48 protein-coding genes and 4 pseudogenes (2 of these 52 running past the window's edge) are annotated in these 57,671 nt (G+C 64.2%); 32 read left to right on the forward strand and 20 right to left on the reverse strand.

Annotated elements, in window-relative coordinates:
* The 4 genes from HU825_RS15655 to HU825_RS15670 all read right to left on the reverse strand — a co-directional run.
* Nucleotides 1-162: the 5' portion of a TonB-dependent receptor gene (locus HU825_RS15655; protein WP_234302416.1), read on the reverse strand. It extends 2,139 nt beyond the left edge of the window; 162 of the gene's 2,301 nt are visible here — the first part of the coding sequence; it begins with the start codon at nucleotides 160-162; its stop codon lies off the left edge, out of view.
* A gap of 268 nt (nucleotides 163-430) precedes the next feature.
* Complete coding sequence (locus HU825_RS15660) at nucleotides 431-1,090, reverse strand: response regulator (protein WP_008567927.1); 660 nt, start codon at nucleotides 1,088-1,090, stop codon at nucleotides 431-433.
* Nucleotides 1,087-2,343 (reverse strand): HAMP domain-containing sensor histidine kinase, encoded by a 1,257-nt coding sequence (locus HU825_RS15665; RefSeq protein ID WP_054093097.1) that lies wholly within the window; start codon nucleotides 2,341-2,343, stop codon nucleotides 1,087-1,089. The genes HU825_RS15660 and HU825_RS15665 overlap by 4 nt, the downstream gene beginning before the upstream one ends.
* A gap of 10 nt (nucleotides 2,344-2,353) precedes the next feature.
* Nucleotides 2,354-2,791: a cupredoxin domain-containing protein gene (locus HU825_RS15670; RefSeq protein WP_102828321.1), complete on the reverse strand. Its 438-nt coding sequence runs from the start codon at nucleotides 2,789-2,791 to the stop codon at nucleotides 2,354-2,356.
* Nucleotides 2,792-3,454: 663 nt separating this feature from the next.
* Between HU825_RS15670 and HU825_RS18930 the strand changes: the two are divergent.
* From HU825_RS18930 to HU825_RS15710, 9 genes and pseudogenes are all read left to right on the forward strand, one after another.
* Nucleotides 3,455-4,411: pseudogene (locus tag HU825_RS18930) on the forward strand (PDC sensor domain-containing protein); the annotation flags it as partial.
* Nucleotides 4,412-4,837: 426 nt separating this feature from the next.
* Nucleotides 4,838-5,359, forward strand: a pseudogene (locus tag HU825_RS18935) (methyl-accepting chemotaxis protein); the annotation flags it as partial.
* A 139-nt stretch (nucleotides 5,360-5,498) separates the two neighbouring features.
* The gene (locus HU825_RS15680) at nucleotides 5,499-6,689 is read left to right on the forward strand and encodes an ABC transporter substrate-binding protein (RefSeq protein ID WP_234302417.1); all 1,191 of its coding nucleotides are present in this window, start codon (nucleotides 5,499-5,501) and stop codon (nucleotides 6,687-6,689) included.
* Nucleotides 6,686-7,174, forward strand: a complete 489-nt coding sequence (locus HU825_RS15685; RefSeq protein ID WP_234302418.1) for a tetratricopeptide repeat protein — start codon at nucleotides 6,686-6,688, stop codon at nucleotides 7,172-7,174. Before HU825_RS15680 ends, HU825_RS15685 begins: the two co-directional genes overlap by 4 nt.
* A 34-nt stretch (nucleotides 7,175-7,208) precedes the next feature.
* Nucleotides 7,209-8,180, forward strand: coding sequence for a YVTN family beta-propeller repeat protein (locus HU825_RS15690; RefSeq protein WP_234302419.1), 972 nt, complete (start codon nucleotides 7,209-7,211; stop codon nucleotides 8,178-8,180).
* The gene (locus HU825_RS15695; RefSeq protein ID WP_234302420.1) at nucleotides 8,177-8,914 is read left to right on the forward strand and encodes an ABC transporter ATP-binding protein; all 738 of its coding nucleotides are present in this window, start codon (nucleotides 8,177-8,179) and stop codon (nucleotides 8,912-8,914) included. Before HU825_RS15690 ends, HU825_RS15695 begins: the two co-directional genes overlap by 4 nt.
* Nucleotides 8,911-9,702 carry an ABC transporter permease gene (locus HU825_RS15700; RefSeq protein ID WP_234302421.1) on the forward strand — a complete coding sequence of 264 codons (792 nt, stop codon included), beginning with the start codon at nucleotides 8,911-8,913 and terminating at the stop codon, nucleotides 9,700-9,702. Before HU825_RS15695 ends, HU825_RS15700 begins: the two co-directional genes overlap by 4 nt.
* 104 nt (nucleotides 9,703-9,806) lie before the next feature.
* The gene (locus tag HU825_RS15705; RefSeq protein ID WP_138299985.1) at nucleotides 9,807-10,379 is read left to right on the forward strand and encodes a PQQ-dependent catabolism-associated CXXCW motif protein; all 573 of its coding nucleotides are present in this window, start codon (nucleotides 9,807-9,809) and stop codon (nucleotides 10,377-10,379) included.
* 34 nt (nucleotides 10,380-10,413) lie between these two features.
* On the forward strand, nucleotides 10,414-11,079 hold the full coding sequence (locus HU825_RS15710) for a response regulator transcription factor (RefSeq protein WP_234302422.1): 666 nt from the start codon (nucleotides 10,414-10,416) through the stop codon (nucleotides 11,077-11,079).
* A 177-nt stretch (nucleotides 11,080-11,256) separates the two neighbouring features.
* Here the strand turns inward: HU825_RS15710 and HU825_RS15715 are convergent, their stop codons facing one another.
* Nucleotides 11,257-13,185 (reverse strand): sigma-54-dependent Fis family transcriptional regulator, encoded by a 1,929-nt coding sequence (locus tag HU825_RS15715; protein ID WP_156714682.1) that lies wholly within the window; start codon nucleotides 13,183-13,185, stop codon nucleotides 11,257-11,259.
* 392 nt (nucleotides 13,186-13,577) lie between these two features.
* On the opposite strand from HU825_RS15715, the gene HU825_RS15720 reads away from it, so the two are divergent.
* The 14 genes and pseudogenes from HU825_RS15720 to HU825_RS18945 all read left to right on the forward strand — a co-directional run.
* Nucleotides 13,578-14,081, forward strand: coding sequence for a gluconate 2-dehydrogenase subunit 3 family protein (locus HU825_RS15720; protein WP_234302423.1), 504 nt, complete (start codon nucleotides 13,578-13,580; stop codon nucleotides 14,079-14,081).
* A gap of 48 nt (nucleotides 14,082-14,129) precedes the next feature.
* Nucleotides 14,130-15,707 carry a GMC family oxidoreductase gene (locus tag HU825_RS15725; RefSeq protein ID WP_234302424.1) on the forward strand — a complete coding sequence of 526 codons (1,578 nt, stop codon included), beginning with the start codon at nucleotides 14,130-14,132 and terminating at the stop codon, nucleotides 15,705-15,707.
* Nucleotides 15,708-15,730: 23 nt separating this feature from the next.
* On the forward strand, nucleotides 15,731-16,720 hold the full coding sequence (locus tag HU825_RS15730; protein WP_234302425.1) for a thiamine pyrophosphate-dependent dehydrogenase E1 component subunit alpha: 990 nt from the start codon (nucleotides 15,731-15,733) through the stop codon (nucleotides 16,718-16,720).
* A 49-nt stretch (nucleotides 16,721-16,769) separates the two neighbouring features.
* Nucleotides 16,770-17,840 (forward strand): 2,3-butanediol dehydrogenase, encoded by a 1,071-nt coding sequence (locus HU825_RS15735; protein ID WP_125868202.1) that lies wholly within the window; start codon nucleotides 16,770-16,772, stop codon nucleotides 17,838-17,840.
* A 13-nt stretch (nucleotides 17,841-17,853) separates the two neighbouring features.
* Nucleotides 17,854-18,876: an alpha-ketoacid dehydrogenase subunit beta gene (locus HU825_RS15740; protein ID WP_102828313.1), complete on the forward strand. Its 1,023-nt coding sequence runs from the start codon at nucleotides 17,854-17,856 to the stop codon at nucleotides 18,874-18,876.
* A gap of 5 nt (nucleotides 18,877-18,881) precedes the next feature.
* Nucleotides 18,882-19,115, forward strand: coding sequence for a lipoyl domain-containing protein (locus tag HU825_RS15745; RefSeq protein ID WP_234302426.1), 234 nt, complete (start codon nucleotides 18,882-18,884; stop codon nucleotides 19,113-19,115).
* Nucleotides 19,116-19,117: 2 nt separating this feature from the next.
* Nucleotides 19,118-19,819 (forward strand): 2-oxo acid dehydrogenase subunit E2, encoded by a 702-nt coding sequence (locus tag HU825_RS15750; protein ID WP_234302427.1) that lies wholly within the window; start codon nucleotides 19,118-19,120, stop codon nucleotides 19,817-19,819.
* On the forward strand, nucleotides 19,816-20,583 hold the full coding sequence (locus HU825_RS15755; protein WP_234302428.1) for a lipoate--protein ligase family protein: 768 nt from the start codon (nucleotides 19,816-19,818) through the stop codon (nucleotides 20,581-20,583). The genes HU825_RS15750 and HU825_RS15755 overlap by 4 nt, the downstream gene beginning before the upstream one ends.
* 370 nt (nucleotides 20,584-20,953) lie before the next feature.
* The gene (locus HU825_RS15760; RefSeq protein ID WP_234302429.1) at nucleotides 20,954-23,086 is read left to right on the forward strand and encodes a PQQ-dependent dehydrogenase, methanol/ethanol family; all 2,133 of its coding nucleotides are present in this window, start codon (nucleotides 20,954-20,956) and stop codon (nucleotides 23,084-23,086) included.
* 163 nt (nucleotides 23,087-23,249) lie between these two features.
* Nucleotides 23,250-24,518, forward strand: a complete 1,269-nt coding sequence (locus HU825_RS15765) for a carbohydrate porin (protein WP_138299991.1) — start codon at nucleotides 23,250-23,252, stop codon at nucleotides 24,516-24,518.
* A 191-nt stretch (nucleotides 24,519-24,709) separates the two neighbouring features.
* Nucleotides 24,710-25,546, forward strand: a complete 837-nt coding sequence (locus tag HU825_RS15770; RefSeq protein ID WP_234302430.1) for an isocitrate lyase/PEP mutase family protein — start codon at nucleotides 24,710-24,712, stop codon at nucleotides 25,544-25,546.
* Between the two features lie 90 nt (nucleotides 25,547-25,636).
* A complete protein-coding gene (locus HU825_RS15775) occupies nucleotides 25,637-26,614 on the forward strand; it encodes an SDR family oxidoreductase (protein WP_234302431.1) in 978 nt (325 codons plus the stop codon).
* Nucleotides 26,615-27,346: 732 nt separating this feature from the next.
* Nucleotides 27,347-28,114 (forward strand): annotated as a pseudogene (locus tag HU825_RS18940) (cache domain-containing protein); the annotation flags it as partial.
* A gap of 318 nt (nucleotides 28,115-28,432) precedes the next feature.
* Nucleotides 28,433-29,023 (forward strand): annotated as a pseudogene (locus HU825_RS18945) (methyl-accepting chemotaxis protein); the annotation flags it as partial.
* Between the two features lie 114 nt (nucleotides 29,024-29,137).
* On the opposite strand, the gene HU825_RS15785 reads toward HU825_RS18945, so the two are convergent.
* On the reverse strand, nucleotides 29,138-29,692 hold the full coding sequence (locus tag HU825_RS15785; RefSeq protein WP_043298322.1) for a TetR/AcrR family transcriptional regulator: 555 nt from the start codon (nucleotides 29,690-29,692) through the stop codon (nucleotides 29,138-29,140).
* 172 nt (nucleotides 29,693-29,864) lie between these two features.
* On the opposite strand from HU825_RS15785, the gene HU825_RS15790 reads away from it, so the two are divergent.
* The 6 genes from HU825_RS15790 (at nucleotide 29,865) to HU825_RS15815 (ending at nucleotide 39,594) form a co-directional block, all read left to right on the forward strand.
* On the forward strand, nucleotides 29,865-31,010 hold the full coding sequence (locus HU825_RS15790) for a MexC family multidrug efflux RND transporter periplasmic adaptor subunit (RefSeq protein WP_043298320.1): 1,146 nt from the start codon (nucleotides 29,865-29,867) through the stop codon (nucleotides 31,008-31,010).
* 111 nt (nucleotides 31,011-31,121) lie between these two features.
* The gene (locus tag HU825_RS15795; RefSeq protein ID WP_054093113.1) at nucleotides 31,122-34,253 is read left to right on the forward strand and encodes an efflux RND transporter permease subunit; all 3,132 of its coding nucleotides are present in this window, start codon (nucleotides 31,122-31,124) and stop codon (nucleotides 34,251-34,253) included.
* A gap of 5 nt (nucleotides 34,254-34,258) precedes the next feature.
* Nucleotides 34,259-35,665 (forward strand): efflux transporter outer membrane subunit, encoded by a 1,407-nt coding sequence (locus tag HU825_RS15800; protein ID WP_234303414.1) that lies wholly within the window; start codon nucleotides 34,259-34,261, stop codon nucleotides 35,663-35,665.
* A 169-nt stretch (nucleotides 35,666-35,834) separates the two neighbouring features.
* On the forward strand, nucleotides 35,835-37,262 hold the full coding sequence (arcD, locus tag HU825_RS15805; RefSeq protein WP_234302432.1) for an arginine-ornithine antiporter: 1,428 nt from the start codon (nucleotides 35,835-35,837) through the stop codon (nucleotides 37,260-37,262).
* A 52-nt stretch (nucleotides 37,263-37,314) separates the two neighbouring features.
* On the forward strand, nucleotides 37,315-38,571 hold the full coding sequence (gene arcA, locus HU825_RS15810; RefSeq protein ID WP_234302433.1) for an arginine deiminase: 1,257 nt from the start codon (nucleotides 37,315-37,317) through the stop codon (nucleotides 38,569-38,571).
* A gap of 12 nt (nucleotides 38,572-38,583) precedes the next feature.
* On the forward strand, nucleotides 38,584-39,594 hold the full coding sequence (locus tag HU825_RS15815; protein ID WP_234302434.1) for an ornithine carbamoyltransferase: 1,011 nt from the start codon (nucleotides 38,584-38,586) through the stop codon (nucleotides 39,592-39,594).
* A 63-nt stretch (nucleotides 39,595-39,657) separates the two neighbouring features.
* Here the strand turns inward: HU825_RS15815 and HU825_RS15820 are convergent, their stop codons facing one another.
* Nucleotides 39,658-40,704 carry a threonine aldolase family protein gene (locus HU825_RS15820; protein WP_234302435.1) on the reverse strand — a complete coding sequence of 349 codons (1,047 nt, stop codon included), beginning with the start codon at nucleotides 40,702-40,704 and terminating at the stop codon, nucleotides 39,658-39,660.
* A gap of 160 nt (nucleotides 40,705-40,864) precedes the next feature.
* A complete protein-coding gene (locus tag HU825_RS15825) occupies nucleotides 40,865-41,872 on the reverse strand; it encodes a TerC family protein (protein WP_102828302.1) in 1,008 nt (335 codons plus the stop codon).
* A 436-nt stretch (nucleotides 41,873-42,308) separates the two neighbouring features.
* On the opposite strand from HU825_RS15825, the gene HU825_RS15830 reads away from it, so the two are divergent.
* Both HU825_RS15830 and HU825_RS15835 read left to right on the forward strand, forming a co-directional pair.
* A complete protein-coding gene (locus HU825_RS15830; RefSeq protein WP_234302436.1) occupies nucleotides 42,309-42,449 on the forward strand; it encodes a hypothetical protein in 141 nt (46 codons plus the stop codon).
* A gap of 110 nt (nucleotides 42,450-42,559) precedes the next feature.
* Nucleotides 42,560-42,745, forward strand: coding sequence for a RidA family protein (locus HU825_RS15835; protein ID WP_052079046.1), 186 nt, complete (start codon nucleotides 42,560-42,562; stop codon nucleotides 42,743-42,745).
* Between the two features lie 131 nt (nucleotides 42,746-42,876).
* Here the strand turns inward: HU825_RS15835 and HU825_RS15840 are convergent, their stop codons facing one another.
* Complete coding sequence (locus HU825_RS15840; RefSeq protein ID WP_234302437.1) at nucleotides 42,877-43,821, reverse strand: LysR family transcriptional regulator; 945 nt, start codon at nucleotides 43,819-43,821, stop codon at nucleotides 42,877-42,879.
* 100 nt (nucleotides 43,822-43,921) lie between these two features.
* Between HU825_RS15840 and HU825_RS15845 the strand changes: the two genes are divergently transcribed.
* Nucleotides 43,922-44,920: a YeiH family protein gene (locus HU825_RS15845; RefSeq protein ID WP_234302438.1), complete on the forward strand. Its 999-nt coding sequence runs from the start codon at nucleotides 43,922-43,924 to the stop codon at nucleotides 44,918-44,920.
* 177 nt (nucleotides 44,921-45,097) lie between these two features.
* On the opposite strand, the gene HU825_RS15850 is transcribed toward HU825_RS15845, so the two are convergent.
* The 11 genes from HU825_RS15850 to HU825_RS15900 all read right to left on the reverse strand — a co-directional run.
* Nucleotides 45,098-48,052: a response regulator gene (locus tag HU825_RS15850; RefSeq protein WP_234302439.1), complete on the reverse strand. Its 2,955-nt coding sequence runs from the start codon at nucleotides 48,050-48,052 to the stop codon at nucleotides 45,098-45,100.
* Between the two features lie 10 nt (nucleotides 48,053-48,062).
* Nucleotides 48,063-49,259, reverse strand: a complete 1,197-nt coding sequence (locus HU825_RS15855) for an EAL domain-containing response regulator (protein WP_234302440.1) — start codon at nucleotides 49,257-49,259, stop codon at nucleotides 48,063-48,065.
* A 65-nt stretch (nucleotides 49,260-49,324) separates the two neighbouring features.
* Entirely contained in the window at nucleotides 49,325-50,326 is a 1,002-nt protein-coding gene (locus HU825_RS15860) for a protein-glutamate methylesterase/protein-glutamine glutaminase (RefSeq protein WP_234302441.1), read from the reverse strand.
* A gap of 41 nt (nucleotides 50,327-50,367) precedes the next feature.
* Nucleotides 50,368-51,195 carry a CheR family methyltransferase gene (locus HU825_RS15865; protein WP_234302442.1) on the reverse strand — a complete coding sequence of 276 codons (828 nt, stop codon included), beginning with the start codon at nucleotides 51,193-51,195 and terminating at the stop codon, nucleotides 50,368-50,370.
* A gap of 5 nt (nucleotides 51,196-51,200) precedes the next feature.
* Entirely contained in the window at nucleotides 51,201-51,722 is a 522-nt protein-coding gene (locus tag HU825_RS15870; RefSeq protein WP_054093126.1) for a chemotaxis protein CheW, read from the reverse strand.
* An 8-nt stretch (nucleotides 51,723-51,730) separates the two neighbouring features.
* Nucleotides 51,731-53,347 carry a methyl-accepting chemotaxis protein gene (locus tag HU825_RS15875; protein ID WP_234302443.1) on the reverse strand — a complete coding sequence of 539 codons (1,617 nt, stop codon included), beginning with the start codon at nucleotides 53,345-53,347 and terminating at the stop codon, nucleotides 51,731-51,733.
* A 63-nt stretch (nucleotides 53,348-53,410) separates the two neighbouring features.
* On the reverse strand, nucleotides 53,411-55,351 hold the full coding sequence (locus HU825_RS15880) for a chemotaxis protein CheA (protein WP_054093128.1): 1,941 nt from the start codon (nucleotides 55,349-55,351) through the stop codon (nucleotides 53,411-53,413).
* A 9-nt stretch (nucleotides 55,352-55,360) separates the two neighbouring features.
* Nucleotides 55,361-55,636, reverse strand: a complete 276-nt coding sequence (locus HU825_RS15885) for an STAS domain-containing protein (RefSeq protein ID WP_054093129.1) — start codon at nucleotides 55,634-55,636, stop codon at nucleotides 55,361-55,363.
* A 3-nt stretch (nucleotides 55,637-55,639) separates the two neighbouring features.
* On the reverse strand, nucleotides 55,640-56,005 hold the full coding sequence (locus tag HU825_RS15890) for a response regulator (protein WP_054093130.1): 366 nt from the start codon (nucleotides 56,003-56,005) through the stop codon (nucleotides 55,640-55,642).
* A 12-nt stretch (nucleotides 56,006-56,017) separates the two neighbouring features.
* The gene (locus tag HU825_RS15895) at nucleotides 56,018-57,133 is read right to left on the reverse strand and encodes a methyl-accepting chemotaxis protein (protein WP_054093131.1); all 1,116 of its coding nucleotides are present in this window, start codon (nucleotides 57,131-57,133) and stop codon (nucleotides 56,018-56,020) included.
* Between the two features lie 113 nt (nucleotides 57,134-57,246).
* Nucleotides 57,247-57,671, reverse strand: partial view of a response regulator transcription factor gene (locus HU825_RS15900; RefSeq protein ID WP_054093132.1) — the 3' portion only. The gene runs 181 nt beyond the window's last position; 425 of the gene's 606 nt are visible here — the last part of the coding sequence; its start codon lies beyond the right edge, outside the window; the stop codon is at nucleotides 57,247-57,249.

Here is a 57,671-nt window from a genome sequence, read left to right on the forward strand (position 1 = left end):
CTTGGACAGACCGATACCCGGCAACGGTGTGGTGGCGACGATTTCTTCGCTGGCCAGTTCGAGCGGTTCGGCGGCATGCGCCATACCTGGCAGCAGGCTGGCGATGGCGAGCGAAAGCAGCGTGCGCCGGGGCAGCGCGCGGCGGCAGACCTGATACGACATGGATATTCCTTGTTGTTGTGCGGCGAATCGAACGGATCACGGCTGCATGCTGGCAACCTGCCAGACCGATTATCGAAAGCCGCCGAGTCGCGCCGACAGGGAAGAATTCCCGGTTCGCCCGGGAAAATTTCCCGAACCGCCGGCACTTGGTCGTACGACCGATGGCGCGGTACGGATGAAGACCTGCGTGGCGACCAGGCACGCCGAAGCCGCCCGCCAGCGACGGCAGGCGGCTTCGCGAACAGGAACAGGCAGAGTCGTGGCGGGCTCAGGCCTCGCAGAGCATGCGTTCGCCGACGCGCAGCAGGCCCTGGTCGATGGCCAGGTGCACCAGCTCCGCCTGGGAGCTGACGTCCAGCTTGCTCTTGAGCAGAGCCATGTGATTGGAGACGGTCTTGCTGCTGATGCACAGCCGCTCGGCGATCTCACGGTTGCCGATGCCGCGGGCGAGCATGATGAAGATTTCCATCTCGCGCGGGGTCATCTCGGCCAGACGCCCCTGCATCGGTGAGGTGCTGGGACGCTGGCGCGCCAGTGCGGTGGCCAGCGGCTGCTCGATGAAGGGCTGACCGGCAAGCACCTTGCGCACCGCCTCGACCAGCACGTCCGGCGCGCAGCGTTTGGTCAGGTAGCCGGACGCCCCGGCATCCAGTGCCTGGCGCACCAGTGCCAGTTCGTCATGCATGCTGAAGATCAGCACCGGCAGCAGCGGCAGGCGCTGGCGCAGGCGCCGGCAGGTCTCCAGCCCGCTGATGCCAGGCAGCCCGAGGTCCAGCACGACGAGGCTGGGAATTTCCTCCTGCACCCGTTGCAGCGCCAGCTCGCCGCTCTCGGCCTCGGTCACCACCACCTCGGGCAGCAGCGCGGTAAGCAGGCTGGCGTAGCCCTGGCGCACCACCGCGTGATCGTCCACCAGCAGGATTTTCATGCTGTCGCTCCTTTGCACGGCAGGTTGAGATAAAGCGTCCAGCCCCGTCCCGGGCAGTGCCGCAAACGAAGGTTGGCGCCGAGGCAGCGAGCCCGCTCGCGCATCGAACGCAGACCGACCCCGGCACGCTGCGGCGGCTCGCCGTGGCCGTCGTCACGCAACAGCACACGCAGCCCATGCGCGCCGCCGCGCAGGCGCAGACGCACGCAACGGGCCTGCGCGTGGCGCGCGACATTGGTCAGCGCCTCCTGCAGCAGCCGGTACAGGTGCAGCTTGTCCTCGGTGGTGAACGCGGGAATCGCTCCGCACAGCTGGAGCTGGCATTCGATGCCCTGCGCGCCCTGCCATTGCTCGACCAGCTGGCCGACGGCCTCTTCCAGCGGCAGGTGTTCGAGCATCACCGGATAGAGATCGCGCACCAGTGTGCGAAACCCATTCTGCAGATCGAGGCTGTGCCGCTCCAGATGCGCCGCGGTTTCACGCACCGCATCCGGTTGCTCGGCCTGGATGCGCAGCAGGCAGGCGCGGGCGCGAATGCCGGCGACGTACTGGCCGAGATCGTCGTGCATCACCTGCGCCAGACGGGTGCGTTCGCGCTCCTGCAGTTCCAGCAGCGTGCCGGTGAGCCGCGCATTCGCCGCCTCGGCCTCCTCCAGCGCGCCGGCCATCTGGTTGAAATGTCCGGCCAGCCGGCGTGCTTCCGGCAGCCGCCGCGCCACCAGCCGCGTGGCCAGCTGCCCACGGGAAATCTGCCGCAGGCCGCCGAGCAGGTCTTCCAGCACACCGAGCGCGTGGCCGACCGCCCAGCGTATGGTCAGCAGGCTCAGCGCCAGTGCCAGGCCGAACAGCGCAAGCAGCTGCAACAGCGAATCCCAGACTTCTTCCACTTCGTCGTCGGGATTGACCGCCAGGCGAATCTGCTCCCCGTTCGCCCGCTCGATGACGCGCGCCGGCATCACCTGCGGGTACAACCAGCGGCTCAGCCAGGGCCGACCGGACGGCTCGGCAGGCTGCTCATCGCCGGCCGCCACTCGCTCGATGCGGATATGTCGCAGGCTTTGCTCCAGGCCGGCGGCCGGCGCCTGCGGCTCATCGCGCAGACTGAGTGCCAGGTAGTCCACAACCTGCTGCGCGGCATCGAGTTCGCGCTGCACGTCATGCGCAGCCTGGCGCAGCAGCACGGCCGTGCAGACCAGCGCCACCGCGACGAAGAACAGCGTCACCAGCAGGTAGGTACGCCTGAGCGCACTCATGGCCGCGCCCTCACTTGATCACGAAGCGCCCTTCCATGCCCTTGTTCTGCAAGCCCTTGCAGTAGAACGGGTAGGTGCCGGGCTTGACCGGCAGGAAGAAGATTTCCGCCTCGCCGGCGTCCTCGAACTCCAGCTCGACCAGCGTGACCGCCTTGATCTCCACGCCGCCGGCCTCGACCTTGCGCAGGAAGATCGACTGGGCAAACTCCGGCGCCTGGAAGGCGCATTCCTTCTGCCCGTCAGCAATCACCTTGAGCTGGTAGGCGACACCGGTTTCCAGCTGGTACTCCTTCTGTGAGACGGCGTAATCGCTTTCTTCGGAGCCGAACTTGAGGTCCGGCAGCGCCTGGGTGCGGCGAGTGAGATCGCCGGCGGCCTGACTCTGGTCGAAGCCGAGCAGGCTGCCGATGAACAGCAAATTGAGCAGCATGGCTTTGCATGTGGGCATGGTGATGGCCTCTTTATTGTTTTGGATGCCCCATCCTAGGCGCCCGCGTACCAACCACCCTCCTACCTTGGTACCGATCCGGCATCGCCGCCGGCCCCCGCCAGCGCCTGATGGAATGAAAAACGACGGCGTCCGACGGTCCCCCGATCCGTTTTCGCCCGCCGCGCCGCGCAGCGCCGCGCCTGCGCCGGTGCCCGCCAGAAACCACGCCAAAAGCCGCATCGCGCGTACCGCTACCTACGCAGCAGTACCAAGGTAGCGATCAATTTCTCGGCCGGCGCGCCGCAACATTCGGCATCCGGGATGCCGTTTTGCCATCGGCGATCTTCGGCCGCCCTTCGGCGTTCAGGCACGCCCCCGCAGGTTCTTTTGCATTGCTCAGGAGTAGGAACCGTCATGACACTCAGATCCATACAACAGCGAATCGCTCTCATCGGCGGGCTATGCCTGCTCACAACGGCGGGCATACTCATCGGCTACAGCGTCTATCTCGCAAGCTCCACGCAGCAACTGGTGTCGAACCGCGTCAGCCAGCAAGCGCAGGATGAGGCGCTGCAAACCCTGCAACATCTCGGCGGCAAGTACGCAGGGGAAATCCGCGCGGAGTTCACCAAGGCGCTGGAAGCCGCCCGCGGCATGGCCACGACCTTCGCCGTCGCGAAGATGAGCGCGGCCGACAATGGCGGTCTCGAGATCGGCCGCGACCAGGTCAATGCCGTCCTGCTGAACGTGCTCAAGAGCTACCCGGACTTCAACGGCACCTACTCGTGCTGGGAACCGGACGCCATCGACGGCCAGGACGCGCTGTTCGCCGGTACGCAGAACGGCAACAACGACCAGACCGGCCGCTTCACGCCCTACTGGACGCGCGGCGCGGACGGCAAGATCGCCGTCCAGCCGCTGGTCGAATACGACACTCTGGACAAGCACCCGAACGGCGTGTTGAAAGGCGGCTGGTACATCGGCCCGAAGGAAAACCGGCGCGAAAGCGTGCTCGGCCCGCTGCCGTACATCGTGCAGGGCAAGCAGGTGTGGCTGGCGACGCTGTCGGTACCCATCGTGGTCGACGGGCGCTTCATGGGCGTGGCGGGCACCGACTACAACCTCGATTTCGTGCAGAAGATCAGCCAGGAAGTCTCCGGCAAGCTGTTCGACGGCCAGGGCGAGGTGGCGATCATCAGCGATCAGGGCCTGGTCGTCGCGGAAAGCCGGCATCCCAACCTGATCGGCGAACACTTCAAGCAGGTGCTTCCCGATGACTGGCAAGCCGCGCTCGGCTCCATCCAGAAAGGCGAAGAGCTGGCACGGCTGGACGACCGCGGCATGGTGATCGTCTTCGCGCCCATCGAGCTCGGCCGGACCGGCAAGCCGTGGTCGATGATGCTCAAGATCGACAAAGACATCGTGCTGGCAAAAGCCGCTGCCCTCGAAGCGGAAATGCAGACCCAGAGCAGCCGGAGCATGCTTCAGCAGATCGGCGTCGGGGTGTTCATCTCGCTGCTCGCGGTCATCGCGCTGTGGATTTCCTCGCGCTCGGTGGCGCTGCCGATCCGCAAGGCGGCGCAACTCGCCGGTGCGATTCAGCGCGGCGACTTTTCGCAACGCCTCGCACACCGCTCGGCGGACGAAGTGGGCCAGCTTTCCGCCAGCCTCGACCGCATGGCCGAGAGCCTACAGCAGCAGGTGCATGTCGCCGAGCGCATTTCCCAGGGCGATCTGACGGTCGACGTACGCCTGGCCTCGGACGGCGATCAGCTCGGCCTGGCACTGCGGCGGATGGTCGACAACCTCAACGAGCTGGTCTCCCAGGTGCAGCTCAGCTCGGCGCTGATCAACGACAAGGCCGGCGAGGTGACGCGCCTGAGCCATGACCTGTCCGGAGGCGCGACGGAGTCGGCCTCGGCGGTCACCGAGATCAGCGCCACCATCAACCAGATGGCTTCGCAGATCCGCCAGACTTCCGAGTACGCCGGCGAGGCCAATTCGCTATCGCGCGATTCCGAGCGATCAGCGCGTGGCGGCAACGAGCTCATGGCGACGCTCAAGGGTGCGATGCAGGAAATCAACCAGTCCGGTCAGGACATCACCAACATCATCCGCGCCATCGAGGAGATCGCTACCCAGACCAACCTGCTGGCCCTCAACGCGGCCATCGAAGCGGCGCGTGCTGGTGAGCACGGACGCGGCTTCGCGGTCGTGGCCGATGAAGTGCGCCAGCTTGCCGCCCGCAGCGCCGAAGCGGCGCAGCGCTCCACCCGTCTGATTCAGGAATCCAACGCGCGGACCGTCAAGGGCATGGAGCTCACCGACGAAACCGCCCAGGCGCTGGAAGCGATCGTCCAGGGCGCCGCGCAGGTCTCGCAGCTGGTCGACGAGATCGCCTCGGCCTCCAGCCAGCAGGCGTCCGGCATCGAACAGGTCAGCCTGGCCATCGAGCAGATCGATCAGGTCGTGCACCACAACAGCAGCAACTCCGAGCAGTCGACCCAGGCCGCGCAGGAGCTGACGCAACAGGCCGAGCAGATGATCGTGCAGGTCGGTCGTTTCACCGTCAGACGCACCCGCTGAGCACCCGAGCGGCACCCTCGCGGTGCCGCTTCGATCTGTCGCATTTCTACGACCTTGGTACACCACGACTGGTACTTTCTGCATATTCCCCCCTGCTGGAGCGCTTCCTATGCTGCCCGCAAGCCTCAGGAGTCGCCCCATGCATCCATTCGCGTTCCATGCCGCGGTCTGTCTGATCGCCCTCGCTTGCGCCGACGCGTTCGCCGCGCCGGCCGCGCCCGAGCCGCTGGAGGTACGCATCGGCTATCTGGGCTATCGGCCCGATCCGGGACCGCTGCTGTCCAACGTCATACCCGAGCCGGAAGACGCCGGCCTGCGCGGCGCCGAGCTGGCCATCGTCGACAGCAACAGCACCGGACGCTTCCTCAAGCATCACTACCGGCTCGACTCCGCCACCAGCGAAACGCCCGAAGCGCTGCTCGAGCAGGCGGCGCGGCTGCACGCCGACGGCCTGCGCCTGTTCGTGGTCAACGCACCGGCCGACACGCTGCGCCAGCTATCCGCGGCGCTGCCCGACAGCCTGCTGTACAACGCCGGCAGTGCCGACGATGCGCTGCGCAGCCAGAGCTGCCTGAACAACGTGCTGCACACCCTGCCCAGCCGCAGCATGCTGGCCGACGCCCTGGGCCAGTTCCTCGCCGCGCGGCGCTGGAACCGCTGGCTGCTGATCAGCGGGTCTACCGCGGAAGATCAGGCCTACGCCGACGCGCTGCGCCGTGCGGCCAAGCGTTTCGGCCACAAGATCGTCGCGGAGAAACCCTGGAGCTTCGAGAACGACCAGCGCCGCACGGCGCAGGCCGACATGCCGCTGTTCACCCAGACCACCGAGTACGACGTGGTCGTAGTGGCCGACGAACGCGGCGATTTCGGCGAGTACGTGCCCTATCACACCTGGTATCCGCGCCCGGTCGCCGGTACCCAAGGGCTGACGCCCACCGGCTGGCACAAGACCGTGGAAACCTACGGCGCCGCACAGCTGCAGAAGCGTTTCGAGGCGCACGCCGGGCGCTGGATGAACGATCGCGATTTCGCCGCCTGGATGGCGGTGCGCAGCCTCGCGGCCGCGGTGACCAAACTGCGTACCGCCGAGGTGCCGACGATCCGTCAGCTGTCGCTGAGCGACAAGCTACCGCTCGATGGCTTCAAGGGCCGCAAGCTGAGCTTCCGCGCGTGGAACGGCCAGCTGCGCCAGCCGATCCCCCTGGTTCACCCGCGTGCGCTGGTCTCCACCTCGCCACAGGACGGCTTCCTGCATCCCACCAGCGAGCTGGACACCCTGGGCTTCGACGCACCCGAGAGCCGCTGTCGGCTGAGCGAGGCGCAACCATGAAGCGCCTTCCCGTTGCCGCCCTGCTGGCATTGGCCGCCCTGCCCGGGACTTCGGCCATTGCCGACGAACTGGGCTACGAGGCCTATGTCGATAGCCCCAAGCGCATCAAATGCCTGTACGGCTACGTGACTGCCAAGACCGGCAATTTTGAGGCGGCCAAGGCCATCTTCGAGGACTGCGTCGCGCGCTGGAACGATGTCTACTCGATGATCTCCCTGGCGCAGATGTACGAGAGCGGCAACGGCGTGGAGCAGGACCTGTCCAAGTCCGCCGCGCTGCTCAAACAGGGCGCCGAACAACCCGACGACGCCAGCTACGTGAGCCTGGCGCGCTATCACTGGGGCGTCGCACTGGCCGAAGGCCGCGGTGTGGAGGCCGACCGCGTCGCTGCGCGCGACTGGCTGCAGCGCGCCGCCGCCGGCGGGCAGAGCGAAGCCGACGAATACCTGCTGCGCCTGGATGCCACCCGCGCGCCGGCCCGCTGACATGCCCACGCCTATAACAACAAAGGACTCCCTCATGCCCAGAACCCTGCTTGCCTCCGCCATCGCCTGCGCCCTGAGCTGCCTGGCCGGCTCCGCCCTGGCCGCCACCGCGTACGTTTCCAACGAGAAGGATGACAGCATCAGCGTCATCGACCTGGACAAGATGGAAACGGTCGAAACCCTCGAAGTCGGCATGCGTCCGCGCGGGCTGACCCTCTCGCACGACAACAAGCTGCTCTACATCTGCGCCAGCGATTCGGACACCGTGCAGGTGATGGACCTGGCCACGCGGCAGATCATCAAGCAGCTGCCGTCTGGTGCCGACCCGGAGCAGTTCGCCCTGCACCCCAACAACAAGTGGCTGTACATCTCCAACGAGGACGATGCACTGGTAACGGTGGTCGACGTCGAGAAGGAAGAGGTGCTGGCACAGATCGACGTCGGTGTCGAACCCGAGGGCATGGCGGTCAGCCCGGACGGCAAGTGGGCGGTCAACACCAGTGAAACCACCAACATGCTGCACTGGATCGATACCGCTACCAACCAGCTGGTGGACAACACCCTGGTCGACCAGCGCCCGCGGCACGTCGAGTTCACCAAGGACAGCAAGACCCTCTGGGCCTCGGCCGAAATCGGCGGCACGGTCAGCGTGGTCGACGTAGACAAGCGCGAAATCCTCAAGACCCTGACCTTCAAGATCAAGGGCGTCCACCCGGACAAGGTCCAGCCGGTGGGCATCAAGCTCACCTCCGACGGCAAATACGCCTTCGTCGCGCTCGGCCCGGCCAACCACATCGCCGTGGTCGATGCGAAAACCTACGAGGTGCTGGATTACCTGTTGGTCGGCCGGCGCGTCTGGCACATGGCGTTCAATCCCGATGAAAGCCTGCTGCTGACCACCAACGGCGTGAGCAGCGACGTGTCGGTCATCGATGTCGCCAAGCTCAAGGTGACCAAGTCGATCAAGGTCGGCCGCTATCCGTGGGGCGTGGTGGTCGCGCCATGAATGCGCTGGAAGTCGAGGGCGTCCGCTTCGCCTACGGGCCGCGGCAGGCGCTCGACGACGTTACCTTCGCCACCAGCGCGGGGCGCTTTACCGCCCTGCTCGGCCCCAACGGCGCAGGCAAGTCGACGCTGATCGCCCTGCTGACGCGGCTGTACGACCTGCAGCACGGCGCCATCCGCATCGCCGGTGCCAGCCTGCGTCAGCAACCGCGCGAGGCGCTGCGCCGGCTCGGCGTGGTGTTCCAGCAGAGCACGCTGGACCTGGACCTGACCGTGGAGCAGAACCTGCGCTACCACGCCGCGCTGCACGGCATGCCGCGCGTGCTGGCCACCGAGCGCATCGAGCGCGAACTGGAGCGCCAGCAACTCGGCGAGCGCCGCAAGAGCAAGGTACGCGAGCTCAACGGCGGTCATCGCCGGCGCGTCGAGATCGCCCGCGCGCTGCTGCACAAGCCCAGCCTGCTGCTGCTCGACGAAGCCAGCGCCGGTCTCGATCCGGCCAGCCGCCAGGCGCTCAACCGACATGTACGCGAGCTGTGCCGCACGGAAGGCATGAGCGTGCTGTGGACCACACACCTGCTCGATGAAGTTCAGACGGACGACGACCTGCTCATTCTCAACCGCGGCCGGCTGGTCGCGCAGGGCCGGGCCGACACCCTCGCTCAGGGTGATGCCAGCCTGGAACAGACCTTCGACCGCCTGACCCGTAATCCCGCAGCGGAGCCTTCGCCATGAGCCTGTACTGGGAATGCCTGCGCGGCATCGTGCTGCGCGAATGGCTGCGCTTCGTTCAGCAGCGTTCACGCTTCTTCAGCGCGCTGGTGCGACCGCTGCTGTGGCTGGTGGTGTTCGCCGCCGGTTTTCGCGCCGCACTGGGCATCGCCATCATCGAGCCGTACGACACCTACATCACCTACGAGACCTACATCGTTCCCGGTCTGGCCTGCATGATCCTGCTGTTCAACGGCATGCAGGGTTCGCTGTCGATGGTCTACGACCGCGAGATGGGCAGCATGCGCGTGCTGCTCACCAGCCCGCTGCCGCGCGGTTTCCTGCTGGCGAGCAAGCTGTTGGCCACGGCGTTGATTTCGCTGCTGCAGGTCTACGCCTTCCTCGCCATCGCCTGGGTGTATGGCGTGCAGCCGCCGCCGCTCGGCCTGCTGACTGCCCTGCCCGCGCTGCTGCTGGTGGCGCTGCTGCTCAGCGCGCTGGGGCTGCTGCTGTCCAACGGCATCCGCCAGCTGGAGAACTTCGCCGGCGTGATGAATTTCGTCATCTTCCCGATGTTCTTCCTTTCCTCGGCGCTGTATCCGCTGTGGAAGATGCGCGAGGCCAGCGAGTGGCTGTACTGGGTCTGCGCGGTCAATCCGTTCACCCATGCGGTGGAGCTGGTGCGCTACGGGCTGTACCAGCGCCTCGAACCGACGGCGCTGGCCGTGTGCGTCGGCCTGACGGTGCTGTTCAGCCTGCTGGCGGTGGCCAGTTTCAATCCGCAGCATGCGGCGCTGCGGCGCTCGGCATAAGGCAACCGGTACTTTGGTACTGGTTGGCGCGTCCATCGTAGGATTTCAAAGACACCTCCTTTGCTCTGTAATCGACCCCACCGACGTACGGAGAACAAAGATAAATGCCCAGGTCGTTGCTGCCCCTGCTGTTCGTCGCCCTCACCGGGATCGGCCTGAGTCCGCTCGCCAGTGCGACCGAAGACCCGGCACTGTTCTCCGCCGATGGCTACCGCCAGACGCAATACCGCAGCCCCACCCCGGCGACCGCCGAAGGCGCGAAAACCGTGGATACCGCGACGCTCCAACGCCTGCTCGCCGAGCGCTCCGACATGCTGCTGGTGGATGTCTACCGCCGCCAATGGCTGGCCGGTCAGTTCATCGACAACGAGGCGCACGCCAACCTGCCGGGCAGTGTCTGGCTGGCCAACACCGGCGACGGCTCGCTCACACCGCAATGGGCGGACTACTTCAGCAAGAACCTGGCACGCATTACCGAGGGCGACCTGCAACGGCCGCTGGTGTTCTACTGCCGCTCCGACTGCTGGCTGGGCTGGAATGCCACCCGGCGCGCCCGTGCGCTGGGCTACACCGACCTGTACTGGTACCGTGACGGCATTGATGGCTGGGAGCAGGCTGGTCTGCCGCTGCACCCTGCGACCCCCGAGCCCGTGCAGAGCAGCCAGCACGCTGACTAAGCTCACCATAATCAAAACAAAGAGGTGACCGGCCTTGTACAAGATTCTGATTGCCGACGACCATCCGCTGTTTCGCGAGGCCATTCACAACGTCATCCGCGACGGTTTTCCGGACAGCGAAATCCTGGAAACTGCCGACCTCGACAGCGCCCTGGCGCTGACCCAGGAGCATGACGACCTCGATCTGGTGCTGCTCGACCTGAACATGCCCGGCATGCACGGGCTGAACGGCCTGATCAACCTGCGCAACGAGGCGCCAACCATCCCGGTGGTGATCGTCTCCGCCGAACAGGACAAGCAGATCGTGCTGCAGGCCATCACCTATGGCGCGGTCGGCTTCATCACCAAATCCTCGCCGCGCACGCAGATGACCGAAGCCATTGAGCAGATCCTCAACGGCAACGTCTACCTGCCTTCGGACATCATCCGCAGCCAAAAGGCCACCAGCCGCCATACCCATCACAGCGAACCGTCGATCCCGCCGGAGTTGCTGCAGGCCCTGACGCGCAAGCAGCTGCTGGTGCTGGAACGCATGACCAAGGGCGAGTCGAACAAGCAGATCGCCTACAACCTCGACATCGCCGAAACCACCGTGAAGGCGCATGTCTCGGCGATCCTGCGCAAGCTCAACGTGCACAACCGCGTACAGGCGATCCTCTCGGCCGGCGATATCGATTTCACCGCGTACCTGCGGCGCTGAACGGCGCCGTAGCGCGCAACGCCAGCCACGAGCCGGCGAGCAAACATGCGGCTTCCCGATGAACGAAGCCCGGCATGACGACGCGACGCTAAGCAACCCCTCCGAACAGCGCCGGCAGCCGTCGCCGGCGCCATTCTCTCCCGAATCCCAACCCTCGCCCCCTAGGGGTCGCCCCGCTCAAACCGGCGGTTCGATACCCTGCAAGCGCATGCGGCGATACACCGTCGGCCGTGAAACACCCAGCTCCCGGGCGACCGCGCTGACGTTCCAGCGCTGGCGCCGCAGCAGGCTGCGCAGGTCGTCGTCCGCCTCCGGACCAGCGGTCGGCACAGCAACGCGCGTCACCGCGTGGGGCAAACATTCCTCAGGGAGGTCGTGCACGGTGATTTCGTTGCCCTCGCAGGTAGCCAGCGCGTACTGCAGCACGTTGCGCAGCTCGCGAATGTTGCCCGGCCAGGGATAGGCCAACAGCGCACTCATCGCATCGCCGCGCAGGTGCGGGGCATTGCTGCGCCCTTGGGCCAGCTCGGCGTAGACCCGTTCGATCAGGTAGCCCTTGTCGGCCCGTTCGCGCAGCGGCGGCAGTTTCAGCAGTGCGCCGTTGAGGCGGTAGAACAGGTCTTCGCGGAACTCGCCGGCCTCGACCATCTGCCGCAGGTCGCGGTGGCTGGCGGCGATCACGCGGAGATCCACTTTGACCGGCCGCTCGGCACCCAGCGGGGTGACCTCGCGCTCGGCCAGTACACGCAACAGGCGCGTCTGCAGATGCAACGGCATGTCGCCGATCTCGTCGAGGAACAGCGTGCCGCCGTCCGCCTGCTGGATCAGCCCACGCATGCCCTTGCTCCGTGCGCCGGTGAAGGTGCCCGGCGCGTAGCCGAACAGCTCGCTTTCTATCAGCGACTCGGGCACCGCACCGCAGTTGATCGCCACGAACGGCGCCTGGCGGCGGCTGCCGCTCTCGTGCAGGGCGCGCGCCAGACGCTCCTTGCCGGTGCCGGTTTCGCCGTTGAGCAGCACGTTGAGCGGCTCGCTGCACAGTCGACGGGCGCGGGCGAGCATCTTGCGCATCGCCGGGTCGTCGTCGGCCAGGGCATCTAGCGCGCAGCGCGGCGCGCCCTGCGTGCGCTCGGCGGGCAGCGGTGCCGCGCGGCGCGGCTCCATCAGCGCGGCGAAGAACAGCCGGTTGTGCCGCTGGGTGCGGAAGGCGCGTACCTGGTCGTGACTGGCGTAGGGAATGCTCAAGATATCCGCCAGCTCGCAGTCGAAGAATTCGTCGATACGCGCCCGCGTCAGGCTGCCGAACGGTCCCGGCGTCATCAGTCCGTGCTCGGCGAGCAGGCCGCGGGCGGCGGTATTGCCGGCCAGCAGCTCGCCGTCGTCGCCCAAGGCGAGCAGGTAGTGGCGGTTGATCAGCACGAACTCGCGCGAGGCATCGAAGCAGAGGATCGGCCGGTCGCGGTACAGGCGCAGGAAGTAGGCGTCTTCGATCATCCGCGCGTACTGCTTGACCAGTTGCAGGGCAAAAGTCTGCGAGTCTTTCGAGGGCGGGGAATACAGCGCCGAGATATCGAGCACGGCCAGCAGCTGGCCCTGCGGGTTGAACATCGGCACCGCGGTGCAGGTGAGGTTGGTGTGCCAGGCACTGAAATGGTCGTGCTGGTGGCAGGTCAGCGCTTGCTGCTCCTTGATGCAGGTGCCGACCGCACAGGTGCCGGCGTGGTCCTCACCCCAGTCGGAGCCGAGGTAGAGGCCGGTCTTGCGGTGTGCCTTCTCGTCGGCTGGGTCGCCGAGAAACTGCACGGCGATGCCACGGCTGTCGGTAAGCAGGATGATGTAGCCGAGTTCAGCAACATGCCGGTAAAGCTGCTCGACGCCAGCGCGGGCGACGTTGATCAGCTCATCGGCGTGGTCCTGGTGTTCGCGCAACACCTGGCGCGGCACGAAACGCGCCTCGGCCGGGCGCGCCGGGTCCAATCCGTAGTCATGCACGCAACGCCGCCAGGAGCGGGCGATGATCGGATCGCGATCACCGAGCAGTTGCGATGCGTTGGCCAGTGACAGCACCGCCTCGATATGGCTAGCAGGGGTTGCAAGCGGCGTCATGCGTCCTCCTCGTCCCGAGGCGCGGTGCTCGGGGCGGATGATTCTTGTTGTTTTCATTTCAGTTCTGCGACTGCGCCAAGAATAAATGAAATGTTCCGGCAGGGAAGTTCAACTTTGGAACATGAAGGCCCAGATAAATTGTTTGTACGTTGTAAAGCACTTTACAACGACGTTACAGGTGTAAAGCCGACGAGCTTTACAGCGCAACTGGAAAGTCGCCGCACCTAGAAATTTAGTTCTTTATTTTCAATGTCTTGAAGAACTAAAAGCGTAATTAAGAAAGTTGGCACGCCATCTGCTCCTGAAGTATTTGCGGAACAAGCCCCCGCATAACAAGAGCGCCGCGTGCCTGCACTTCTTTCAGGCTCCGGCAATAAGTCAGGAGCTGAGCCATGCAAAAACCCAACCGCCATGAAAGTGCCATCAATCGACGGCGCTTTCTTTCCCTCTCTGGTCAGACTGCGCTCGCCTTCACTCTGGCGCAGCTGATTCCCGTGCGCCTGCTGGCCGAGGAAGCGCTGCCGGAGCTGCCACCCGGCCTGCTGCGCATGGGCCGCGACGTGTTTCCCCACGACGCCATCGACGACGCGCATTACGCCCGCCCGCTGGCGGAACTGGCGAACGAGCAGCCGAAACTGGTCGCCGACGGCCTGGCCGACCTGAATCGACGCGCCATCGAGGCCCATGACCGCCCGTTCGAGGCGCTCGATGAAGCGCAGCGCGTTGCCCTGCTGACCGAAGTCGAGCGCTCGCCGTTCTTCAAGGCCGTGCGCGGCAGCCTGATGTTCGGCCTGTACGACAACAAGGCGCTGTTCCCGCTGTTCGGCTACCAGGGCTCGTCGTGGGAATACGGCGGCTACGTCAACCGCGGCTTCGACGATCTGAACTGGCTCTGAGCGCCCGCCCGAACAGCACAACAACAAGAACAAGACGAGGAATACCCCATGGCAACGTTTGCCCAGGACGACGATGGCGTCGTGGTGATCATCGGCTCCGGCGCTGGCGGCGGCACGCTGGCCAATGCGCTGGCCAAACAGAAGATTCGCAGCGTGGTGCTCGAGGCGGGCAAGCGGCACACGCTGGAGGACATCGAGAACGACGAGTGGGCGATGTTCAAGAAGATCTCCTGGCTCGACAAGCGCATCGCCGCCGGCGACTGGCACCTGGCCGAGAACAACCCCAACCTGCCGGCCTGGATCGTCAAGGGCGTCGGCGGCAGCACCGTGCACTGGGCCGGCATCGCCCTGCGCTTTCGTGATTTCGAATTCAGGATGCGGAGCATCAACGGCGACATCGCCGGCGCCAACCTGCTCGACTGGCCGGTGACGCTGGACGAGATGGCGCCCTGGTACGAGAAGGCCGAGAGGCACATGGGCGTGACCGGGCCGAGCACCGGCATGGCCTATCACCCCTGGCACAACTCCTTCAAGGTGCTGGCCACCGGCGCCAAGCGGGTCGGCTACAAGGAGATCCTCTCCGGGCCGATGGCGATCAACACCGAGCCCTACGACGACCGCGCCGCCTGCCAGCAGATCGGCTTCTGCATGCAGGGCTGCAAGATGGGCGCGAAGTGGTCGACGCTCTACACCGACATTCCCCGCGCCGAAGCCAGTGGCTATTGCGAGGTGCGGCCGCAGTCGATGGTGCTGCGCATCGAACACGACGCCAAGGGCAAGGTGAACGGCGTGGTCTACGCCGACGCCCAGGGCACCATCCAGCGGCAGAAGGCCCGGGTGGTATGCGTGGCGGGCAACTCCATCGAATCGCCGCGCCTGCTGCTCAACTCCGCTTCCTCGATGTTCCCCGACGGGCTGGCCAACTCCTCCGGCCAGGTCGGCAGGAACTACATGACCCACACCACCGCCGGCATCTTCGCGGTGATGCCCAAGCCGGTGAACATGCACCGCGGCACCACCTGCGCCGGGGTGATCTCCGACGAGTCTTACAACGATCCGTCGCGCGGTTTCGTCGGCGGTTACCGCCTGGAAATCCTCGCCCTCGGCCTGCCGTTCCTCTCCGCCTTTCTCGACCCGACGCCCAAGGGCTGGGGCCGCCAGTTCGCCTCGCGGATGGAAAAGTACAACCACATGTCTGGCGTCTGGCTGTGCGGCGAGGACCTGCCGCTGGAAAGCAACCGCATCACCCTGCACGCCACCGAAAAGGACCAGTACGGCCTGCCGATTCCGGTGGTGACCAAGAGCGATCACCCCATGGATGCCGCCATGCGCAAGCACGGCGTCGCCGCCACCGCCAAGTGCTACGAGGCCGCCGGTGCCACCGACGTGATCGAGCTGCCGCCCTACCCCGCCAGCCACAACATGGGCACCAACCGCATGAGCGCCAAAGCCCGTGACGGCGTGGTGAACAAGTGGGGCCAGAGCCACGACATCCCCAACCTGTTCGTTTCCGACGGCAGCCAGTTCACCACCAGCGGCGGCCAGAACCCCACCCTCACCATCGTCGCGCTGGCCCTGCGCCAGGCCGAGCAGATCGGCCGGCTGCTCAACGAACGCGCGATCTGACCACCAACACAAGGGAGTCGACCATGACCCAGCCCAACAACTCGCAGCGCCTGTGGATGTACGAGCAGATGCTGACCAGCCGCTACATGGAGGAATCCATCGAGCGCATCTACATGGAAGGCAAGACGCCGGTGTTCAACATGGCCAAGGGGCCGATCCCCGGCGAGATGCACCTCTCCAACGGCCAAGAGCCCTGCGCGGTGGGCGTCTGCGCCCATCTGAACGCCGAAGACATCGTGACCGCCACCCACCGCCCGCACCACATCGCCGTGGCCAAGGGCGTGGACCTCAACGAGATGATGGCCGAGATCTTCGGCAAGGCCACCGGGCTTTCCGGTGGGCGCGGCGGACACATGCACCTGTTCGATGGCCGGGTGAATTTCTCCTGCTCGGGGATCATCGCCGAAGGCATGGGCCCGGCAGTCGGCGCGGCGCTGTCGCGGCAGCTGCAGGGCAAGCCCGGCGTGGCCGTGTCCTTTATCGGCGAGGGCGCGGCCAACCAGGGCGCCTTCCACGAAACACTGAACCTCGCCGCGCTGTGGAAGCTGCCGGTGGTGTTCGTCATCGAGGACAACGCCTGGGGCATCTCGGTGGCCAAGGCCAGCGCCACCTGCATCAAGCAGCACCACGTGCGCGCCGCGGCCTACGGCATGCCCGGTGTGTTCGTCGAGAACAACGACCCGGACGGCGTGTTCCGCGCGGCCGGCGAAGCCATCGAGCGCGCCCGTGCCGGTGGCGGCCCGACCCTGATCGAGATCGAGACCTATCGCCTGGCCGGCCACTTCATGGGCGACGGCGAAACCTACCGCCCCGAGGGCGAGAAGGACGGCCTGATGAAAAAGGACCCGATTCCCGGCTACCGCCAGCGCCTGATCGACGAAGGCGTGATGAGCGAGACGCAGGCCGAGGACATCGCGGCGCGTGCCCGCGGGCGCATCGATGAAGCCGTGCAGTTCGCCCGCGAAAGCCCGTACCCGCGGCCGGAAGAAGCGCTCGAGCAAGTGTTCGTGTGAGCCCGCCCGACAACAACACGAGGAACACCCCATGAACAGCCAAGCCACCATGACCGCCGCCGTCTGGCACGGTCGCAAGGACATCCGCCTGGAGCAGGTGCCGCTGCCTGGCGCGCCGCAACCGGGCTGGGTGCAGATTCGCGTGCACTGGTGCGGCATCTGCGGTTCCGACCTGCACGAATACCTCGCCGGCCCGGTGTTCATCCCGGTGGACGCGCCCCACCCGCTCACCGGCATCAAGGGCCAGTGCATCCTCGGCCACGAGTTCTGCGGTGAGATCGTCGCCACCGGTGACGGCGTCGAGGGTTACGCACCGGGCGACAAGGTCGCCGCCGATGCTTGCCAGCACTGCGGTCAGTGCCGTTTCTGCAAGACCGGCCAGTACAACCTCTGCGAGCAGCTGGCCTTCACGGGTCTGATGAACAACGGCGCCTTCGCCGAATTCGTCAACGTACCCGCCGAGCTGCTCTACCGCCTGCCCGAAGGCTTTCCGCTGGAGGCCGGCGCGCTGATCGAACCGTTGGCGGTCGGCATGCACGCGGTGAAGAAGGCCGGCAGCCTGCTCGGCGAGACGGTTGTGGTGGTCGGTGCCGGCACCATCGGCCTGTGCACCATCATGTGCGCCAAGGCCGCCGGCGCCGGCCAGGTGATCGCCCTGGAAATGTCCGCTGCGCGCAAGGCCAAGGCGCTGGAAGTCGGCGCCACGCGGGTCATCGACCCCAGCGAGTGCGACGCCATCGCCGAGATCAAGGCGCTCACCGGCGGCTACGGCGCCGGCGTTTCCTTCGAGTGCATCGGCCACAAGGCCACCGCCAAGCTCGCCCTCGACGTGATCCGCAAGGCCGGTCGCTGCGTGATGGTGGGCATCTTCGAGGAGCCCTCGGAATTCAACTTCTTCGAGATCGTCGCCACCGAGAAACAGGTGATCGGCTCGCTCGCCTATGCAGGGGAGTTCGCCGACGTCATCGCCCTGATCGCCGACGGCCGCATGGACGTCACCCCGCTGATCACCGGCCGCATCGGCCTGGACAACATCCTCGAGCAGGGCTTCGAGGAGCTGGCCAACCACAAGGACCGCAACGTCAAGATCATCGTCAGCCCCAGCGCACTGGCCGGCTGAGCAGGAGACCGCCATGACCACAGCAGTAAAGGAAAGAAAACTCACCGTCGCCCGCGCCATGGCCGAAGCCGTGGCGCAGGAGATGCGCCTGGACCCGCGCGTATTCGTGATGGGCGAGGACATCGGCCAGCTCGGCGGTGTGTTCGGCAACACCCGTGGCCTTTATGAAGAGTTCGGCAAGACGCGCATCCGCGACACGCCGATCTCCGAAACGGCCTTCATCGGTGCCGCGGTGGGCGCCGCTTCGGACGGCATGCGGCCGATCGTCGAGCTGATGTTCGTCGACTTCTTCGGCGTCTGCATGGACGCCATCTACAACCTGATGGCCAAGAACACCTATTTCTCCGGCGGCAAGGTGCCGGTGCCCATGGTGCTGATGGCCTCCACCGGTGCCGGCTACTCGGACGCCGCCCAGCATTCGCAGTGCCTCTACGGCACCTTCGCCCACCTGCCGGGCATGAAGGTGGTGGTGCCGAGCAACGCCTACGACGCCAAGGGCCTGATGACCGCGGCCATCCGCGATGACAACCCGGTGGTCTACCTCTTCCACAAGGCGCTGCAGGGCATGGGCTGGCTGGGCACCGAGAAAGGCGCCACGGTGCCGGTGCCGGAAGAGCCCTACATCGTCGAGATCGGCAAGGCCAGGACCGTGCGCGAGGGCCGCGACGTCAGCCTGGTCAGCCTCGGCGCTGGCGTGCACCACGCCCTGCGCGCCGCCGCGCTGCTGGAAAAGGATGGCGTCAGCGCCGAGGTCATCGACCTGCGCAGCCTGGTGCCGCTGGACCGCGAGCACGTCATCGCCTCGGTACGCAAGACCGGCCGACTGATCGTGATCGACGAGGACTACCACAGCTTCGGCGTCAGCGGCGAAATCATCGCCAGCGTGGTCGAGCACGACATCGGCATGCTCAAGGCACGCCCGCAGCGGGTGGCCTTCCCCGACATACCCATCCCCTTCACCCCGGTCATGGAGCAATGGGCCCTGCCCAACGCCGACAAGATCGTGGCCGCCTACCACGCCATGCATAAGGAATGACGTTTATGAGTACCCCCATCGTGATTGCAGACGACCTCTGGGAAGGCGACGCCGAAGCGGTGATCACCTCCTGGCTGGTCAGCGACGGCGCCGAAGTGGCCGCCGGTGACCTGGTCGCCGAGGTCATGTCGGAAAAGGCCCAGTTCGAGATCGAGGCGCCGGTGGCCGGCGTGCTGAAGATCGTCGAGGAAGAAGACGCGGTGATCGCCAAGGGCGCGGTCATCGCCCAGGTGGAATAGCCATGACTCGACTGGAAATCCTGCCCGAGCGCGCCCCCGAACGGGTGCCGCTCAAGGGCATGCGCAAGATGATCGCGGCGAAGATGCACGAAAGCCTGCAGACCACCGCGCAGCTGACCCACCACAGCGAATGCCGGCTGGATGCGCTGAAAACCCGCCGCGCCGAACTGAAGGCCGAGGGCAGCGCGGTGTCCGTGCAGGACCTGTTGCTACTCAAGGTGATCGAGACGCTCAAGGCCCACCCCAGCCTCAATGCCACGCTGGAAGATGAGGTGATCCACCAGCACGCGGCGGTGCATCTGGGCCTCGCCATTCCACTGCCGGGCGATCTGCTGGTCGCCCCGGCGCTGTTCAATGCCGAACAACTGGACGGCGAAAGCCTGTGCCAGGCGCGCAAGGCGCTGGTGGACAAGGCCCTGGCCGGCAAGCTGTCGGTCAAGGAACTGACCGGCGCCACCTTCACCGTCTCCAACCTGGGGCTGTCGCGGGTGCATCACTTCACGCCGATCCTCAATCCGCCGCAGGTGGCGATTCTGGGTGTCGGTGGCATTCAGCGGCGGCTGGAATTCGGGCCGAGCGGCGAGCTGATGGAAGTCGAGTGGATGGGCCTGTCGCTGACCTTCGACCATCGCGCCGTCAACGGCTCGCCCGCGGCGGAGTTTCTCGATGATCTGTGCCGGCGTATCGAGGAGCACGCGGTATGAACGGCATCGCCCGGTTCAGCGTGGCAGCCGGTCTGAATGCCGAGCGGGCCTTGCTGCAGCGCGTCTGCGACGGACTGTTCGACTGCCAGCTGCTGCTCTGGCGCCCCACCGGCCAGGCGCTGGTGATGCCCGGCAGCTTCGAGCGCCGGCCCGGCTTCGCTCTGGCCAGCCAACGCTGCGCAGCGCAGGGCTGGCCGATCCTGCTGCGCGATACCGGCGGCGAACCGGTGCCGCAATCACCGGCCGTGCTCAATGTCGCCCTGGCCTGCGCCCTGCCGGCCAGCGACGAGATCGACAGGCGCATCGTCGTCGCCTACGAGCGTCTCCTCGATCCCCTGGCGCTGTGGCTAGCCGAACATGGTCTGCGGGCCGGAGTCGGCGCGGTGCCGGGTGCCTTCTGCGACGGCCGCTACAACCTGACGCTGGAGGGCCGCAAGCTGGCCGGCACCGCGCAGCGCTGGCGGCGCAGCCGCGACGGCCGCCCGGCAGTGCTCGCGCACGCGGCCCTGCTGATGGACGACTGGCGCGAACCGATGGCCGAAGTCGTCAACCGCTTCTATCACGCCTGCGCCAACGACCTGCGCTGCCGCGCCGACAGTCATCTGGCCCTTGGCGAGCGGCTGCCGGGCGCCTGGAGCGAGGCCGAGTCACTGTCCGACCGCTATCAACGTGTGCTGGCCTGGCAGGGTCTGGAGCTCGGCGCCCGCCCCTTGCCGTGCCCGGTCGCAAGCACGGTCGCCGGTCCACCCTCCCCCTTGCTTTGAACAACAACACGGCCGTCAACCGATCCGGCCATACATCGGAGGAAACACCATGAGCTACCCCACCCCCTCCCCGCCCAAAGGCAGCCTGCCCGGCCAGCGCGGGTATCCAACACTTCGCCCTGCCAGTCCAGGCGAAGCGGTGACATTTTTCCGTGGCTCGTCACCGCAGCGGGTCACAACGGCGAAGCAGGCCATATAAAAGTTTAAATAAATAATTTGAAAAGCCGTGATATGCGCATGCCATTACGCGCTATCACGGGGCGCAATACCGATACCGACTTAACAACAAAAGAAACACCACAAGAGCCTTTATTCATAAATGCTCGTTGTACCCACGCACGCCTGAAACCCTAAACAAGGAATAATAAAAATGAAATCCAAACAGTCAAACCTAAGGGTGCACCTAATCATGGCTGCCTCGCTTTTTGCGATCACGCCGCTGCATGCATCAGACAGAGTCATTACCGACAAGGAATTATCTGATGAATCAAATACTGCTGATTGGCTGGCTTATGGGCGAACGCACTCCGAGCAGAGGTTCAGCCCTCTCAAAGACATCAATGTAGATAACGTCAGCCAGCTCAAGCCTGAATGGTACGCGCCGCTGCCGGACCGTTCCGATATGGTCGGGACGCCCTTGGTGGTCGATGGCGTCATGTATTACGTGGGTGAAATGAACAGAACCCGTGCATTCGACGCTCGCTCGGGCAAGATGCTTTGGGAATATGATCCTCAAGTTTCCAAAGAGATCCTCGACAACAACATGAAGAAGGTCTTCTGGAAGCATAATCGCGGCCTTTCAACCTACGGCGACAAGTTATTCATTGCCACCTGGGATGGCCGCCTGATTGCAATCAACCGAAAAGACGGCAAGGAAGTCTGGCAGACCCGTACCTTCGATCACGACCAGCCGTTGAATATCACCGGTCATCCCAAGGCCTTCGATGGAAAAGTATTCGTCGGCAATGGCGGAACGGAACTTGGTCCGATGCGTGGGTATGTGACCGCTTATGATGCCGAAACGGGTAAGCAGGTCTGGCGTTTCTATATCGTCCCTGGCAACCCTGCCGATGGATTCGAGGATGCCGCTCAGGAAATGGCGGCCAAAACCTGGACTGGCCGGTGGTGGGAAAACGGCGGCGGCGGTAATGCCTGGCACGGCTGGACCTACGACGCCAAATACAACCAGCTCATCTTCGGTACAGGTAACGGTGGGCCATGGAATATCAAGGTGCGTAGCCCGGAGGGTGGCGACAACCTGTTCCTGTGTTCTGTCGTAGCGGTAGATGCGGATACCGGCGAATACAAATGGCACGTACAAACTGCCCCAGGCGACACCTGGGACTACAACTCGAACATGGACATCGTGCTGGCCGATTTGAAAATCGATGGCAAGGATGTTGACGCCGTATTGCATGCGCCGAAGAACGGCTTCTTCTATACGATCGACCGCTCGAACGGCAAGGTACTGTCCGCCGAGAAATTCGCAGACGCCAACTGGTCAACCAAATATGACCTGAAAGAACAGCGCCATATTGTTGCTGAAGGCGCGAGATATCCTGATGGCGAGAAGAATATCTACCCCTCGGCATTCGGTGCGCACTCATGGCATGCGATGTCTTACAACCCCGAGTTGAATCTCGCCTTCATCCCCACCAACCACTTGGGCAACACCTTCAAGGACAATGGCAAGGACACGAAGCCTGGCCACAAGATGGCGAGTCACAAACTCTACCTGGGGCTGACTGGTTGGGAATTGACCAAAGACCCGCATGAATCACGCGGCTCCCTACAGGCCTGGGACCCGATCAAGAACGAGCGTGTGTGGCAAGTCAACCAGAAGAGCCCATGGGGTGGCGGAACCCTGACCACGGCCGGCAACCTGGTTTTCCAGGGCCAGCCTGACGGCCTGTTCAAAGCCTACGATGCCCGCACCGGCGACGAACTTTGGTCATATGACGTGGGCCTCGGTATCTCTGCGCCACCGATTACCTACAAGCTCGATGGCAAGCAGATGGTTTCCCTGCTGGTGGGCCCCGGTGGTGCATTGGCCTCCAACTTCGGCGGCTCCGGTGAACTGGGTTTTGAAAGCCATGGCTGGAAATATGGTGCGCATGAGCGCCGCATCATGACCTTCTCGCTGGACGGAAAAGCGGTTATCCCCAAACAGCCGGCACCGCAGCTTGCCAAGCCGATTATCGATGCGAAGTTTGAAGTCGATGCCAAGAAAGCAGAGGCCGGCGCGGGAGTGTTTGCGGAGAACCTCTGTGTCGGCTGTCATGGCGCCGGAGCTGTTGCGGGTATGAAGGCACCCGATCTGCGGGAGTCGCCGATATTGCTCACAGGCAGTGAGAAGGCGTTCGAGAGCGTTGTACGCGGCGGTGCGCTACTTGCCAACGGCATGCCCAAGTTCCCGGATCTGACCGATGCCGAGCTGGAAAGCATCCGTCACTTCGTTCGCCGGCAAGCACACGACGGGGTGAAGTCTGGTGGCGGACATTAGGCCGACAACTTTCGATCACCAACCAAACAGTTGAACCGGTAACGCCTGAATAGCCAGGCGTTACCAATAGCAGAAACGCACGCGAATACCGTGAATGCCCACAGGCATTGCGGCTAACGGTATTCGCTGCACGCGCACCGTTACATCCCAAAGGATCAGAACAATGACAATAAGCCTGCGCTTCGGCAGCGGCCTTCTCGCCGCCTGCCTGTTCACTTCTGCCCAAGCGGCCGAGTATTCACCCGATCAGTTCCTGTTCGGCGACTGGAACGGCAGCCGCACCCGCCTGCATGAGGCCGGCGTCGACCTGCAGATCACCTACGTCAACGAGCTGGCCTGGAACACCCAGGGCGGCGATGACCACACCGGGACCTACTCCGATCAGCTGATGTTCGATGCCGCGCTGGACCTCGACAAACTGCTGGGCTGGTCCGGCGCCGGATTCCGCTTCACGGTGGTCAACCGCAACGGCGAAAACCTCAACGCCGAGGCTGACCTCGGCGTGCTGCTGCAACCGCAGGAAATTTATGGCTACGGCAGCACCACACGGCTGGTGCAGTTCTATTACCAGCAGGCGCTGCTCGATGACCGTCTGCTGATCAAACTCGGGCGTTTGCCCATGAGCGGCGAGATATTCCCCTTCGCCTGCCCGTTCCAGAACCTCGGTTTCTGCGGCACGGTGCCCGGCTACATCACGCCCAACTGGTACACCTGGCCGATCAGCCAGTGGGGCGCCACTGCGCGTTATCAGTTCAATCAAGAATGGTCGCTGCAGACCGCCCTGTATCAGGTCAATCCGCGTTTCACCGAGCGCGAGCAGGGCCTGAACTTCGGCAGCCCGTCGGGCACCACTGGCTACCACGCGGTTGCCGAACTGGGCTGGACGCCGACCTTCTCTGGCCAGCCCGGCGCCTATCGGCTGGGCCTGTGGCGCAATACCGGCGACTTCGAGGACGTCTACCGTGACGCTGCGGGCCGGCCGATGGCGCTTTCCGGTGCGCCTGCCGCCGAACACGACCAGGCCACCGGCGGCTACCTGATGGCCGAACAGCAGCTCTGGCAGAGCACGGCGGTGTCCGCGCGACGCTTCAAGCTGTTCGCCCACTTGATTCAGTCCGACCCGGACGTGACCTACATCGAGCGGGTCTGGCAGGTCGGCGGCATCCTCTCCGCACCGTTTGCCAGCCGCCCGGATGACGAAGTCGGCCTTGCCCTCGGGCGCCTGGAAATCAACGACGACTCGCGTCGCCGTCTGCGCGAACAAGGCGAGCCGGTGCCAGACAGGGAGTATCCGGCCGAACTCTACTACCGCGTCGCGCTGACGCCTGCCGTTTCGCTGAGCCCGAACATTCAGTACTTCCACCAGCCCGGCGGCTACGCGGATGAGCGGGACAGCGTCGTGTTCGGCTTGAAGACCGTCATCAGCTTCTGAGCTGTTGCGACGACAGGCGCCCTTTGCGAAGCACCCGCCGTGCTCGAATTGGCGAGTTGAGACTAGGCTTGCTGGTCTGAATCGATGCCACGTCGCTCGCCTCTTCGTTCTTGCCCTCGCCTGCAGCGCAGCCTGGTTGCGCTGCAGGCGAACCCAGAAGGCGAAAGACGGCGGCGCCAAGGAGAACGTCGATGAGCCCTTCCTGTGTTTCGCAAAAGCGCGCCGCCTTTCGCACGTTGCACCAGTCCGGTTGTTTCGTTTTGCCCAACCCGTGGGATGCCGGCAGCGCCAGCGTCCTCGCCGGACTCGGCTTCAAGGCGCTGGCGACAACCAGTTCGGGCTACGCGTGGTCGTGCGCCCGTGCGGACGGCCAGATGCCGCGCGACGCGGTGCTGGCGCATATGCGCTACATGGCCCAGGCCACCGACCTGCCGGTGAACGCCGATTTCGAGAGCGGCTACGCCGATACCCCCGAAGGCGTGGCCGAAAGCGTGCGGTTGGCGATCGAAACCGGCGTGGCGGGCATTTCCATCGAAGACTCGACCGGCGACGCGCAGGCACCGCTGCGCGACATTTGCGAGTCGGTCGAGCGCATCGCTGCCGCCCGCGCGGCGATCGACGCACACGGCGGCGATACCTTGCTGATCGGCCGTGCGGAGAACTTCTTCGTCGGTCGTGCCGATCTCGACGACGCCATTTCGCGCCTGCAGGCCTATGCCGCTGCCGGCGCTGACTGCCTCTACGCACCGGGTATCCGCACACGTGAGCAGATCGCCGCCGTCGTCGCCGCGGTCGCGCCGAAGCCGGTCAATGTGCTGATCGGCTGGGACAGCGAGCTGACCGTGCAGGACCTCGCCGATCTCGGCGTCCGGCGTATCAGTGTCGGTGGCGCGCTGGCACGAGCGGCATGGGGCGGATTTCTGCGCGCGGCGCGCACCATCGCCGAGCAGGGACGTTTCGACGGCTTCGCCACTGCGGCCTCCGGTGCGGAACTCGATGCGCTGTTCGGCAAGCCGGACCGGCCTTGAAACACCGGATAGCGGGCATTTGGCCACAGGTGAAGGGAACCCTGTGCCTGCGCGTGCCTCTACTGCTCGAACCTTTGCAAGGCGAAACGAATGAACAACCCTGACCGTCCGGTCGTCGTGATCTGCGGTGCCAGCGCCGGCGTCGGGCGCGCCACCGCGCATGTTTTCGCCGCTGCCGGTTATTCCATCGGCCTGGTGGCACGCAGCGACGAGGGGCTGGCGCTGACGCTGGAAGAGTTACAGCCGTACGAGGTCGCGACGCTGGCGATCAGTGCGGACGTGGCCGACGCGGAACAACTGAACACCGCTGCGCAGCGATTCGAAGCCGAACTCGGCCCGGTGGACGTCTGGATCAACTCGGCGATGGTGACGGTATTCGCCCCGGTCGACCAATTGCTGCCGGAAGAGATACGGCGTGTCACCGAAGTGACCTACCTGGGCACCGTGCACGGCACGCTGGCGGCGCTTGAACTGATGCGTCCGCGCAACCGCGGCCTGATCATCCAGGTCGGCTCGGCGCTGGCCTATCGGGCCATCCCGCTGCAATCGGCCTATTGCGGCGCGAAGTTCGCGGTGCGTGGCTTTACCGACTCGCTGAGGTGCGAACTCATTCATCACGCCAGCAAGATCAGGCTGTGCATGGTCCAGCTGCCGGCGATGAACACACCCCAGTTCGACTGGGCGCGCAACAAGCTCGGCAAGCGCGTCCAACCGGTCCCACCGATCCACGATCCCTACGTCGCGGCGCGAGCCATCTTCAACGTGGTGAATGCCCCACCGCGCGAGCTATGGCTCGGAGCGCCGACCATCAAGGCGATCATCGGCACGCTGTTCTTTCCGGGCCTGCTCGATCGACTGCTGGCGCGCGGTGCCTGGTCCGGCCAGATGAGCGGCGACACGGAGTTGGCGCAACAGGCGGGCAACCTGTTCGAGCCGGTCAACGGGCTGCACGACGCGCGCGGCCGGTTCGATCGCAATTCGCGCCAGCGCGCGTGGGGCCTGAGTTCAAGCCATGTCATCGCCGTGTTGATCGTCGCCACAGCGCTGGTGGCCTTGTTGATTCCGTAGCACACACGGCCCGGTGCTTCCTTCATTGAAACACCGGGGCACGGATCAGCTCATCCATGAGCGTCGCCGGCGGCGCATCGCACTGATTTCAAAGACATTACCGAACAGAAAACACTCAATTCGCAGCCAGCACCCGGCCAGCAAGGCGTCGCGCAAGTTGTTCTGGAGATATCAACGCCGTTATCCACAGCATCTGTGGATTAATCCCGGCAATCGTTCGGGTCGAGTTCGATCAGCTGAACCAACCGTACGGCGGCGGTAGTCGCATGCGCCCGCTCGGCCTGTTTCGCGCCAGCCGGGCCGCCGGACCGCCGACCGCTGGTCAGCCGAAGCTCATGCAACGCACCTGCGCGCCGATAGACCGCCATCGCCATGCCCATCCGCTGGGCCGGCTGTCTTGATGCTGAGGATTAGATGTTTGCTTTCAACACGATAAAGGCGCGTTACACCATCACCTTCATCGGCTTCGTGCTGCTTGTCATGCTGCTGACGATGCTCGGTATCCAGCGCTTTGTCGCGCCACAACTCATGGCCGCCGGCGAAACCATCGTGATGTCCCAGGTCACCGAAATCGGTGAGCACATCGCGATGGAGCTGGCGCGCGTCGAAGCCCAGGCACGCAGCATCACCCAGACCGTTCCGATGCTGGAAAGCGATGAGATCGACCGTATCCTGCCTGGCCTGATCGATCAGTACGGTGACGTGAAGGTGTTTGGTGGCGGCATCTGGCCCATGCCGGGCGCGCGGACTTCCGGCCAGGATAAACACAGCACGTTCTATCACCGCGACCCGGCGGGAAAACTGATCGTCAATACGCACTGGAATTCGGCCGAGTCGCTGAACTACTTCGAGCAGCCCTGGCACCGCGGCGGCATGCAGGCTCCGCGGGGAAAATGCGTCTGGGCGGCCGCCTACAAAGACGACGCGAGCGCCGAGCCACGCACCAACTGTGCGATGACCATCTACAAGAGCGGCACCGCCTGGGGCGTTTCGACGATCGATCTGACGCTCGGCTTCTTCAATCGGCTGGTCGCCGAGAAGCAGGATGAGATCGGTGGCGAAGTCATGCTCGTCGAGGCCGACGGCAAGATCCTCAGCAACCAGCCGCAGCTGCCGGGCGACATGGTGCTGCGCAACGTCGCGGAGCTGGCCGGCCAGTCGCCGTTCATCGCCACCCTCCAGCAGGCGCTCGCGGGTCGCTCGCAGCAGGAGCGCATGACCTACAGCGCCAAGGACGGTGAGCAATTCAGCTTCTTCCTGACGCCGATCGAAGGCACGCCCTGGCTGCTGGCGGCGGCGCTGCCTACCGCGCAGCTCGAAGCGCGCAGCGATGCCATGCTCAAGACACTGGCGTCACTGCAGATTCCCATGGTCGTCGTGCTGCTGGCGCTGATGATCGTCGCGCTCAACCAGCTCATGAAGCGCCTCGGCGTGCTGCGCTCGAACATCGATGCGCTGTCGGCCGGCGATGCCGACCTGACCCAGCGAATCGCCATCAAGGGCGATGACGAAGTCGATCAGGTGGGGCGTTCGATCAACGGTTTCATCGCCTATCTGCAGAAGATGATGATCGATGTGAGCGACGCCACCACGCAGATCCACAGCGAGATCGGTCAGCTCAAGCAACTGTCCCGCACGACCAACGAGGCCCTGGCGCGACATGCGCTGGAAACGGACCAGGCGGTCACGGCCATCAACGAGATGAGTTCGACGGCCGAATCCGTTGCACAGAGCGCCAGCGATACCGCCACCTTCACCCAGACCGCCAACCACAACGCCCTCTCCTCGAAGCGGGTCGTCGACGATGCCTCCAGCAGCGTGCGGTCGCTGGTCAGCGAAGTTGAAAGCGCAACCGCCAAGGTGCAGGCAATGGAAGCCGACGCCCAGCGCATCAACGACGTGCTCGGGGTTATCGGCGGCATCGCCGGGCAAACCAACCTGCTGGCGCTGAACGCGGCCATCGAAGCCGCGCGGGCCGGCGAGCAAGGCCGCGGTTTCGCCGTGGTCGCCGATGAGGTTCGCGCACTGGCCGCGCGTACCCAGCAGAGCACCTCGGAAATCAACGAGACGCTGCAGCGTCTGCAGGAGGCGGTCGGTTCGGCCGTGCAGGCCATGGAACAGACCAAACTCAGCTGCCAGGCCACGGCGGACAAAACCGCCCAGGTCACCGTCGGACTGGACGAGATGGCCGGTTCGGTGGTTCACATCAACGACCTGAGCACCCAGATCGCCACGGCCGCCGAGGAACAAAGTGCGGTGGCCGAGGAGATCAACCGCAACATGGTGGCCGTGCGCCACGTCGTCGATGAGCTGGTGGAAAGTGGCGTGAGCGTCGACCGCAGCGCCGAGTCGCTGCTGAGCACCAACGGGCGGCTCACGGCTGTCGTCAACCGGTTCAAGGTGCGCTGAGTACCCTCGGGGCATGACGCTACCGCCATGCCCAACCTGCCCGATTCCAAGTGGCGCCCGCAGCAAGGAGGGCGAATAGGCGCTTGGCCTCCTGCGCCGGCAGTGCAGATCAGCTCAGCGGGTTATGGCTGCGCCATCGAGGAACATCCGTTCCAGCATGCCCGCGGAACTGGACCTGGCCGCACGCCCGCGGCGCTCGGCATCGACCATGCCGTAGATCAGTGCGAGAAAGAGTTCGGTGAAGACCGCCGCAGTGATGTCGATACGCAGCACCCCGGCCTGCTGCCCGCGGAGAAAGAAGGCGTCCAGCGCATCGCTGTAGGGCTGCCAGCGGCCGTCGACAGCCGGGTCAAGGCTGTCCGGGCGATACTGGAACATCAGGAAGACCAGAATCTCGCGATGCGTCAGGTGCTCGTGGATGAGCCTGCGCAGCGCGATCAGCGGCTCGGTGGTTTGCAGCTCGCAATCGCTGATCACCTGGTTGAGCACGCGCTCGCCGTAGCTCATGAGCATCTCCACCAGATTGTCACGCGTGCCGCAAAAACGATGCAGCGTCGCCTTGCTCACGCCGGCTGCTTCCGCCAGCTCCTTCAGCGTCGCGCGCGGGCGATCGACGATGGCCACGGCCAGCGCTTTGAGGAGTCGTTCATCATGAGCAGATAGCGTCATTCGTGGTCTCAGTCAGGTCGCGGTCACGCCTCATTGTGAAGAAGCGAACGGCGCTTTGTGAAGGACGCGATACGTTTTACAACTAAAATGATTCACTTGAGACTTTATTGACTCAAATAGATCGACCAAGGATCATGCGCGCCTTTTCGATCAAACGGACCCGGGTGAAAACATGGGCAGGTTGCGTGCATTGGGAATAGCCGGTGCGCTGGTAGCGGTACTGGTGGGCTGCGAACAATCCGAAGCGCCGGAGCCGGCCGCCGAGACGGCCCGTCCGGTGGATGTGGTGACGGTAGCGACCGAGCCGCTCACGCTCACGTCGGAATTGCCGGGACGCATCGAGCCGATGCGCGTCGCCGAGGTGCGCGCGCGGGTGGCCGGCATCGTGGTGCAGAAGCGCTTCGAGGAAGGCGCCGACGTGAAGGCCGGCGACCTGCTCTTCCAGATCGACCCCGCGCCGCTCAAGGCCGCGGTGTCGCGCGCCGAAGGCGAACTGGCGCGCGCGCAGGCGGCGCAGCAGGAGGCCCAGGCACGGGTGAGGCGCTACGAACCGCTGGTAAAGATCGAAGCAGTGAGCCAGCAGGACTTCGATAGCGCCACCGCCGACCTGCGCAGCGCCCAGGCCTCGGTGCGCTCGGCCCAGGCGGACGTGGAAACCGCGCGGCTGAACCTGGGCTATGCCTCGGTCAAGGCGCCGATCTCCGGGCGTATCGGCCGTGCGCTGGTGACCGAGGGCGCGCTGGTCGGCCAGGGCGACGCCACGCTGATGGCGCGCATCCAGCAGCTGGACCCGATCTACGCCGACTTCACCCAGCCGGTGGCAGACGCCCTGCGCCTGCGTGAAGCCCTGCAGAGCGGCAACCTCGCCGCCGGCCAGAGCCAGGTCCTGCGCCTGCGCATCGAAGGCACGCCTTACGAACGCGAGGGCGAGCTGCTGTTCTCCGACATCTCGGTGGACCGCGGCACTGGTCAAGTCTCGCTGCGTGGCAAGTTCGACAATGCCGACGGCTTGCTGCTGCCGGGCATGTACGTGCGCGTTACAGCCCCCCAGGGTACCGACGCCAACGCCATTCTCGTGCCGCAACGCGCGGTGCAGCGCACCACCGATGGCAGTGCCCACGTGCTGGTGATCGGCGCCGACAGCCGCGTCGAGACGCGCCAGGTGCAGACCGGCGCCATGCATGGCTCGCGCTGGCAGATCAGCCAGGGCCTGTCCGGTGGCGAGCAGGTCATCGTCGGTGGCCTCACCGGCCTGCAGCCCGGCGCCAAGGTCGAGCCCCGTACCGCCCAGGAGTCACAGCAGGCATCGCGCCAGTAAGCCCATCGACGATCTTGCGAACCAGACCAAGGCGGATGCAGGTGAGAGAACGCCCCACCGCGCCGCCGCCGCGCAGCAGATCGTAAGCGAAGCCTCCGCGAGGAATTTCACATGTCACTGTTCTTCATCAAGCGTCCCAACTTCGCGTGGGTGGTGGCGCTGTTCATTACCCTGGCCGGTCTGCTGGCGATTCCCCTGCTGCCAGTCTCCCAGTACCCCAGCGTGGCGCCGCCGCAGATCACCGTCACCGCCACCTACCCCGGCGCCTCGGCGCAGGTGTTGGTCGATTCGGTCACCAGCGTGATCGAGGAGGAGCTCAACGGCGCCAAGGGCCTGCTCTACTTTGAGTCCACCAGCAACTCCAACGGCATGGCCGAGGTGGTGGTCACCTTCCAGCCCGGCACCAACCCGGAACTGGCCCAGGTCGACGTGCAGAACCGCCTGAAGAAGGCCGAGGCGCGCATGCCGCAGGCCGTGCTCACGCAGGGACTGGAAGTCGAGCAGACCAGCGCCGGCTTCCTGCTGATCTACGCGCTCAGCTACAAGGAAGGCGCACAGCGCAGCGACACCACCGCCCTTGGTGACTACGCGGCGCGCAACATCAACAACGAGCTGCGCCGAGTGTCCGGCGTCGGCAAGCTGCAGTTCTTCTCCTCCGAAGCCGCCATGCGCGTGTGGATCGATCCGCAGAAGCTGGTCGGCTACGGCCTGTCCATCGATGACGTGAGCAACGCCATCCGCGGGCAGAACGTGCAGGTGCCGGCCGGCAGCTTCGGCGCCTCTCCCGGCAGCAGCGAGCAGGAGCTGACCGCCACCCTCGCCGTGAAAGGCACCCTGGATGACCCGGACGAGTTCGGCCGCATCGTCCTGCGCGCCAATCCGGACGGTTCTGCCGTGAAGCTGGCCGACGTCGCGCGCCTGGAGGTGGGCAGCGAAAGCTACAACTTCACCGCACGTCTGGATGGCAAGCCCACCGTGGCCGGCGCCATCCAGCTCTCGCCCGGCGCCAACGCGCTGCAGACCGCCGCGCTGGTGAAACAGCGGCTGGACGAGCTGTCAGCCAACTTCCCCGACGACGTCGAGTACTCGGTGCCCTACGACACTTCGCGCTTCGTCGGCGTGGCCATCGAGAAGGTCATCCACACGCTGATCGAAGCCATGGTGCTGGTATTCCTGGTGATGTTCCTGTTCCTGCAGAACGTGCGCTACACGCTGATCCCGGCGATCGTGGTGCCGGTGTGCCTGCTGGGCACGCTGACGATGATGTACCTGCTGGGCTTCTCGGTGAACATGATGACCATGTTCGGCATGGTGCTGGCCATCGGCATCCTGGTGGACGACGCCATCGTGGTGGTGGAGAACGTCGAGCGGATCATGGCCGAGGAAGGCCTCTCCCCGCCCGCCGCCACGGTCAAGGCGATGGGCCAGGTATCCGGCGCGATCATCGGTATCACGCTGGTGCTCTCGGCGGTGTTCCTGCCGCTGGCGTTCATGGCCGGCTCCGTCGGGGTGATCTACCAGCAGTTCTCGCTGTCGCTGGCGGTGTCGATCCTGTTCTCGGGCTTTCTCGCCCTGACCTTCACCCCGGCCCTGTGCGCCACGCTGCTCAAGCCGATCCCCGAGGGACACCACGAAAAACGCGGCTTCTTCGGTGCCTTCAACCGGGGCTTCGCTCGCCTGACCGAGCGCTATACCCGGCTGAATGGTGCGCTGGCGCGGCGCGCCGGACGCTACATGCTGATCTATGCCGGCATCGTCGCGCTGCTCGGCTACAGCTACCTGCGCCTGCCGGAATCCTTCGTGCCGGTGGAGGACCAGGGCTACATGATCGTCGACATCCAGCTGCCGCCGGGCGCCACCCGCGCGCGCACCGATGTCACCGGCCAGCAGCTGGAGCAATTCCTGCAATCGCGCGAGGCGGTGGCGTCGTCCTTCCTGGTGATGGGCTTCAGTTTTTCCGGCATGGGCGAGAATGCCGCGCTGGCCTTTCCGACCTTGAAAGACTGGTCGGTGCGCGATCAATCGCAATCCGCCGAAGCGGAAACAGCCGCAGTGAATGAGCGCTTCGCCGGCATCAGCGATGGCGCGATCATGGCCGTGACGCCGCCACCAATCGACGGCCTGGGCAACTCTGGCGGCTTCTCGCTGCGCCTGCAGGATCGCGCCGGTCTCGGCCGCGAGGCGTTGCTGGCGGCCCGCGACCAGCTGCTCGGCCAGGCCAACGGCAACCCGAAGATTCTCTACGCCATGATGGAAGGCCTCGCCGAGGCGCCGCAGCTGCGCCTCAAGATCGACCGGGAAAAGGCGCGCACGCTGGGTGTCAGTTTCGAGTCCATCAGCAGCGCGCTGTCCACCGCGTTCGGCTCCTCGGTGATCAACGACTTCGCCAACGCCGGCCGCCAGCAACGCGTGGTGGTGCAGGCCGAACAGGGCGACCGGATGACGCCCGAAGCCGTGCTCAAGCTCTACGTACCCAACAGTTCCGGCGAGCTGGTGCCGCTGTCCGCCTTCGTCAGCACCGGCTGGGAAGAAGGCCCGGTGCAGCTGGCGCGCTACAACGGCTACCCGTCGATCCGCATTTCCGGCGACGCCGCGCCCGGCGTCAGTACCGGCGAAGCGATGGCCGAGATGCAGCGCCTGGCCGCCGAGCTGCCAACCGGCATCGGCTACGAATGGACCGGCCTCTCCTACCAGGAGAAGGTGGCCAGCGGCCAGGCCAGCCAACTGTTCGCGCTGGCGATCCTGGTGGTGTTCCTGCTGCTGGTAGCGCTCTACGAGAGCTGGGCAATCCCGCTGGCGGTGATGCTCATCGTGCCGATCGGCGCCCTCGGCGCGGTGCTCGCGGTGACAGCCACCGGACTGCCCAACGACGTGTACTTCAAGGTCGGCCTGATCACCATCATCGGCCTGGCGGCGAAGAATGCGATCCTCATCGTCGAGTTCGCCAAGGAGCTCTGGGAACAGGGCCACAGCCTGCGCGACGCCGCCATCCAGGCCGCACGCCTGCGCTTTCGCCCGATCATCATGACTTCCATGGCGTTCATTCTCGGCGTGGTACCGCTGGTGATCGCCAGCGGCGCCGGCGCGGCCAGTCAGCGCGCCATCGGCACCGGAGTCATCGGCGGCATGCTCAGCGCCACCCTGCTGGGGGTGATCTTCGTGCCCGTCTGCTTCGTCTGGCTGCTGTCGCTGCTGCGTCGCCAGCCCAAAACTGCGCATCAACCCTCGGAGACCGCGCAATGACCGCCCTGCGCAAACCTGCCCTCATGCTGCTGGCCCTGGCCCTGTCCGGCTGCTCGCTGGCGCCCAGCTACGAACATCCCCAAGCGCCGGTGGCACAGAGCTGGAGCGCCACCACCCAGACGGGTACGGCAGCGGCCAGCCTGGAGTGGCAGCGCTTCATCGTCGACCCTGACTTGCGCCAGCTGGTGAGCATTGCCCTGGACAACAATCGCTCGCTGCGCCAGACCCTGCTGGACATCGAGCAGGCGCGCGCCCAGTACCGCATCCAGCGCGCCGACCGCGTACCCGGCCTGAATGGCTCCGCCAATGGCAATCGCCAACGGTTGCCGGCGGATCTGTCGAACAGCGGCAGCTCGGGCGTCAGCAGCAGCTATCAGGTCGGCCTATCGCTGCCCGAGTACGAGCTGGACCTGTTCGGCCGGGTGAAGAACCTGACCGACGCGGCGCTGGAGCAGTACCTCTCTACCGAGGAAGCCGGCCGCAGCGCGCGCATCGCGTTGATCGCCGAAGTCAGCCAGGCGTATCTCACCTACGACGGCGCCCAACGGCGCCTGTTGCTCACCGAGCAGACCCTGGCCAGCCGCGAAAACTCGCTGGGCCTGATCAGCCAGCGGCGCACCGCCGGCGCGGCTACCGCACTGGACTATCAGGAAGCGCTCGGGCTGGTCGAGCAGGCCCGCGCCGAGCTGGAAAGCAACGCGCGGCAGAAGCAGCAGGCGCTCAACGCCCTGGTGCTGCTGCTCGGCACCGCGGACGCAGCCCAGCACGTCCCGCAGGCACCGCAGGACAAGCCCATGCTGATTCAGGACATCGCGCCGGGCACCCCGTCCGAACTGATCGAACGCCGCCCGGACATTCTCGCTGCCGAACATCGGCTCAAGGCGCGCAACGCCGACATCGGTGCGGCCCGCGCGGCGTTCTTTCCGCGCATCAGCCTGACCGGCAGCTTCGGCACGGCCAGCGCGGAAATCTCCGGGCTGTTCGATGGCGGTTCGCGCGCCTGGAGCTTCGTACCGACGCTGTCGCTGCCGATCTTCGATGCCGGGCGCAACAGCGCCAACCTGGATCTGGCCAAGGTGCGCAAGGACTCGGCCGTCGCGGCTTACGAAGGCACCATCCAGACCGCCTTCCGCGAAGTGGCTGATGCACTGAGCGCCACCGACACCCTGCGTCGCGAGGAAACCGCACGGCGGAACCTGGCCAACACCAGCAGCGCGACGCTGAAGCTCGCCAAGGCGCGCTACGAGGGCGGCGTGGATAGCCACCTGCGCTACCTCGATGCGCAGCGTAGCCACTTCACCAATGAGTCCGATTACATCGAGACCAGCACACGACGACAGATCGCCCTTGTCGATCTGTTCCGCAGCCTGGGCGGCGGCTGGAGCAACGGCACGCCGTTCGCGAATCGGTGAGGGTTGCTTCAGCACTTCGCGGAAAGCATCGCCCGCACTGAGGCGAACAGGATGAAACGCGCTTTGTGGTCGATACTCAGCGAACCGCCGAAACGCTGACTCAGGTCATGCCTGACGCCGCGATACAAGCGCTTGATAGCTGGGAATCGACGATAGGGAGCGTTTTCGAATGTCTCAATCTGCGCAAAAGCTGCGCCTGAGTGCTCTGATTGCACTCGTGGTCGGCTCGATGATCGGCGGCGGCATCTTTTCGCTGCCGCAGAACATGGCGGCCAGCGCCAGCGCCGGCGCCGTGCTGATCGGCTGGGGCATCACCGGGGTCGGCATGCTCACGCTGGCGCTGGTGTTCCAGACGCTGGCGAACCGTAAACCCGAGCTGGATACCGGCGTCTATGCCTACGCCAAGGCAGGCTTCGGCGACTACATGGGCTTTTCGTCGGCCTGGGGTTACTGGATCAGCGCCTGGATCGGCAACGTCAGTTACATGGTCCTGTTGTTCAGCACCCTCGGGCTGTTCTTCCCGGCCTTCGGCGAGGGTAATACCGGGCCGGCGATCGCCTGTGCGTCCGTGCTGCTCTGGGCCATCCACTTCCTGGTGCTGCGCGGCATCCGCGAGGCCGCCTTCCTCAACCTGATCACCACCATCGCCAAGGTCGTACCGCTGGTGCTGTTCATCGTGCTCGCTGCGCTGGCCTTCAGGTTCGACATCTTCGTCGCCGACTTCTGGGGCAAAGGCAACCTGGAACTGGGCAGCGTCATGAACCAGGTGCGCGGAATGATGCTGGTCACCGTCTGGGTATTCATCGGTATCGAAGGCGCCAACATCTACTCGGCACGGGCGCAGGATCGCCGGGACATCGGCAAGGCGACGGTGATCGGCTTCTATGGCGTGCTGCTTCTGCTGGTGCTGGTGAACGTGCTTTCGATGGGCATCATGAGCCAGCCGGAACTGGCGGCGTTGAAGAACCCGTCGATGGCCGGCGTGCTGGAGCATGTGGTCGGGCGCTGGGGGGCCTTGCTGGTCAGCGTCGGCCTGATCGTCTCGTTGCTCGGCGGCCTGCTGGCCTGGACGCTGCTTTGCGCCGAGATCCTCTTCGCCGGCGCCCGGGATCACACCATGCCGGCGTTCCTGCGCAAAGAGAACGCCCGGCAAGTCCCGAGCAACGCGCTGTGGCTGTCCAACGGGCTGATCCAGCTAATGCTGGTGATCACCCTGTTCAACGACGCCACCTACCTCCACCTGCTGTACCTGGCGACGTCGATGATCCTGGTGCCCTACTTCTGGTCGGCCGCCTATGCGGTGCTGGTGAGCTGGCGCGGCGAAACCTATGAGAACGAACCGGGCGCGCGCCGCAAGGACCTGCTGATCGCCCTGGTTGCGTTGCTCTACGCCGCGTGGCTGCTATATGCCGGTGGCGTTCAGTACCTGCTGTTGTCGGCCCTGCTCTATGCCCCTGGCGCGTTGCTGTTCGCCAGGGCCAGACGTGAGTGCGGCCAGTCGGTGTTCACCTTGCTGGAAAAGCTGATCTTCGCTGGCGTGCTGATCGGTGCAGTGATCGCCGCCTACGGCCTGTATGACGGCTTCCTGACCCTTTGATCGGCCTGGCCTGCCGTCGGGCAAGGCCAGGGGCATGACAGGAGATTTCCTCATGGCTATTCCCACCGCCCCCCTGGGCGTGCACTCGGAAGTCGGCAAGCTGCGCCAGGTGCTGGTCTGCTCGCCGGGCCTGGCCCATCAACGTCTCACGCCATCCAACTGCGACGAACTGCTGTTCGACGATGTGCTGTGGGTCAGCCAGGCCAAGCGTGACCATTTCGACTTCGTCACCAAGATGCGCGAGCGCGGCGTCGAGGTGCTGGAAATGCACAACCTGCTCACCGAAACCCTGCACAACGCCGACGCCAAGCGCTGGCTGCTCGACCGCAAGCTGACGCCCAATCTGATCGGGCTCGGCCTGCATCACGAGGTGCGCGCCTGGATGGAAGAGCTGGAGCCACGCCGGCTGGCCGAATACCTGATCGGCGGCGTCTGTGCCGACGACCTGCACGGGACGCAGAGCGGCGAGATCGTGAAGATGTTTCGCGACTACCTGGGCCACTCGAGCTTCATCCTGCCGCCACTGCCAAACACCCTGTTCACCCGTGACACCACGTGCTGGATCTATGGCGGCGTGACGCTCAACCCGATGCACTGGACTGCGCGCCGGCAGGAAACGCTGCTCGCCGCCGCCATCTACCGCTTTCACCCAACCTTCGCCCATGCGGATTTCCAGGTCTGGTACGGCGACCCGGAGCAGGATCACGGCCTCGCCACACTCGAGGGCGGCGACGTGATGCCGCTGGGCAATGGCGTGGTGCTGATCGGCATGGGCGAGCGCTCCTCGCGCCAGGCCATCGGCCAGCTGGCGCAATCGCTGTTCCAGCAGGGCGCCGCCGAGCGAGTGATTGTCGCCGGGCTGCCGGTAAGCCGCGCCGCCATGCACCTGGATACCGTGTTCAGCTTCTGCGATCGCGATCTGGTGACCATCTACCCCGAAGCGGTGCAGACGATCACCCCCTTCAGCCTGCGCCCGGACGAGAGCAGATCCGGCGGGATCGACGTGCGCCGCGAAGAAAAGAGCTTTCTCGAGGTGGTCGCCGAAGCCCTCGGCATCCAAAAGCTACGCACCGTGGCAACCGGCGGCGACAGCTACGAAGCTGAGCGCGAGCAGTGGGACGACGGCAACAACGTGGTCGCGCTTGAGCCCGGCGTGGTCATCGGTTACGACCGCAACACCTATACCAACACCCTGCTGCGCAAGGCCGGCGTCGAGGTCATCACCATCGATGCCAGCGAACTGGGCCGCGGCCGTGGCGGCGGCCACTGCATGACCTGCCCGATCATCCGCGATCCGGTCGACTATTGAGGAGGCAACCCGATGGCCTTCAACCTGCACAACCGGCACCTGCTCAGCCTCACCCACCACAGCGAGCGCGAGCTGCGCTACCTGCTCGATCTGGCGCGCGATCTCAAGCACGCCAAGTACAGCGGTACCGAGCACCAACACCTCAAGGGCAAGAACATCGCGCTGATCTTCGAGAAGACCTCGACCCGCACCCGCTGCGCCTTCGAGGTCGCCGCCTACGACCAGGGCGCCAACGTCACCTACATCGACCCAACGTCTTCGCAAATCGGCCACAAGGAAACCATGAAGGACACCGCCCGCGTGCTCGGGCGCATGTACGACGCCATCGAATACCGTGGTTTCAGCCAGCATGTGGTCGAGGAGCTTGCGCAGTTTTCCGGCGTGCCGGTGTTCAACGGCCTGACCGACGAGTACCACCCCACCCAGATGCTCGCCGACGTGCTGACCATGCGCGAGCACAGCGACCAGCCGCTGCACCAGATCCGCTACGCCTATGTCGGCGATGCGCGCAACAACATGGGCAATTCGCTGCTGCTGGTCGGCGCCAAGCTGGGCATGGACGTGCGCATCGGCGCGCCCAAGGCGCTCTGGCCGCATGAAGAACACCTGGCCGCCTGTCGCACCTTCGCCGCGCAGTCCGGCGCGCAGCTGACACTGACCGAGGACCCGCGCGAAGCGGTCCGCGACGTCGACTTCATCCACACCGATGTCTGGGTGTCGATGGGCGAGCCGGTCGCGGCCTGGGGCGAGCGCATCGCCCTGCTGCTGCCCTATCAGGTCAACGCGGCGCTGATGCAGGCCGCCGGCAATCCGCGGGTGAAGTTCATGCACTGCCTGCCGGCGTTCCACAACGCCGAGACCAAGGTCGGCAAGGAGATCGCCGAGCATCATCCCGAGCTGGCCGGCGGGATCGAAGTCACCGGCGAGGTGTTCGAGTCGCCGGCGAGCATCGTCTTCGACCAGGCCGAGAACCGCATGCACACCATCAAGGCGGTACTGGTAGCCACGCTCGGCGGTATCTGAACATCCTCAGCGCAACGGGCGCTGCCCCTAGGCGCTGCCCGCTCGATGCACCGGTCGCTGCGCCTACAGGGCGCCGGTTACCGCCGCGCGAATGTCATCGGCCAGCTGCCGCACGCGGGCTTCGCTGGTGTCCCACGAGCACATGAACCGCGCGCCGCCGACCCCGATGAAGGTGTAGAACATCCAGCCGCGGCTTCTCAGCGCGTCCAGCGCGGTTGGCGGCAGGCTGACGAAGACGCCGTTGGCCTGCACCGGAAACATCAGCTCGACGCCCGGCAGGTCCTGTATCAGCTCGGCCAGCAGCCGGGCACAGCGGTTGGCGTGGGCGGCGTATTTCAGCCAGGCGCCGTTTTCCAACAGGCCAACCCAGGGCGCCGAAAGAAAACGCATCTTGGAGGCGAGCTGACCGGCCTGCTTGCAGCGGTACTCGAAATCGGTCGCCAGTTCGCGATTGAAAAACAGGATGGCGTCGCCTACCGCCATGCCGTTCTTGGTGCCACCGAAGCAGAGCACGTCGACGCCAACTTTCCAGCTGAGCTCCGCCGGCGACAGGCCCAGGTGCGCGCAGGCGTTGGCGAAGCGCGCGCCATCCATGTGCAGGTGCAGCCCGAGCTCCCGGCAGGTCGCGCTGATCGCACGCAGCTCGTCGGGCTGGTAGACGGTGCCGACTTCGGTGGCCTGGGTCAGGCTCACCACGCGGGGCTTGGGGTAATGGATGTCCTTGCGCTTGAGCGCGACCCCGCGAATCGCTGCAGGCGTCAGCTTGCCCTGCTCCGTCGGGGCCAGCAGCAGCTTGGAGCCGTTCGAGAAGAACTCCGGGGCACCGCATTCGTCGGTTTCGATATGAGCGATGTCACCGCAGATCACGCTGTGGTAACTCTGGCAAAGCGACGACAACGCCAGGGAATTGGCCGCCGTGCCGTTGAAGGCGAAGAACACCTCGCAGTCGGTTTCGAACAGCTGGCGAAAGTGATCGGCCGCGCGCGTGGTCCACTGGTCGTCGCCGTAGGCCCTTTCGTGGCCCTGGTTTGCGCGGGCCATGGCCTCCCAGGCTTCTGGGCAGATGCCGGAATAGTTGTCGCTGGCGAATTGCTGATTGGCGATTGTCATCACATCCTCGTCATATGACGCTGCGGGGCGGTTGAGGCAGTAGGTTCGATTGTAGAACCCCGCGAGCCGACTCTCGCAGTGAAGACTTCGCGGGCAGCGAAAGCGTTCCGGCCAGACGCTAGTACACGCCCGCGCCACGCATTGTTGCCCGCCGTCGTGCTCAGCGCTCTCCTTCGTCAGCCGCCGTGCCACCGGGCTGCACGTTCCGGGTCTTGTACATCGACACGATGACGCCCCCGGCCAGCAATGCCACGGTCACGCTCAAGGAGATGACCGACGGGATCTTGCCGATGATGCCCACCAGGAAGATCTTCGCGCCGATGAACACCAGTACCAGCGCCAGTGCGTACTTCAAATACGCAAAGCGATGGATCATGGCGGCGAGCGCGAAATAGAGCGCCCGAAGCCCGAGGATGGCGAAAATGTTCGACGTATAGACGATGAACGGATCCTGGGTAATGGCGAAAATCGCCGGGACGCTGTCGACCGCGAAGACCAGGTCGGCACACTCGATCAGGATCAGCGCGAGGAACAGCGGCGTCGCCCACAGTACGGGCTTGCCCGTCGCGTCGGGCTGACGCACGAAGAAGCGCTGCTCGTGCAGTGTGTTCGTGACCCGCAGATGCTTGCGCAGGAACCTGACCAGCAGGTTGCGCTCGAGATCAGGGTGATCATCAACCTTGCTGAACAGCATCTTCAGGCCGGTCACGGCGAGGAAGAGCCCGAACACGTAGAGAATCCAGCTGAATTCGTGAATCAGGGTCGCGCCCAGACCGATCATCAACGCCCGCAGCACGAGCACGCCCATGATTCCCCAGAACAGCACCTTGTGCTGGTACTGCCGCGGAATCGCGAGGAAGCCGAAGATGGTGGCCATGAGAAAGACGTTGTCCATCGACAGCGATTTCTCGATGAGGAAGCCGGTCAGGTAATCCATGCTGGCATCGCTGCCCTTCTGGAAATACACCCACAGGCCGAACAGCAGACCGGCGCTGATGTAGCCCGCCGACAGCAGCAGGCTCTCGCGCACGCCGATTTCGTGATTGTCCCGGTGAAGGACTCCCAGATCGAAGGCGAGCAGCGACACCACAACGGCGATGAAAACCAGCCACAGCCAAGTGGCCGTGCCGAGAAATTCGGCAAGGAGAAACGGTTCTAGGGCAGTCATCGAGCCCCTCCTTTCAGTCATAGTCAAAACGACTGTGACTCCGACATCGCGGTACGAAACCGCCAGAGGGGCCCGGTGTCACCCCGCTACTCTAGTGAGGCGAAGCGTCACGCCACAAGCGCGAGGTATTGCGAAGTATTTCTCATGTTTTGCCACATCTGAACGCCCTGACCGGCGCTCACGGAGGGCACTTTTCGCTGGAGACAGGTCGGTATCAATCGATCGGCCACCCCTCCCCCCGGAATCGGCGCCACGATCACGAGGCGATTCGCAACCTGACGCACCGGTCACGCTGCGATTTCAACCTGCGCCGTTTCCTTTCAAATTGAAATCCGAAGAACTCAGAATTTGTCTTTAAAATCAATAAGTTAATAGTTGGCATGCTCCTTGCTAGTTCAGGTCAGAGGACCGTTGAATGAAATAGCGAGGAGGCGCAATGACGAATCGTATAAAAATCATCATCCCGATCCCTATGGTCTGCGAGCTGATGCTGACCCTGGGCCTGAAGCCCAGCCGCAAGGCCCATCCGGCGCCGGAAAATCCCAACGACGCCGCCTACCACGCATTCACCCGCTGACAACAAGAACAAGAGAGGAAGGAAATCATGTCCCAGCTAACCCGTGATGAGCTGATCGAACTGGCCGCCCAGAAGTACTTCGCCAACGTCGACCGCAAGGCGATGGCGCCGTGCTCAAGGTCACCCTCTTCGTCACCGACATGGCCTGCTTTCCCGACGTCGTCGCGCTGCGCAAGCGCTTCTTCCGCCCGCCCTACCCGGCCGATTCCATCGTACAGGTCAGCGCCCTGGCGTTGCCGGGGCTGCTGTTCGAGATCGAGGCCATCGCGGCCCGCCCGCGGCAGGCGGACCGCTAGTCGCTCGAACCTGCTGGCTCCCCAAACCAATAGCGAGGCACCGCTGGCGCGAGCCGGTGCAGCGGCGAAGGTCAGCCAGGGGAGCGGCCAAGCTGCCCAACCACGGGCTCGGCGATACGGAGCCGCCGCCTTCAGCCCTCGTTGCGAACGTCGACTTTAGCGTTCGTAGCCGAACGCGGGCCGCCCAAACGCTCTTCCTGCAAAAACACTTTGAAAGCCTGCCAAAGCGGGCTGCGATAGCGATCAGGGTGCCAGACAAGCGAGAACGTACGGCTCAGTGGCAGATCGGTCGCCAGTGCAACCAGTTCACCACGCCCCAGCTCACCGGCGACGCTCAGCCGCGACAGGCAGCCCAGCCCGAAGCCGGCACGCACCGCTTGCTTGATCGCCTCATGCTGACTCAGCTCCATTCGCACCCTGATGCGTTGAGCGAGCGGGCGGACGGCCGCCTCGAACACCGCTCGCGAACCGGAGCCGGGCTCACGGAGGATCCAGTTCTCCATCGGAATGTCCGCGTGAGACAGCCGACCTCGCGACGCGAGGGGGTGAGCCGGATTGCAGACCACTACCATCTCGTCATGCCGCCAGAATTCGGACTTGAGCTTGGGGTCGCAGCACTGCCCTTCAATCAAACCGAGGTCAGCCTCGAGGCGCAACAGGTCGGCGATCACCTCGCCGGTATTGCGAAGCCGTACCTGCAGGTCTACCGCAGGATGCTGCTCGCTGAATCGCCCTGCCAACTCCGGCAGCAGGTAGGTTCCGATGGTCGCACTGGCCGCAACGGTCAGCGTTCCCTGCAGTTCGCCATCCGGCTCGCGTGCGGCGTCGATGAAGGCGTTCAGATCATGCAGCAAGTGTTCGGCCTTCGGTAGCAGCCGACTGCCCAGCTCGTTCAGCTGCAGACGTTTGCCAACCCGTTCGAAAAGTGGCACGCCCAGATGCTTCTCCAGGTCAGCCAGCGACTGGCTGGTGGCCGACTGCGACAGGCTCAGCCCCCTTGCAGCCGCGCCGACCGTGCCAGCGCGGGTCACAGCCACGAAGACTTGTAGCTGGCGAAAGCTGATTCCCGGGTGCATAGCGCCTTTTCCGAATAGTTATATCGTTATAACCGTTTTCACAGCCCCCTTACCTTGCACCTAACCTAGGCCACCGACAAGCGCCAAAAGGAGAGCGGCTATGTGGCAAGGGCTAATGCTCTGTGGGTTTCTGACGGTAGCCGGCTATGGCCTGAAATCGATACCAGTTCTGCACGAGACCGGGTTCAGCCCCTTGGTCTTTGCGCTTTTGCTCGGGCTGATCGCCGGTAACCTGCCGGGTTTCGAACGCATGGCGCCGGCGGTACGGCCGGGCGTATGTTTCGCGACACGCTGGCTGCTGCGAGGCGGCATCGTGCTGTTCGGCCTCTCGCTGACCCTGCAGCAGATCGCGGCGCTTGGGCCGTCGATTCTATTGCTGGACGTCCTCGTAATCGGGACTGTCGTGCTGGTTGGGTATCAGCTAGGCACCCGAGTGTTCGGAATCGATCGCGAGACCACGCTGCTCACCTGTGCCGGCAGCGCGATCTGCGGGGCGGCTGCAGTCCTGGCGACCGAAGCGGCGATTCGTGCGCGCCCCGCTGCGACGTCCATGGCGGTGGCAACCGTAGTGCTATTCGGCTCACTGGCCATGCTCGTTTATCCGTTGCTCTACCCGCATACGGGCATGAGCGAAGACCAGTTTGGAGTGTACATAGGCGCCACGATTCACGAAGTGGCACAAGTGGTTGCCACGGGTGATGCGGTCGGGCCGAACGCGCTGGCCACTGCCGTGATCGTCAAGCTGGTGCGCGTGATGCTACTGGTCCCCTTCCTGCTGCTGATCGGTCAGTGGTGGATACGACGGCGTACCGATGCAGTTCGCACCGAGCGTGGCAGCTTAACGATTCCCTGGTTCGCACTCGGCTTTCTGGCCATGGTCGGCTTCAACAGCGCGGTGCGCCTACCGGCCTCGCTACACGGTGGACTCGTGTTGACGGGGCAGGTCGCTCTGACCATGGCCATGTCGGCTTTGGGGTACGAGACACGCCTCGACAAGCTGGCCGCACTGGGCATCAAACCATTCGCTCTAGCGCTGTGTCTGTTCGTTCTTCTCACGACGGGCGGGCTGGTGGCGGTGAGGCTCCTCAGCTTTTTGTGACGGGACGGAATCTCAACGGACTCGGCTGGGCTGTGCTGGCAGCTAAATCCCGCCCCCCACCGCCCGCGAGAAAACCGGGGCGGTTCACGGATCGTCGCGGCGCGGGGTGGGAACTTGGCGGAATCCCCCAAGAGCGGATGTCCGCTCAAATTGCAGCGGTTCGATGACTTGATTCGTTCACGGATGGGCTGCTGATTGGAGCCCTTCCCTTACAGCACGAAAAAGTCGGTCGAATTCGTCATTGAAACGGACAAGAGCCACGTCGTAGTCAAGTTCGTCTCGCAGACAGCTCTCCAGCTCCGTGCTGAATATCTGAAGTTTGTCGGCACCGATAGCTCCTGCGATCGATTTGAATCGATGAAGGTTCTCCTGAGCCTCTTCTTTTCGGCCATACGACAGATCGCCAGCCAGGTCGCTGGCTACGGATGAGTAATCACCGACGAAACGCCTGAGCAAGCTGATGTAAAGCTCGTGGTTGTTTAGCAAACGATCCAATGCAGCGTGCTGATCCAATCCTTCGATGGTGGGGAGGCACGCATGGCACAACAAGTTACCCCTGGGGGTTTGCCTCTCTAATGAGCGGCACAGCCAGCGTTCGAGCATTGCCTCCAAATGTCTAGGATCAATTGGCTTGGCGAGAAAATCACTCATACCTGCTGCCAGGCATCGTTCACGCTCTACGGCCAGATTGCTGGCTGTCAGGGCAATGACGGGCAAACCGGGGTAGTCGGGCCGAAGCCTCTTCACCGTCTCCAAACCATCCATGACCGGCATGTGGACGTCTAGAAGCAGTAGATCGATCTCCTTCTCCAATGCAAGGCACTGCAGGGCTTCCGCACCATTTGTCGCCATCAGGACATCCAGCCCAAGTGAGGTGAGATGCTCGTGGGCAACGTCTCTATTCAGCGGATCATCGTCAACGAGCAGTACCCGCCTGCCGGAAAGAGAAAAACTGCCACCTGAGTGAAAGTTCTCTTCCTCATCGTCAACGGTATCGGGGACGATTTCCAACCCGAGCCGAAGCCCGAACAAACTGCCCATGTTCGGCTCGCTTCGCGCGATGACCTGTCCACCCAACAGTCCAGCCAGTTGCGAACAGATTGCCAAACCCAGGCCGGTTCCACCGTAGCGACGAGTGATTGAGTCATCCATCTGCTGGAACGGCCTGAACATTTCGTCCAGTCGCTCTGCGGGCATGCCTATGCCTGTGTCCTGCACCTCGAAGCACAGCCCGCACTCTGTGGCTCGAATCTCCTCTAGATAGACCCGCAGGGAAATGCAGCCGCGGTCCGTGAATTTTATTGCGTTGTCCATGAAGTTAATGAGGACTTGGGCGATGCGCAGCGGATCACCCTTGAACCAGCCAGGCAACTTCGGATCGACATCTACGATCAGCCGAATGGGCTTCCCGCTGGCCCGCTCCCAGACGATATCTACGACGCTGTCCAGTAATCTGCGTAACGCAAACGGCACGCGTTCGACTTGCATCTCACCAGCTTCGATCTTGCTGAAATCAAGGATGTCGCCAACAACGTCCTGCAGGTGCTCCGCTGACTTGAGAATCTTGTCCAGGTAAACATTCGTCTTTGCTTCGCGATTGTTTCGCCGGGCCAGATGCGCAAGACCGACCACGGCATTGAGCGGCGAACGAATCTCGTGACTCATATTGGCAAGAAAATTTGCCTTGGCCTGAGCTGCCGACTCGGCCTGCTCTTTAGCGGCCCTCAGCTCGGCGGTGCGCTCCTTTACCTGTCTTTCCAGATTGGCCGCCAGTTCGCGCAAGGCGAGCCGATCGCGAGCCTGATTGGTTTCCTCGATGGCGAGGCTGCCTAATGCGCGAAGCGCACCCTTGTTGTCGAGGATCGGGAAAGCGATGAGGCGGTAGGCACGAAAATCCGCCTGTTTTTCGTCCGCCCCCCTCGACACGAACTGGCGCTCCTGCGAAATGCCCGTGCGCAAGGTTTCCAGCTGCGCTTCCCATACCAGCTGGCTTAACGGAGGCAGCTCGCGGTTCAGGTTGCCACCGCACAGATCGAGACGGCCCCAGCCCTCGACATCGGAACCTCGTACAGCCGCGTTCTCGAGCTTCACACACCCTTCCGGATCACGTATGCGGACCATAAGTGGCAAGTGGTCAAGCACCTGGCGATATAGCGACTCGCGCTCGGCGAGGTAGCGTCGATCACGTCGGGTTCGCAACGTCAGCCAGATCACCAGAGCGACGGCCGTCGCGCACAAGGTCAGAATCAGATTGCGCCCAAGTTGATACGCGCCATACAGCGGCAGCAGGTCATGTTCGATGACCAGTCCCAGATCGAGTTCATCCAGCCAGAGCGCCGCGCCCGCAACCTGGGTGCCGTCACGATCACGGTAGCCCTCGGAATAGCTGACCGAGCCTTGGTCGGGGGCAATCGGGAGACCGGTCGATAAGTGCTCGACGTCCCCAGGACTCGAAAGCGATGTGAGTCGCGCACCCTCGCCATCCACTGCGAACACCCGGGTCTGGGGCCCCTCCAACCTCGCTAGCAATGCACTCAGTTCGTTATCCGGCGCCAGGCGCAGGCATAGCACGGGCGGGCGAATCTGCTCGGCACGGTCAGCCCCGATTCGAGCACACGCCATCTGCATGCGCGTGCCTGCCGGCAGGATCCGCTCAGAATTCAGCAACGGCACCGGTGCCGGGAACGGTCGCGAAATTGATCCACCTTCGCGTTGGCTGCGCAGCAGCGTGTCGCGGGCCGGCTCCGGCAGCATAAAGGTGCGCCGTTGGGTCTGGTTGCTGTCACTTATTACCTGCAGGTCGCCATCGAATAGCACGTGCCCCACATACCCCTGCGCCAGATACAGCGCGCGCAGGTGTTCGGCCAGATAGGTATCGATGCTGGCATCCGTGTCCCGCGGCTGAGCCGCCCAGGCCTGAACGTCATGCAGCTCCGCCATTCCGCGAACGGCCATCAGGTGACGGTGTTGCCAGTGCAGCAACAGGTCCTTTATCACAACCATCTGCTTGCCGAGCTGGGCGGCGTTATTAGCTGCCACCTTGCTACGCACGGTTTGTAACGCCGCGATGGTGAGCAACACCAACAGCAGGCAAGCACTGGTCGGGGCGAGCAGTCGGCGTAACCTCGTCATGCCTTACGCCTCACTCATCGCACCATTCGCTGAGGGACGTGCGTGACTTGTGCCGCTCGTGCCAGTCGCCGAGCAGTTCGGCTGGCATCGGTCGCGCGAACAGGTACCCCTGTCCGGAATGACAACCCAGCAACTCAAGCAGCAACAGGTCGTCCTTGCATTCGACCCCTTCAGCTACGCAAGGCAACCCGAGCTTGTGCCCCGTCTCGATCGCAGAGTACAGAATTGCCCGGGCGCGGCGGTTCTGATGTGCCTCGCAAACGAACGCACGATCAATCTTGAGCTCCGTGAAGGGCAAACGTGAGAGCTGGCGAAGGGTAGAGAACCCCGTACCGTAGTCGTCAATCGACAGGCCGAATCCGGCGAGACGCAGACGCCCAACCGACGCCAGCGTCACCAGAGGATCGTCCATTAGTGCACTTTCGGTGACTTCGAGTATCACTTGGCTTGGGCGACAGTGTGCGCTCGCCACCAGATGAATGAGATCGTCAGCAAAATGGCGATTCGCCAACAAGCTGATATCGACGTTCAGGGAGATGCTGATGGATTCATCCTGCAAGCTCAGCAAATGCTGCATGGCTTGCCGCACGAGATTGAAGGTCAGCTCACAGAGCTGGCCACTGCCGGTGGCCAGAGGTATGAAATCGGCAGGAGGAATCAGCTCGCCGTCCGGTTCCAGCCAACGCGCGAGCACTTCGTAGCCGGTGACCCTTCCACTTCGCAGGTGCACCTTGGGTTGGTAGAACGGCCGTATGCAACCGCGCTGAATCGCCGACTCGAGTTCAGCTTCGTTGGGCAGCGGCCGCAAACGCTCGGCGCGCCCCTGATCGTCTCGCTGTTGCCCCGTCTGAGACAGCAGTCGGTGCAGATCACGGCCCTCGATCGGCTTGCGCAGGCTGCCGAGCAGCGGAACGCCTGCGGCCTGCAACATGCTTTCCACCGTACAGATCAGCGCTTCCTCGCGGGCGCTGACGACTACCACTTCGCAGAAGATCCGTTCCTCACCCAATCGCTGCAGTAATTCGATGCCGTTCATTCCCGGCATTTCCAGATCGACCAGCAGCAGCGGCAGCTCGTCGTCGCAGTGCCGCAGGATGGCCAGGGCAGCCCCACCATCATCGACCTGCTGGATGCGCTGGAGTCCGAGCCCCCTCAGCAGCGCGCAAAGCAGCTCGCGCTGAAAGGGGCTGTCCTCGACGATCAGCACCTGCCGTGCGCGGACTGCTTCCGGGAGCTCAGCCAACCCCGCCGCTATAGATAGTTCCAAAGCTGTCAAATCTTCTGTCCGTAATGGGCGATCCGCTCGGGCAGATCTTCCAGGTTGCAAATCTGCTCGACGCCACCCAGGCGAATCGCCTCCTTGGGCATGCCAAACACCACGCAGCTCTCCTCGTCCTGCGCCAGCGTGGACGCCCCGGCATCGCGCATTGCCTTCAGTCCGCGGGCGCCATCATCTCCCATGCCCGTCATGATGACACCGAGCGCGTTGCGCCCCGCCGCTTTGGCCAGCGAACGAAACAGCACGTCGACCGAAGGCTTGTGGCGTGAGACGGGCGGGCCATCCTGCACCATCACCTGATACTGCGCACCATTGCGTCGGACACTCAGGTGCAGGCCGCCCGGTGCAATCAACGCCCGCCCCGGCAAAACACGGTCGCCATCCTGCGCCTCGCGAACCTCGATGGCACAGGCCGCGTCCAGCCGCTGCGCGAACTGCCGGGTGAAGTTGGCCGGCATGTGCTGGACGATCACCAGCCCGGTGCAGTCCTTTGGCATCCGCTTGAGCAGATATTCCAACGCCCGCGTTCCGCCAGTGGAGGTGCCGATGGCGACGATCGCATCAGTGGTGCGACTCAGCGCCGTGCTGGCCAGGGGCGAAACTCCGCTGCGTGCGACCCTGGTCGGACACGCCACGCGCCGCAGGCGGCTGGCGGCCGCCTGTCGCACCGTCTGCACCAGCTGCATACGCTGCTCCTGGATGAACTGACCAACACCAGCACCGGGCTTGCACAGGATCGCCACCGCACCGGCATCCATCGCATCCAGTGCAATGGCCGAGCCCTGTTCGGCCAGGGAGGAAAACACGATGGTGGCAATGGGATCGTCCTGCATCAGCTGACGCAGGAATGTCACGCCGTCCATCCGCGGCATTTCCACGTCGACCACCAGTACATCGGGGCGCAGGGTACGCAGCTTCTGGAAAGCAAACAACGGATCGGGCGCGACACCGATCACCTCGATATCCGGCTCTGCCTCCAGCTGTTCGCGCAGCATCGAGCGCACCACGGCCGAATCATCGACGATCATCACCTTGATCATGCCGACACCCTCCGCGCTGCCGCCGCTTCCGGCGCTCGGTAAATCGATGGCGCCAGCTGCTGCAGCGGTAAGCGGACACCGGTCAGCGATTCGCAATGGCCGATGATCAGCCATCCGCCCGGGCGCAGGGCTGCGCACAGGTTGTCGATCACCCGCTGACGTGTCAGCTGATCGAAATAGATCAAGACGTTACGCAGAAAGATCACGTCGAATCCCCCTGCCTCCGGCCAGGGGCACAGCAGATTGTGCTGCTCGAAACGCACTCGCGCACGCAGCGCCGCATCGATCATCATCATTCCTTGATAAGAACCCGTTCCGCGCCGGCAAAAGCGCTTGAGGTAGTCGACCGGCAACAGCTCCAGGCGGTCCAGGCGATACAGGCCGCTACGCGCCTGCTGCAAAGCCCGGCCACAGATGTCGCTGGCCACCAGCTGCCAGCCATTGCCACCGAGCTGATCGGCCAGCACCATCGCCAGGCTGTAAGGCTCCTCGCCGGTCGACGCCGCCGCGCACCAGACCTTCATCGGCCGTTCGTCGCAGCTGGGGATGATCTGGTTCTTGAGCCGGGCGAAATGTGCCGGCTCGCGGAAGAAGTAGGTTTCGTTGGTGGTCAGGCGGTCGAGCATCTCCGCGCGTTCCGCCTGCCCTGCTGGGCTGAAAACATGGGCGAGATAGGCGTCGAAGTCTCCCAGCCCCAGCTCATCGACCCGGCGCCAGAGCCGGCTGACCACCATCGAGCTTTTCTGCGCCGTGATGAGAATGCCTGCGGTCTGGTATAGCCATTGCTGGATCTGCTGAAAGTTGGCGGAGCTGAGCGGCTTCATCGGCGTTATCCCGCCGCCGCGGCAGTGACATCGGCACCGGAGCCCGCCTCGATGAGCGTTTCCAGCTCGACCAGCGACAGCACCGCAGCGATATCGAGGATCGGGATGAAGCCCTGCTCGCGGCGCAGCATGCCGATGACGAAGTCATTGCGCAGCCCGGTGCCGAACTGCGGCTTGCGCTCCACTTCACCCGGCTCCACCTCACGCACCTCGGTCACGCCGTCGACCAGCACACCAAGCATGTGCAGGTTGTCGCCCTGCGCGACTTCGACGACCACGATGCAGGTTCGACGGTTGATGCCGGTAGGCTCCTGGCCGAAGCGTACCGACAGATCGAGCACCGGCACCACGGCGCCGCGCAGGTTGATCACCCCATGCAGGAAACGCGGCGCCAGCGGTATCGCCGTGACCCCCGGGTACTCGATGATCTCGCGGATGGCGTGGATTCCCACGCCATAGGTCTCGCCACCCAGGTTGAACATCAGGTACTGACGTACCAGTTCGAGATTTTCCTCGGACTCAGCCATGGAACACCTCAAAAGCTAACGAAGAGTTTTTCGTCGACGGCATCCGTCGAGACGACACTCTGCAACGCACCGCGAGGGCTCGCCGGACGCACGCTGCGCGTATTGCCCGACGCCCGCTCCGTCCGCTGCTCGGTCTTGAAGAACTGCATGACACTCTGCAGTTGCAGCGCCTGGCTGCTCATCTCATCGGCGGTAGCGGAAAGCTCTTCGGAAGCCGAGGCGTTGGCCTGGGTCGTCTTGGACAGCTCAACGATGGCGCCATTGATCTGGTCGATCCCCGAGCGCTGTTCCTGCGACGCGGCAGCGATTTCCTTGACCAGATCGGCAGTCTTGCCGATGGACGGCAGCATCTCTTCCAGCAGCGTGCCGGCACGCTCGGACATCTTCACGCTGGAGCCAGCCAGTGCACCGATCTCCTGCGCCGCCACCTGGGACCGCTCAGCCAGCTTGCGGACCTCGGCGGCCACCACGGCGAAGCCCTTGCCGTGATCGCCGGCCCGCGCAGCTTCGATGGCCGCATTCAGCGCCAGCAGGTTGGTCTGGTACGCGATGTCATCGATGATGCTGATCTTGTCGGCGATGGACTTCATGGCGTCGACGGTTTCGCGTACCGCCTCGCCACCCTCCTTGGCCGAGCTTGCGGACTGAGTCGCCATGCTGTCGGTGAGGCCGGCGTTTTCCGCGTTCTGCGTGACAGTCGCCGCGGTCTCCTCGATGGAGGCGCTGATTTCCTCGACACTGGATGCCTGTTCAGTAGCGTTCTGGCTGAGCGTGCCGGACGAGGCGGAAACCTGCTCGGAAGCCGAAGCGAGCGAGTTGGCCGAAGCGGTCACCTGGCCGATGACATCGGTGAGCCGCACGACCATGCCATTCATGGCGGCGAGCAGACTGTCCTCGTCGCCCTTGCGCAGGTTGACCTTCACGGTCAGGTCGCCCTGGGCGATACGCTGCACGACATCCCGAGCGTAATCCGGCTCACCGCCCAGCTGGCGCACGACCACACGGGTCAGGAACATGCCGAAGAGAATGGCCGCCAGCACGGCCAGGGCGATGACAATCCCCATGACCACCTTCATCGAGGCGACGGTGTCGGTAGCGGCGCGATCCGCTGCGGCGCCCTGCTTCAGCATCTCGGCTACCAGCGCTTCGAAGTTGCTTTCGATTTCGTGCGAGATCGGCCGCAGCGACCCGTTGATGATGGCCATGCCTTCAGCGGCCCGATCCTCGCGCGCCAGCGCCAGCGCGCTCTGAACCCCGGCAATGTAGGCATCCAGGCCCTGCTGGATCTTCTCGGCGATCTTGATTTCTGCGTCGCTCATTACCGTCTTGCGGTACTCGTCGAACGCGTCCTGGGACACTTGGCGATATGCGATGGCTCGCTTGACGGTTTCCTCACGTTCGGCGCCTTCCTGGGTCAGGAGCCGCAGTGCGGTACGGGTGTAGATCAGGTACTGGCTGTAAGCGTTCTGTGCCTTGGCCGTTGCGACCAGATTGTTCTGGTACAACCCGTTCAGCGATTGACCGATCGAGATGATGTTGCTCAGGCCATAGAGGCCCATTCCCGCGGCGATCAATGCCAGCGTGAAGAATGCGCTGAGCAGCTTTTTAGCCAGACTGAGTTTCATGAACCAATTCATCGTTACGCCTCGAGCTTGAATCGAAAAGAAGTTGAACGACGGAAACGCCCGTCACGCGGCGCTGCTGACCAGCGCGGGAATATCGAGCAGCAGGGCGACGCTGCCATCGCCGAGAATCGTTGAGCCGCTGAAGCCGCGCATGCCGCTGAGCAAGTTGCCCAGTGGCTTGATGACCGCCTGGATCTCGCCGACGAACCGATCCACCACGACGCCGGCGCGTTGCTCGCCGCACTGCACCACCACCAGGCATTCGCGGGCGCTCGGTTTACGTGCTATGTCGAAGCGATCTGCCAGGCGCAGGTAGGGCAAGGGTTGTCCGCGCAGATTGAATACGTCGCTGCCGGACTGCTCGCTGAACTCCAGGCATTCCACGACCAGGTCCAGCGGCAGCACGAAGTCGGCGTCGCCGACCGCGACCTGGAAGCCGTCGATGATCGCCAGGGTCAGCGGCAACTGGATACGGAAGGTCGAGCCCTGGCCGGGACTGCTCTCGATGTCCACGCTGCCACGCAGTTGCTCGATGTTCTGGCGCACCACATCCATGCCCACCCCTCGGCCGGACAGATCGGTCACCTTTTCCGCAGTGGAAAACCCCGGCGCGAAGATCAGGTTGTGGATGTCACGCTCGGCCAGGTGGGCGTCTTCCTCCACCAGTCCGCGCTCGATGGCCTTGTGCAGGATGCGCTCGGTATCCAGGCCGCGGCCGTCGTCGCTGATCTCGATGACCACGGCACCGGAGCGATGATAGGCGTTGAGCGACAGCGTGCCCTGCTCCGGCTTGCCGGCAGCCCGGCGAGCCTCGACCGACTCGATGCCGTGATCCATCGCATTGCGCACGATGTGCAACAGCGGGTCGGTCAGCTTCTCGACCATGGACTTGTCCAGCTCGGTATCGGCGCCACTGACCTTAAGGTCGATCCGCTTGCCCAGTTCGCGGCACACGTCGCGGACCACCCGTGGAAAGCGCTGGAACACCTCGCCGATGGGCACCATCCGCAGGTTCAGCGCACGATCACGGATCTGCTCGACCAGCTGCCCCACGCCCTCCAGCAGTTCGCCGAGCTCCGGATCATGGCGGCTGGCGCTATGGCTGTTGCAGGCCGAGTTGCGAATGACCAGTTCGCCGACGGCGTTGATCAGCTCGTCGAGCTTGCGTGCATCGACCTTTATGAACACCTGCTCCGCGGCACGTACCCGAATGTTGTCAGGCGCATCGCTCTGGCCGCGCTCCGGTGCATCGAACAGCGCGCCGGGCGTCTCGAGCACCGGCGCTTCACTGGCCGGCAGCTCCTCGATCAGGATCTCGCAATCCTGTTCGATGAACTCCAGCGCCTGTTCGATGGCGCTGCGCGCGACATCCGCCTGGAGCTCGAGCACGAATCCCAGATGGCAACACTCGGGGTCCAGTGACTCCAGAGCCGGCAGTTCGTCCTGCAGCACCTCCAGGGCGAGCACCTCACCCATATCGGCGAGGTACTGAACGAACGGAATGGGGTCCAGACCATGCGCAAATACTTGTGGCTCCGGACGCAGGCTGATGCGCCAGCGGCCGGCGCCGGTCATGGATGAGCCAGCGTCGGCAGCTGCGGGCGGCGTCAGCGCGTCGCCCAGATAGGCGCTCAGCTCGGTGCACAGCGCGGCGCGCAACGCCGGATCGGGGTCCTGCTCTTCGCGTCCGTCGGCGACGTTATCGAACAGTCGGCTCAGGTAATCGCCGCAATTGAGCAGCAGCGACACCAACCGCGCATCGATGGCCTGCTCGCCGGTACGTACCTGCGCGAGCAGGTTTTCCATCAGATGGGTGAAATCGACCACCAGATGGAGGTTGAACATGCCCGAGGAGCCCTTGAGCGTATGGGCGGCGCGGAAGATCGCGTTGATTCGCTCGCTGTCGGCCCCTTGTGTCTCGATGGCCAGTAGTGCCTGCTCCATCTCGGCCAGCAGCTCGCGTGCTTCGTCCAGCAGTACGCTGCGAACGGCTTGCATATCCATGAGACTTCCTCAGTTATCCAGCAGCGACATGAGTCGTACCCGGGCGAGCAGCTGCTCGACGGCCGGGCTGGGCGCGGTCAGGGGTACGGATGGCAGCTGGCGACGGAGCGCCAACAGCAGCTGCAGGCCCGCGCAATCGATTTCGCTGATGCCTTCCAGGCTGATGGCCGACGGCGCACCTTGCTCGATCTCCCCAAGCAGCAGCGCCTTCAGTTCGATGGCACGTTCGATGGTGAAGGCGCCACCGAGACGCAGCAGCTGGGCCTGGTTATCCGTCGTGGTCATCGGTCAGAGCACCAGCTTGGAAACGGCATCTAGCAATACCGGCGGCTGGAACGGCTTGGTGATCCAGGCACGTACGCCCGCCGCCTTGCCCTGCTGCTTCTTGTCCTCGCTGCCTTCGGTGGTGAGCATGATCACTGGGGTAAACTTGTAGGCCGGCAGCTGCTTGGCCGCCTTGACGAAGCTGATGCCGTCCATGTTGGGCATGTTCACATCGGAAACGATGAGGTTGTATTTACGGCCGTCCAGCTTGCTCAGAGCATCCTTGCCGTCTTGCGCCTCTACCACGGTGTAGCCGCCACCACGCAGGGTCAGGCTGACCATTTGACGCATGCTTGCCGAGTCGTCGATCACCAGAATCGTTTTGCTCATGCTCGTTTCAACTCAAAAGAAAGTGATGGAGGAAGAAGAAGCGTTGGTGGCTTCGGCGCTGCGCCCTTCGTGCAGTGCGCGCTGCTCCAACGTGGTGTAGGTGCTGCCAAGGCGAGCGAGCCACTCGGCCGCCGCCGGCAGCTCGCCGTTACCGGCCTGCCGGGCCGCAAGCGCCTGTTCGAGACGCTGCATGTCGTCCCCGACGTGCCCCATGATCTGGTCGACGCGATCCTGGAACTGCAAGTGCACCACCAGCTGGTTGAGCTCGCTTTCCAGCACCGTGCGTTCCTGATGCAGCTGCTCGAGCGAGCCCTGCAACATGGCGGCGGTGTCGTTGAAGTCATGCACGATGTGCTCGACGAGCTGCTGCGACTCCTGCACGACACCCTGTTCGCGCGCGGCGAACGAAGCCGAAAGGTCTTGTGCCTTCTCGATGACGGCAGTAACCGTCGCCACTGTCTCGCGAATCAGCTTGCCGGTCTCTCCTGACTCGCTGGAAAGCTTGCGCACCTCGTCGGCAACCACAGAGAACCCGCGCCCTGCTGCGCCTGCACGCGCGGCCTCGATGGCGGCATTGAGCGCAAGCAGATTGGTCTGATCGGCAATCTTCCCTACCTGATCGGCCATGCGGCTGAGTTCATGGGTGTGGCTGGCGATGCTGTCGATTTCGGCCAGCAGCAGTGCGCGGTACTGTTGGGTCTGCAGCAAGGCGTCGGTGATTTGGTGCAGACCCTGCTCGGCCTTTTGAATAGTTTCGATCGCGCGGCCGCTCTGGCCGCTTTGCGGCGCGTCTGAGACCAGACGCTGGCTCAACTCGGCAAAACCCGATGACAGCCCATTGATCGCCTCGCCAACCTGACCACGCGCGAGCAACAGATGGCGGCCCCACAGAGGCAGTACACCGGCGATGAGGGACTGCAGCTGTTCGTCCGTCTCGAGGTGCGGGCCGAGAGTTTCGGCTTGGAGCAACAGCGCTTGCTGAGCCTGATCGCGACGGCCGATGGCTGCGCCCAGCAGCAACAACGCCACGGTGCCCCACGCCACGCCGAGCCACCAGGGCTCAGCCAGGATTCCGCAGAGGATCACATTGGCCAGAGCCAGGCCCTGTACCACTTTCGGATGTCGCATGCCCGTTCATTCCCCAACCCATCACAACAGGCGGGAATTGTGGTCGGGCAGCGGCGAACTGCCATGAGTAGAACTACTCAACGGGTCAAGGGGAAATTACCCATGCGGGCAGCTCAGAGCAGTAGGCGGACCAGCTCCACCACCGATGCCACGTGCAACTTGTCCATGATGCGCGCGCGATGGTTTTCGACCGTGCGTACGCTCAGGCTCGCCAACTCGGCGATCTCGCGACTGGAGAGGCCTTGCACCACCCATTGCGCGATTTTTCGCTCTTGTGCGGACAACAGCGACAAACGCGCTTCGCGGGTCTGCCGCTGCAAGCGTTTATCGTGTCGCTCTAGGCTTACTGCCAGAGCGGCGTTGACGCGATCCAGCAAGTGCTGGCCATGCACAGGCTTTTCGACATAATCAAACGCCCCCCTGCGCATAGCTTCCACGGCGGTCGCCACATCGGCATGGCCGGTAATAAAAATGATGGGTGTATCAACACCACGCGCAAGCAGCTCGGCTTGAAGCTGAAGTCCGCCCATCACAGGCA

Source organism: Pseudomonas phenolilytica, assembly GCF_021432765.1.
Lineage (GTDB): Bacteria > Pseudomonadota > Gammaproteobacteria > Pseudomonadales > Pseudomonadaceae > Stutzerimonas > Stutzerimonas phenolilytica.

Bases quoted from the DNA above. Each gene is read 5' to 3' on its own strand.
- HU825_RS15660 (WP_008567927.1), bottom strand. From the start codon at position 1,090: ATGAAAATCCTGCTGGTGGACGATCACGCGGTGGTGCGCCAGGGCTAC.
- HU825_RS15665 (WP_054093097.1), bottom strand. From the start codon at position 2,343: ATGAGTGCGCTCAGGCGTACCTACCTGCTGGTGACGCTGTTCTTCGTC.
- HU825_RS15670 (WP_102828321.1), bottom strand. From the start codon at position 2,791: ATGCCCACATGCAAAGCCATGCTGCTCAATTTGCTGTTCATCGGCAGC.
- HU825_RS15680 (WP_234302417.1), top strand. From the start codon at position 5,499: ATGCATCCATTCGCGTTCCATGCCGCGGTCTGTCTGATCGCCCTCGCT.
- HU825_RS15685 (WP_234302418.1), top strand. From the start codon at position 6,686: ATGAAGCGCCTTCCCGTTGCCGCCCTGCTGGCATTGGCCGCCCTGCCC.
- HU825_RS15690 (WP_234302419.1), top strand. From the start codon at position 7,209: ATGCCCAGAACCCTGCTTGCCTCCGCCATCGCCTGCGCCCTGAGCTGC.
- HU825_RS15695 (WP_234302420.1), top strand. From the start codon at position 8,177: ATGAATGCGCTGGAAGTCGAGGGCGTCCGCTTCGCCTACGGGCCGCGG.
- HU825_RS15700 (WP_234302421.1), top strand. From the start codon at position 8,911: ATGAGCCTGTACTGGGAATGCCTGCGCGGCATCGTGCTGCGCGAATGG.
- HU825_RS15705 (WP_138299985.1), top strand. From the start codon at position 9,807: ATGCCCAGGTCGTTGCTGCCCCTGCTGTTCGTCGCCCTCACCGGGATC.
- HU825_RS15715 (WP_156714682.1), bottom strand. From the start codon at position 13,185: ATGACGCCGCTTGCAACCCCTGCTAGCCATATCGAGGCGGTGCTGTCA.
- HU825_RS15720 (WP_234302423.1), top strand. From the start codon at position 13,578: ATGCAAAAACCCAACCGCCATGAAAGTGCCATCAATCGACGGCGCTTT.
- HU825_RS15725 (WP_234302424.1), top strand. From the start codon at position 14,130: ATGGCAACGTTTGCCCAGGACGACGATGGCGTCGTGGTGATCATCGGC.
- HU825_RS15730 (WP_234302425.1), top strand. From the start codon at position 15,731: ATGACCCAGCCCAACAACTCGCAGCGCCTGTGGATGTACGAGCAGATG.
- HU825_RS15735 (WP_125868202.1), top strand. From the start codon at position 16,770: ATGACCGCCGCCGTCTGGCACGGTCGCAAGGACATCCGCCTGGAGCAG.
- HU825_RS15740 (WP_102828313.1), top strand. From the start codon at position 17,854: ATGACCACAGCAGTAAAGGAAAGAAAACTCACCGTCGCCCGCGCCATG.
- HU825_RS15745 (WP_234302426.1), top strand. From the start codon at position 18,882: ATGAGTACCCCCATCGTGATTGCAGACGACCTCTGGGAAGGCGACGCC.
- HU825_RS15750 (WP_234302427.1), top strand. From the start codon at position 19,118: ATGACTCGACTGGAAATCCTGCCCGAGCGCGCCCCCGAACGGGTGCCG.
- HU825_RS15755 (WP_234302428.1), top strand. From the start codon at position 19,816: ATGAACGGCATCGCCCGGTTCAGCGTGGCAGCCGGTCTGAATGCCGAG.
- HU825_RS15760 (WP_234302429.1), top strand. From the start codon at position 20,954: ATGAAATCCAAACAGTCAAACCTAAGGGTGCACCTAATCATGGCTGCC.
- HU825_RS15765 (WP_138299991.1), top strand. From the start codon at position 23,250: ATGACAATAAGCCTGCGCTTCGGCAGCGGCCTTCTCGCCGCCTGCCTG.
- HU825_RS15770 (WP_234302430.1), top strand. From the start codon at position 24,710: ATGAGCCCTTCCTGTGTTTCGCAAAAGCGCGCCGCCTTTCGCACGTTG.
- HU825_RS15775 (WP_234302431.1), top strand. From the start codon at position 25,637: ATGAACAACCCTGACCGTCCGGTCGTCGTGATCTGCGGTGCCAGCGCC.
- HU825_RS15785 (WP_043298322.1), bottom strand. From the start codon at position 29,692: ATGACGCTATCTGCTCATGATGAACGACTCCTCAAAGCGCTGGCCGTG.
- HU825_RS15790 (WP_043298320.1), top strand. From the start codon at position 29,865: ATGGGCAGGTTGCGTGCATTGGGAATAGCCGGTGCGCTGGTAGCGGTA.
- HU825_RS15795 (WP_054093113.1), top strand. From the start codon at position 31,122: ATGTCACTGTTCTTCATCAAGCGTCCCAACTTCGCGTGGGTGGTGGCG.
- arcD (WP_234302432.1), top strand. From the start codon at position 35,835: ATGTCTCAATCTGCGCAAAAGCTGCGCCTGAGTGCTCTGATTGCACTC.
- arcA (WP_234302433.1), top strand. From the start codon at position 37,315: ATGGCTATTCCCACCGCCCCCCTGGGCGTGCACTCGGAAGTCGGCAAG.
- HU825_RS15815 (WP_234302434.1), top strand. From the start codon at position 38,584: ATGGCCTTCAACCTGCACAACCGGCACCTGCTCAGCCTCACCCACCAC.
- HU825_RS15820 (WP_234302435.1), bottom strand. From the start codon at position 40,704: ATGACAATCGCCAATCAGCAATTCGCCAGCGACAACTATTCCGGCATC.
- HU825_RS15825 (WP_102828302.1), bottom strand. From the start codon at position 41,872: ATGACTGCCCTAGAACCGTTTCTCCTTGCCGAATTTCTCGGCACGGCC.
- HU825_RS15830 (WP_234302436.1), top strand. From the start codon at position 42,309: ATGACGAATCGTATAAAAATCATCATCCCGATCCCTATGGTCTGCGAG.
- HU825_RS15840 (WP_234302437.1), bottom strand. From the start codon at position 43,821: ATGCACCCGGGAATCAGCTTTCGCCAGCTACAAGTCTTCGTGGCTGTG.
- HU825_RS15845 (WP_234302438.1), top strand. From the start codon at position 43,922: ATGTGGCAAGGGCTAATGCTCTGTGGGTTTCTGACGGTAGCCGGCTAT.
- HU825_RS15850 (WP_234302439.1), bottom strand. From the start codon at position 48,052: ATGACGAGGTTACGCCGACTGCTCGCCCCGACCAGTGCTTGCCTGCTG.
- HU825_RS15860 (WP_234302441.1), bottom strand. From the start codon at position 50,326: ATGCTGCGCGAACAGCTGGAGGCAGAGCCGGATATCGAGGTGATCGGT.
- HU825_RS15865 (WP_234302442.1), bottom strand. From the start codon at position 51,195: ATGAAGCCGCTCAGCTCCGCCAACTTTCAGCAGATCCAGCAATGGCTA.
- HU825_RS15870 (WP_054093126.1), bottom strand. From the start codon at position 51,722: ATGGCTGAGTCCGAGGAAAATCTCGAACTGGTACGTCAGTACCTGATG.
- HU825_RS15875 (WP_234302443.1), bottom strand. From the start codon at position 53,347: ATGAAACTCAGTCTGGCTAAAAAGCTGCTCAGCGCATTCTTCACGCTG.
- HU825_RS15880 (WP_054093128.1), bottom strand. From the start codon at position 55,351: ATGGATATGCAAGCCGTTCGCAGCGTACTGCTGGACGAAGCACGCGAG.
- HU825_RS15885 (WP_054093129.1), bottom strand. From the start codon at position 55,636: ATGACCACGACGGATAACCAGGCCCAGCTGCTGCGTCTCGGTGGCGCC.
- HU825_RS15890 (WP_054093130.1), bottom strand. From the start codon at position 56,005: ATGAGCAAAACGATTCTGGTGATCGACGACTCGGCAAGCATGCGTCAA.
- HU825_RS15895 (WP_054093131.1), bottom strand. From the start codon at position 57,133: ATGCGACATCCGAAAGTGGTACAGGGCCTGGCTCTGGCCAATGTGATC.